General features: G+C 51.1%; 61 protein-coding genes and 1 tRNA gene (1 of these 62 only partly in view). 47 read left to right on the plus strand and 15 right to left on the minus strand.

Features of this window, described 5'->3' with window-relative positions; translation table 11 throughout:
* Window positions 1-19 precede the first annotated feature (19 nt).
* From rpsJ to NP596_RS02610, 29 genes are all read left to right on the plus strand, one after another.
* Window positions 20-331, plus strand: coding sequence for a 30S ribosomal protein S10 (gene rpsJ, locus NP596_RS02470; RefSeq protein WP_013820389.1), 312 nt, complete (start codon window positions 20-22; stop codon window positions 329-331).
* A gap of 28 nt (window positions 332-359) precedes the next feature.
* Window positions 360-1,010 (plus strand): 50S ribosomal protein L3, encoded by a 651-nt coding sequence (rplC, locus tag NP596_RS02475; RefSeq protein ID WP_256613628.1) that lies wholly within the window; start codon window positions 360-362, stop codon window positions 1,008-1,010.
* Window positions 1,011-1,013: 3 nt separating this feature from the next.
* Window positions 1,014-1,634, plus strand: coding sequence for a 50S ribosomal protein L4 (rplD, locus tag NP596_RS02480; RefSeq protein WP_256613631.1), 621 nt, complete (start codon window positions 1,014-1,016; stop codon window positions 1,632-1,634).
* A gap of 2 nt (window positions 1,635-1,636) precedes the next feature.
* Complete coding sequence (gene rplW, locus NP596_RS02485; protein ID WP_256613693.1) at window positions 1,637-1,930, plus strand: 50S ribosomal protein L23; 294 nt, start codon at window positions 1,637-1,639, stop codon at window positions 1,928-1,930.
* 29 nt (window positions 1,931-1,959) lie between these two features.
* Complete coding sequence (rplB, locus tag NP596_RS02490) at window positions 1,960-2,787, plus strand: 50S ribosomal protein L2 (protein WP_256613632.1); 828 nt, start codon at window positions 1,960-1,962, stop codon at window positions 2,785-2,787.
* Window positions 2,788-2,799: 12 nt separating this feature from the next.
* Entirely contained in the window at window positions 2,800-3,072 is a 273-nt protein-coding gene (rpsS, locus tag NP596_RS02495) for a 30S ribosomal protein S19 (protein ID WP_256613633.1), read from the plus strand.
* An 8-nt stretch (window positions 3,073-3,080) separates the two neighbouring features.
* Window positions 3,081-3,413 carry a 50S ribosomal protein L22 gene (gene rplV, locus NP596_RS02500; RefSeq protein ID WP_256613634.1) on the plus strand — a complete coding sequence of 111 codons (333 nt, stop codon included), beginning with the start codon at window positions 3,081-3,083 and terminating at the stop codon, window positions 3,411-3,413.
* Window positions 3,414-3,425: 12 nt separating this feature from the next.
* Window positions 3,426-4,097 carry a 30S ribosomal protein S3 gene (gene rpsC, locus NP596_RS02505; protein WP_256603939.1) on the plus strand — a complete coding sequence of 224 codons (672 nt, stop codon included), beginning with the start codon at window positions 3,426-3,428 and terminating at the stop codon, window positions 4,095-4,097.
* 16 nt (window positions 4,098-4,113) lie between these two features.
* Complete coding sequence (gene rplP, locus NP596_RS02510; protein ID WP_256613635.1) at window positions 4,114-4,527, plus strand: 50S ribosomal protein L16; 414 nt, start codon at window positions 4,114-4,116, stop codon at window positions 4,525-4,527.
* Window positions 4,527-4,718 carry a 50S ribosomal protein L29 gene (rpmC, locus tag NP596_RS02515; protein ID WP_256613636.1) on the plus strand — a complete coding sequence of 64 codons (192 nt, stop codon included), beginning with the start codon at window positions 4,527-4,529 and terminating at the stop codon, window positions 4,716-4,718. Before rplP ends, rpmC begins: the two co-directional genes overlap by 1 nt.
* Before the next feature lie 2 nt (window positions 4,719-4,720).
* Entirely contained in the window at window positions 4,721-4,984 is a 264-nt protein-coding gene (rpsQ, locus tag NP596_RS02520; RefSeq protein WP_256613638.1) for a 30S ribosomal protein S17, read from the plus strand.
* Between the two features lie 28 nt (window positions 4,985-5,012).
* Complete coding sequence (gene rplN, locus NP596_RS02525) at window positions 5,013-5,381, plus strand: 50S ribosomal protein L14 (protein WP_013820378.1); 369 nt, start codon at window positions 5,013-5,015, stop codon at window positions 5,379-5,381.
* 15 nt (window positions 5,382-5,396) lie between these two features.
* The gene (gene rplX, locus NP596_RS02530) at window positions 5,397-5,714 is read left to right on the plus strand and encodes a 50S ribosomal protein L24 (RefSeq protein WP_256613639.1); all 318 of its coding nucleotides are present in this window, start codon (window positions 5,397-5,399) and stop codon (window positions 5,712-5,714) included.
* A gap of 12 nt (window positions 5,715-5,726) precedes the next feature.
* The gene (gene rplE, locus NP596_RS02535) at window positions 5,727-6,266 is read left to right on the plus strand and encodes a 50S ribosomal protein L5 (RefSeq protein WP_256613640.1); all 540 of its coding nucleotides are present in this window, start codon (window positions 5,727-5,729) and stop codon (window positions 6,264-6,266) included.
* Between the two features lie 11 nt (window positions 6,267-6,277).
* Window positions 6,278-6,583 (plus strand): 30S ribosomal protein S14, encoded by a 306-nt coding sequence (gene rpsN, locus NP596_RS02540; RefSeq protein WP_256613641.1) that lies wholly within the window; start codon window positions 6,278-6,280, stop codon window positions 6,581-6,583.
* Window positions 6,584-6,613: 30 nt separating this feature from the next.
* The gene (gene rpsH, locus NP596_RS02545) at window positions 6,614-7,009 is read left to right on the plus strand and encodes a 30S ribosomal protein S8 (protein WP_256613642.1); all 396 of its coding nucleotides are present in this window, start codon (window positions 6,614-6,616) and stop codon (window positions 7,007-7,009) included.
* Window positions 7,010-7,024: 15 nt separating this feature from the next.
* Window positions 7,025-7,558, plus strand: a complete 534-nt coding sequence (gene rplF / locus NP596_RS02550; RefSeq protein ID WP_256613643.1) for a 50S ribosomal protein L6 — start codon at window positions 7,025-7,027, stop codon at window positions 7,556-7,558.
* 8 nt (window positions 7,559-7,566) lie between these two features.
* Entirely contained in the window at window positions 7,567-7,920 is a 354-nt protein-coding gene (rplR, locus tag NP596_RS02555; protein WP_256613644.1) for a 50S ribosomal protein L18, read from the plus strand.
* A 10-nt stretch (window positions 7,921-7,930) separates the two neighbouring features.
* Window positions 7,931-8,437, plus strand: a complete 507-nt coding sequence (rpsE, locus tag NP596_RS02560; protein WP_256613646.1) for a 30S ribosomal protein S5 — start codon at window positions 7,931-7,933, stop codon at window positions 8,435-8,437.
* 5 nt (window positions 8,438-8,442) lie between these two features.
* Complete coding sequence (gene rpmD, locus NP596_RS02565; RefSeq protein WP_013820370.1) at window positions 8,443-8,628, plus strand: 50S ribosomal protein L30; 186 nt, start codon at window positions 8,443-8,445, stop codon at window positions 8,626-8,628.
* Complete coding sequence (rplO, locus tag NP596_RS02570) at window positions 8,628-9,062, plus strand: 50S ribosomal protein L15 (RefSeq protein WP_256613648.1); 435 nt, start codon at window positions 8,628-8,630, stop codon at window positions 9,060-9,062. Before rpmD ends, rplO begins: the two co-directional genes overlap by 1 nt.
* Window positions 9,063-10,388 carry a preprotein translocase subunit SecY gene (gene secY / locus NP596_RS02575; RefSeq protein ID WP_256613649.1) on the plus strand — a complete coding sequence of 442 codons (1,326 nt, stop codon included), beginning with the start codon at window positions 9,063-9,065 and terminating at the stop codon, window positions 10,386-10,388. It begins immediately after the preceding gene.
* 20 nt (window positions 10,389-10,408) lie between these two features.
* Window positions 10,409-10,522 carry a 50S ribosomal protein L36 gene (gene rpmJ / locus NP596_RS02580; RefSeq protein WP_013820367.1) on the plus strand — a complete coding sequence of 38 codons (114 nt, stop codon included), beginning with the start codon at window positions 10,409-10,411 and terminating at the stop codon, window positions 10,520-10,522.
* Window positions 10,523-10,591: 69 nt separating this feature from the next.
* On the plus strand, window positions 10,592-10,948 hold the full coding sequence (gene rpsM / locus NP596_RS02585) for a 30S ribosomal protein S13 (RefSeq protein WP_256613650.1): 357 nt from the start codon (window positions 10,592-10,594) through the stop codon (window positions 10,946-10,948).
* A gap of 21 nt (window positions 10,949-10,969) precedes the next feature.
* Window positions 10,970-11,356 (plus strand): 30S ribosomal protein S11, encoded by a 387-nt coding sequence (gene rpsK / locus NP596_RS02590; protein ID WP_256603954.1) that lies wholly within the window; start codon window positions 10,970-10,972, stop codon window positions 11,354-11,356.
* A gap of 17 nt (window positions 11,357-11,373) precedes the next feature.
* Window positions 11,374-11,994: a 30S ribosomal protein S4 gene (rpsD, locus tag NP596_RS02595; RefSeq protein ID WP_256613651.1), complete on the plus strand. Its 621-nt coding sequence runs from the start codon at window positions 11,374-11,376 to the stop codon at window positions 11,992-11,994.
* A 16-nt stretch (window positions 11,995-12,010) separates the two neighbouring features.
* Window positions 12,011-13,018 carry a DNA-directed RNA polymerase subunit alpha gene (locus tag NP596_RS02600; RefSeq protein ID WP_256613653.1) on the plus strand — a complete coding sequence of 336 codons (1,008 nt, stop codon included), beginning with the start codon at window positions 12,011-12,013 and terminating at the stop codon, window positions 13,016-13,018.
* A 15-nt stretch (window positions 13,019-13,033) separates the two neighbouring features.
* Complete coding sequence (rplQ, locus tag NP596_RS02605; RefSeq protein WP_256613655.1) at window positions 13,034-13,393, plus strand: 50S ribosomal protein L17; 360 nt, start codon at window positions 13,034-13,036, stop codon at window positions 13,391-13,393.
* Between the two features lie 18 nt (window positions 13,394-13,411).
* A tRNA-Thr gene (locus tag NP596_RS02610) sits at window positions 13,412-13,487 on the plus strand.
* 14 nt (window positions 13,488-13,501) lie between these two features.
* Here NP596_RS02610 and NP596_RS02615 read toward each other — a convergent pair.
* The 7 genes from NP596_RS02615 to NP596_RS02645 all read right to left on the minus strand — a co-directional run bounded on the left by NP596_RS02615 (window position 13,502) and on the right by NP596_RS02645 (window position 21,847).
* Complete coding sequence (locus NP596_RS02615; RefSeq protein ID WP_256613656.1) at window positions 13,502-13,792, minus strand: tyrosine-type recombinase/integrase; 291 nt, start codon at window positions 13,790-13,792, stop codon at window positions 13,502-13,504.
* Window positions 13,789-15,321 carry an IS21 family transposase gene (gene istA / locus NP596_RS02620; RefSeq protein ID WP_256613694.1) on the minus strand — a complete coding sequence of 511 codons (1,533 nt, stop codon included), beginning with the start codon at window positions 15,319-15,321 and terminating at the stop codon, window positions 13,789-13,791. The genes NP596_RS02615 and istA overlap by 4 nt, the downstream gene beginning before the upstream one ends.
* Before the next feature lie 337 nt (window positions 15,322-15,658).
* On the minus strand, window positions 15,659-16,336 hold the full coding sequence (locus NP596_RS02625; protein ID WP_256613657.1) for a hypothetical protein: 678 nt from the start codon (window positions 16,334-16,336) through the stop codon (window positions 15,659-15,661).
* Between the two features lie 385 nt (window positions 16,337-16,721).
* A complete protein-coding gene (locus NP596_RS02630; protein ID WP_256613658.1) occupies window positions 16,722-18,209 on the minus strand; it encodes a phytoene desaturase family protein in 1,488 nt (495 codons plus the stop codon).
* Complete coding sequence (locus NP596_RS02635; protein WP_256613659.1) at window positions 18,209-19,801, minus strand: aldehyde dehydrogenase family protein; 1,593 nt, start codon at window positions 19,799-19,801, stop codon at window positions 18,209-18,211. Before NP596_RS02635 ends, NP596_RS02630 begins: the two co-directional genes overlap by 1 nt.
* A 1-nt stretch (window position 19,802) precedes the next feature.
* Complete coding sequence (locus tag NP596_RS02640; protein ID WP_256613660.1) at window positions 19,803-21,338, minus strand: phytoene desaturase family protein; 1,536 nt, start codon at window positions 21,336-21,338, stop codon at window positions 19,803-19,805.
* Between the two features lie 113 nt (window positions 21,339-21,451).
* The gene (locus tag NP596_RS02645) at window positions 21,452-21,847 is read right to left on the minus strand and encodes a thiol-disulfide oxidoreductase DCC family protein (protein ID WP_256613661.1); all 396 of its coding nucleotides are present in this window, start codon (window positions 21,845-21,847) and stop codon (window positions 21,452-21,454) included.
* A gap of 138 nt (window positions 21,848-21,985) precedes the next feature.
* Between NP596_RS02645 and NP596_RS02650 the strand changes: the two genes are divergently transcribed.
* Together NP596_RS02650 and draG are read left to right on the plus strand one after the other, a co-directional pair.
* Window positions 21,986-22,795 carry an NAD(+)--dinitrogen-reductase ADP-D-ribosyltransferase gene (locus NP596_RS02650; RefSeq protein WP_256613662.1) on the plus strand — a complete coding sequence of 270 codons (810 nt, stop codon included), beginning with the start codon at window positions 21,986-21,988 and terminating at the stop codon, window positions 22,793-22,795.
* A 13-nt stretch (window positions 22,796-22,808) separates the two neighbouring features.
* The gene (gene draG, locus NP596_RS02655; protein ID WP_256613663.1) at window positions 22,809-23,696 is read left to right on the plus strand and encodes an ADP-ribosyl-[dinitrogen reductase] hydrolase; all 888 of its coding nucleotides are present in this window, start codon (window positions 22,809-22,811) and stop codon (window positions 23,694-23,696) included.
* Here the strand turns inward: draG and NP596_RS02660 are convergent.
* Window positions 23,693-24,205 (minus strand): ribonuclease domain-containing protein, encoded by a 513-nt coding sequence (locus NP596_RS02660; protein WP_256613664.1) that lies wholly within the window; start codon window positions 24,203-24,205, stop codon window positions 23,693-23,695. The two genes, draG and NP596_RS02660, sit on opposite strands and share 4 nt — an antisense overlap.
* Window positions 24,206-24,327: 122 nt before the next feature.
* Between NP596_RS02660 and NP596_RS02665 the strand changes: the two genes are divergently transcribed.
* Entirely contained in the window at window positions 24,328-24,594 is a 267-nt protein-coding gene (locus NP596_RS02665; RefSeq protein ID WP_256613665.1) for a hypothetical protein, read from the plus strand.
* Here the strand turns inward: NP596_RS02665 and NP596_RS02670 are convergent.
* Window positions 24,591-28,481, minus strand: a complete 3,891-nt coding sequence (locus tag NP596_RS02670; RefSeq protein WP_256613667.1) for an EAL domain-containing protein — start codon at window positions 28,479-28,481, stop codon at window positions 24,591-24,593. The two genes, NP596_RS02665 and NP596_RS02670, sit on opposite strands and share 4 nt — an antisense overlap.
* 275 nt (window positions 28,482-28,756) lie before the next feature.
* On the opposite strand from NP596_RS02670, the gene smc reads away from it, so the two are divergent.
* From smc to NP596_RS02720, 10 genes are all read left to right on the plus strand, one after another.
* Window positions 28,757-32,257, plus strand: a complete 3,501-nt coding sequence (gene smc, locus NP596_RS02675) for a chromosome segregation protein SMC (RefSeq protein WP_256613668.1) — start codon at window positions 28,757-28,759, stop codon at window positions 32,255-32,257.
* Window positions 32,257-32,955 (plus strand): cell division protein ZipA C-terminal FtsZ-binding domain-containing protein, encoded by a 699-nt coding sequence (locus NP596_RS02680; RefSeq protein ID WP_256613669.1) that lies wholly within the window; start codon window positions 32,257-32,259, stop codon window positions 32,953-32,955. The genes smc and NP596_RS02680 overlap by 1 nt, the downstream gene beginning before the upstream one ends.
* A 65-nt stretch (window positions 32,956-33,020) precedes the next feature.
* Window positions 33,021-34,820 (plus strand): translation elongation factor 4, encoded by a 1,800-nt coding sequence (gene lepA / locus NP596_RS02685; protein ID WP_256613670.1) that lies wholly within the window; start codon window positions 33,021-33,023, stop codon window positions 34,818-34,820.
* Between the two features lie 14 nt (window positions 34,821-34,834).
* Window positions 34,835-35,611: a signal peptidase I gene (lepB, locus tag NP596_RS02690; protein ID WP_256613671.1), complete on the plus strand. Its 777-nt coding sequence runs from the start codon at window positions 34,835-34,837 to the stop codon at window positions 35,609-35,611.
* Window positions 35,612-35,641: 30 nt separating this feature from the next.
* Entirely contained in the window at window positions 35,642-36,019 is a 378-nt protein-coding gene (locus NP596_RS02695; RefSeq protein WP_256613672.1) for a DUF4845 domain-containing protein, read from the plus strand.
* On the plus strand, window positions 36,016-36,696 hold the full coding sequence (gene rnc / locus NP596_RS02700) for a ribonuclease III (RefSeq protein WP_256613673.1): 681 nt from the start codon (window positions 36,016-36,018) through the stop codon (window positions 36,694-36,696). Before NP596_RS02695 ends, rnc begins: the two co-directional genes overlap by 4 nt.
* Complete coding sequence (gene era, locus NP596_RS02705; protein WP_256613674.1) at window positions 36,696-37,583, plus strand: GTPase Era; 888 nt, start codon at window positions 36,696-36,698, stop codon at window positions 37,581-37,583. The genes rnc and era overlap by 1 nt, the downstream gene beginning before the upstream one ends.
* A gap of 3 nt (window positions 37,584-37,586) precedes the next feature.
* Window positions 37,587-38,288: a DNA repair protein RecO gene (gene recO / locus NP596_RS02710; protein ID WP_256613675.1), complete on the plus strand. Its 702-nt coding sequence runs from the start codon at window positions 37,587-37,589 to the stop codon at window positions 38,286-38,288.
* Between the two features lie 56 nt (window positions 38,289-38,344).
* A complete protein-coding gene (gene pdxJ / locus NP596_RS02715; protein ID WP_256613676.1) occupies window positions 38,345-39,088 on the plus strand; it encodes a pyridoxine 5'-phosphate synthase in 744 nt (247 codons plus the stop codon).
* Window positions 39,089-39,093: 5 nt separating this feature from the next.
* The gene (locus tag NP596_RS02720) at window positions 39,094-39,846 is read left to right on the plus strand and encodes a PP2C family protein-serine/threonine phosphatase (protein WP_256613677.1); all 753 of its coding nucleotides are present in this window, start codon (window positions 39,094-39,096) and stop codon (window positions 39,844-39,846) included.
* Window positions 39,847-39,960: 114 nt separating this feature from the next.
* On the opposite strand, the gene NP596_RS02725 is transcribed toward NP596_RS02720, so the two are convergent.
* The 5 genes from NP596_RS02725 to epmB all read right to left on the minus strand — a co-directional run bounded on the left by NP596_RS02725 (window position 39,961) and on the right by epmB (window position 47,717).
* The gene (locus NP596_RS02725) at window positions 39,961-40,929 is read right to left on the minus strand and encodes a sigma-54 interaction domain-containing protein (protein ID WP_256613678.1); all 969 of its coding nucleotides are present in this window, start codon (window positions 40,927-40,929) and stop codon (window positions 39,961-39,963) included.
* 19 nt (window positions 40,930-40,948) lie between these two features.
* On the minus strand, window positions 40,949-41,653 hold the full coding sequence (locus NP596_RS02730; protein ID WP_256613679.1) for a sulfite exporter TauE/SafE family protein: 705 nt from the start codon (window positions 41,651-41,653) through the stop codon (window positions 40,949-40,951).
* 81 nt (window positions 41,654-41,734) lie between these two features.
* On the minus strand, window positions 41,735-42,664 hold the full coding sequence (locus NP596_RS02735) for a diguanylate cyclase (protein ID WP_256613680.1): 930 nt from the start codon (window positions 42,662-42,664) through the stop codon (window positions 41,735-41,737).
* 2 nt (window positions 42,665-42,666) lie between these two features.
* A complete protein-coding gene (locus tag NP596_RS02740) occupies window positions 42,667-46,653 on the minus strand; it encodes a PAS domain-containing protein (RefSeq protein WP_256613681.1) in 3,987 nt (1,328 codons plus the stop codon).
* Window positions 46,654-46,730: 77 nt separating this feature from the next.
* Window positions 46,731-47,717, minus strand: coding sequence for an EF-P beta-lysylation protein EpmB (epmB, locus tag NP596_RS02745; RefSeq protein WP_256613682.1), 987 nt, complete (start codon window positions 47,715-47,717; stop codon window positions 46,731-46,733).
* 175 nt (window positions 47,718-47,892) lie between these two features.
* Between epmB and efp the strand changes: the two genes are divergently transcribed.
* The 5 genes from efp to NP596_RS02770 all read left to right on the plus strand — a co-directional run bounded on the left by efp (window position 47,893) and on the right by NP596_RS02770 (window position 55,498).
* Complete coding sequence (efp, locus tag NP596_RS02750; protein ID WP_256613683.1) at window positions 47,893-48,462, plus strand: elongation factor P; 570 nt, start codon at window positions 47,893-47,895, stop codon at window positions 48,460-48,462.
* A complete protein-coding gene (epmA, locus tag NP596_RS02755; protein ID WP_256613685.1) occupies window positions 48,462-49,436 on the plus strand; it encodes an EF-P lysine aminoacylase EpmA in 975 nt (324 codons plus the stop codon). The genes efp and epmA overlap by 1 nt, the downstream gene beginning before the upstream one ends.
* Window positions 49,437-49,692: 256 nt before the next feature.
* A complete protein-coding gene (locus tag NP596_RS02760) occupies window positions 49,693-50,634 on the plus strand; it encodes a ZIP family metal transporter (protein WP_504129565.1) in 942 nt (313 codons plus the stop codon).
* 80 nt (window positions 50,635-50,714) lie between these two features.
* Window positions 50,715-51,371, plus strand: a complete 657-nt coding sequence (locus NP596_RS02765) for a TMEM165/GDT1 family protein (RefSeq protein ID WP_256613686.1) — start codon at window positions 50,715-50,717, stop codon at window positions 51,369-51,371.
* A 26-nt stretch (window positions 51,372-51,397) separates the two neighbouring features.
* Complete coding sequence (locus NP596_RS02770; protein ID WP_256613687.1) at window positions 51,398-55,498, plus strand: EAL domain-containing protein; 4,101 nt, start codon at window positions 51,398-51,400, stop codon at window positions 55,496-55,498.
* A gap of 66 nt (window positions 55,499-55,564) precedes the next feature.
* On the opposite strand, the gene rnd is transcribed toward NP596_RS02770, so the two are convergent.
* Window positions 55,565-56,658 carry the 3' portion of a ribonuclease D gene (gene rnd / locus NP596_RS02775; protein WP_256613688.1) on the minus strand. The gene runs 64 nt beyond the window's last position, so the window shows 1,094 of its 1,158 coding nt (coding positions 65-1,158); its start codon lies off the right edge, out of view; its stop codon occupies window positions 55,565-55,567.

The following is a 56,658-nucleotide window of genomic DNA, read 5'->3' on the forward strand; positions in this document are numbered from 1 at the left end:
AATCATTGAGTAATAAAAAATGGCTAATCAAACTATCCGTATCCAATTGAAAGCATTCGATCATAAATTGATTGATCAATCGGCGGGTGAAATTGTTGAAACAGCGAAAAGAACTGGTGCCCAAGTTAAAGGCCCGATTCCGTTGCCAACAAGAAAAGAACGCTTCACCATACTGATATCCCCGCACGTAAATAAAGATGCGCGTGATCAGTATGAGTTGAGAACTTACAAGCGGCTGCTCGACATCGTCGAGCCAACCGATAAAACCGTGGATGCATTGATGAAATTAGATCTTGCAGCTGGGGTTGATGTTCAAATTAAGCTTAAATAAAGCTAGAAATATTTAGAGGAATTGGCAGATGTCAATAGGTCTTGTTGGTCGTAAATGTGGTATGACCCGAATTTTTTGTGAAGACGGTACTTCAGTACCCGTAACTGTTTTGCACGTCGAATCGAACCGTGTGATTCAAGTGAAAAGTGTTGAAAACGATGGCTATCGCGCGGTTCAAATAGCAGCGGGCGATGTTAAGTCTTCGAAAGTTAATAAAGCTATGGCTGGTCATTATGCGGCAGCAAATGTAACGGCGGGTCGTGGCTTGTGGGAATTCAGATTAAAAGACGATGAAGGCGTTGAGTTATCTGCCGGTTCAGAATTGACTGTGAGCGTCTTTGAAGCTGGTCAAACCATAGATGTTTCCGGCACCAGTATTGGTAAAGGTTTCGCCGGTACAGTGAAAAGGCATAACTTCAGAACACAGGATGCCACGCATGGTAACTCGAGATCGCATAGGGTTCCAGGTTCTAACGGTATGAACCAAACACCGGGTCGAGTTTTTAAAGGTAAGAAAATGTGCGGTCAAATGGGAGCGGTTAAAACAACCGTGCAAAATTTGACAATACATGCGGTCGATACCGAAAGAAGTTTGATCTTGGTAAAGGGCGCTGTTCCTGGTGCTAAAGGTGGCGATGTTGTTATTACGCCTGCAGTAAAAATGTTAAATAAGGGTTAAGTGATGAGTCTGCAAATACCTGCAATCAGTAATCAAGGTACATCGCAAGCATTGGATGTATCCGAGTTGGTTTTTGGCCAAGATTTTAATGAAACCCTAGTTCACCAGTTAGTTGTCAAATACATGGCGGCGGCGAGAGCAGGAACCAAAGCGCAAAAAAATCGCTCTGCGGTAAGTGGTGGTGGTGCGAAGCCTTTTAGACAAAAAGGAACTGGTCGGGCGCGTGCCGGTACGACGCGCAGTCCAATTTGGCGTACAGGTGGTGTGAATTTTGCTGCTCAACCTAGATCTTTTGATCAAAAGTTGAATAAAAAAATGTATAAGGCCGGCATTCGATCTATTTTCTCGGAACTGCTGAGACAAGACAGAATTGCTGTCTGTGATGACATTATGCCTTCATCGCCAAAAACGAAAGAATTTCTTGCAAAAATTAAAGACATTGATGCAAAACGAATTTTAGTAGTCGCCGATGAATTGAACGAAAATTTAATTTTGGCGGCCAGAAATCTACCTTACATTGCTGTTGTTACGCCTACTAGCGTGGATCCGGTCTCTTTGGTATCGGCGGATAAAGTAATTGCAACAACTGCTGCACTGAAGCAGATTGAGGAGCGTTTAGCATGAGTATTCAACAAATTAAGTTAGCCAGCATCATTTCTGCACCGATCGTGTCGGAAAAAAGCGCTATCGTTGCTGATAAAGGCAATCAATTTGTGTTTAAAGTTGCGAAAAATGCCACCAAATTACAAATTAAAAACGCTGTAGAGATGATGTTCGAAGTAAAGGTCGAGTCGGTTCGTGTTTTAAATGTAAAAGGTAAAATTAAACGCTTTGGACGTACATTGGGTAAAAGATCGGATTGGAAAAAGGCATATGTCAAATTGCAATCTGGACACAATATTGAATTAGCAACAGCTTAATAAAAGATCAATAGGAGCGGTAGAAAAGCATGGCTATTCTAAAATCTAAACCGACATCTCCGGGTTCTCGGTTTGTAGTGCGTGTACAAAATAATGATTTGCATAAGGGTAAGCCATTTGCGCAACTACTAGACAAAAAAAGCAAATCTGGTGGTCGTAACAATACAGGTCGGATTACAACCCGGCACGTTGGTGGTGGACATAAACAGTTCTACCGCATTATTGACTTTAAACGCAATAAAACTGAAATACCGGCAGTTGTAGAAAGAATCGAGTACGATCCTAACAGAACAGCCAACATAGCTTTGGTTTTGTTCAGAGACGGGGAACGCAGATATATTATTGCACCCAAAGGGATTGAACTAGGTCAAGAAATTCTGAGTGCCGAAACCGCGCCGGTTAAACCCGGTAATTGCATGCCGCTACGGAATATGCCGCTGGGTACCACTATCCACTGTGTCGAATTGAAGCCTGGTAAAGGCGCCCAAATCGCTAGAAGTGCAGGCACATCGGTGCAACTAGTGGCTAAAGATGGTTCGTATGTGACGATCCGCTTGCGTTCAGGCGAGATGCGTAAAGTGCCGTCCGATTGCAAAGGTGTGGTTGGCGAAGTGTCAAATTCCGAGCACAATCTGGTGTCGCTGGGTAAAGCTGGTGCAAAGAGATGGAGAGGTGTTCGCCCAACCGTGCGAGGCGTGGCAATGAACCCTGTCGATCACCCGCATGGTGGTGGTGAAGGTAGAACATCGGGTGGTAGACACCCTGTTTCTCCTTGGGGTACGCCTACTAAAGGTTACAAAACACGCAAAAATAAACGTACTGACAATATGATTGTTAGACGCCGTAAGCAAAAATAAGAGGTATAACTCGTGCCGCGTTCAATTAAAAAAGGTCCATTTATTGATCATCACTTGCTGAAAAAAGTTGAGGAAGCAGTGAGAACAAATAACCGGAAACCGATTAAAACTTGGTCAAGAAGATCCATGATTAGCCCGGATATGTTGGGTCTGACCATAGCTGTGCACAATGGCAAACAGCACATCCCTGTTTTGATTTCGGAAAACATGGTCGGTCATAAGTTAGGCGAGTTTTCGCCTACAAGAACTTATAAAGGCCATATTATTGATAAAAAATCGAGATAGGAGTTGGTGTGGAAGTTTCAGCTAAATTGAGTAATGCTCCACTATCGGCGCAAAAAGCCAGATTGGTGGGTGATCAAATACGTGGATTGCCAGTTGAAAAAGCGCTTAATCTTTTGAATTTTAGTTCAAAGAAAGCTGCGGCAATTATCAAGAAAATTCTTGAATCTGCTATCGCAAACGCAGAGCACAACGAAAGTGCGGACGTTGATGAGTTAAGAGTATCAACAGTATATGTGAATGAAGGTCGAACCATGAAAAGGATTAGCGCTAGAGCTAAGGGAAGGGCGAATCACATACTGAAGAGAACTTGTCACATAACAATTAAAGTAGCAGAAAGCTAATAGAGGTAGAAAATGGGTCAAAAGGTTCATCCCACCGGCATACGTCTGGGGATTGTTAAAGATTGGACTTCCAGATGGTATGCAAATAGCCAGAATTACCCAGTTCTTCTGTTACAAGATCTGAAGGTTCGCGAATACATTAAGAAAAAACTTGCACACGCTTCTGTCAGTAGAGTGCAAATCAATCGCCCTGCTAATAACGCCAATATAACAGTGCATACTGCGCGGCCGGGTATCGTTATCGGTAAAAAAGGCGAGGATATTGATGTCTTAAGGCAGGATATTTCCGCTATGATGGGCGTACCGGTTCAATTAAATGTTGAAGAAATCAGAAAGCCGGAATTAGATGCTTATTTGGTTGCTGAAAGTATAGCTCAGCAACTGGAGAAGCGGATTATGTACCGTAGAGCGATGAAAAGAGCTGTGACCAATACCATGCGTCTCGGTGCGGAAGGCATTAAGATTACAGTGGCCGGTCGTTTGAACGGTGCCGAAATTGCGCGTACTGAATGGTATAGGGAGGGTCGAGTGCCTCTGCATACCTTGCGCGCGGATATCGATTACGGCACTGCTGAAGCCAAAACAACATACGGTATTATTGGCATCAAGGTGTGGATATTTAAAGGCGAAGTGTTCGATATGGATGCGCACGCGGCTTCATTAAACTCTGATTCTAAAAAATAGTTGAAGGAATAGAACAATGCTTCAGCCAAAAAGAACAAAATTTCGTAAACAGCATACTGGCAGAAATAACGGTACAGCCCTTAGAGGATCGTCCGTTAGCTTTGGCGAGTATGGATTAAAGTCCATCAGTCGTGGTAGAATGACCGCCCGTCAAATTGAGGCGGCTCGTAGGGCAATCAGTCGTCACGTAAAACGGGGTGGCAAAATTTGGATTCGGATTTTCCCGGACAAACCAATTACCAAAAAACCGTTAGAAGTTCGTATGGGTAAGGGTAAAGGTAGTGTAGAATACTGGGTTGCTCAAATTAAACCAGGAACAATGTTGTTCGAAATAGAAGGCGTTTCTGAAGAACTTGCGCGCGAGGCATTTGATTTGGCTGCGGCGAAGCTTCCGGTTAAGACAACATTTTCTGCACGGACAATAATGTAATGAAAGCGACAGAATTAAGAAATAAATCAAAAGATGAGTTAATGGCCAATCTTTTGGAGCTGGCTCGTGAGCAATTTAATTTGCGTATGCAAAAGGGTGCCGGGCAGCAGGTCAAGTCAAGCCAAGTAAAGCAGGTAAGACGCGATATAGCACGTATCAATACTGTTTTAAGCGAAATGGCGAGAGTCTAAGTATGAATGAGAAAGCAGAAAAAATCCGCACGGTTACTGGACGTGTTGTTAGCAATAAAATGGATAAGACGGTTTCTGTGCTGGTCGAGCGATTGGTTAAGCATCCCGTTTACGGTAAATATGTAAAACGCTCGACCAAGTTTTTAGTGCACGATGAGAATAATCAATGCAATGAAGGTGATATTGTTTCAATTACTTCGTGTCGGCCTTTATCTAAGAACAAAACATTTAAATTAGTAGAAGTGCTTGAAGCTTCTAACAGGTAATTAATTCGAATTTAGTTGGGAATTTAAAATGATTCAGATGCAAACTAGCCTTGACGTCGCCGATAATAGCGGTGCAAAAAAGGTCATGTGTATCAAAGTATTAGGTGGCTCGCACAGACGCTACGCTGGTATAGGCGATATAATTAAAGTCAGCGTAAAGGACGCAATGCCGCGTACTAGGGTTAAAAAAGGCGATGTGTATAACGCGCTGGTAGTAAGAACCCGCAAAGGTGTGCGCAGGGCGGATGGTTCTGTTATTCGTTTCGATGGTAATGCCGCTGTAATTTTAAATAACCAGCTTCAACCTATTGGTACCCGTATATTTGGACCAGTAACAAGGGAACTAAGAGGAGATAAGTTTATGAAAATTATCTCACTGGCTCCGGAAGTACTTTAATTATTGGGTATCAAAATGCAGAAAATTAAACAAGGCGATGAAGTAATCGTTATTGTAGGGAAAGACAAAGGCAAGTTAGGGAAGATTATTAAAATTTTGGACGATAGAAAAGTGTTGGTAGAAGGTATCAATACAGTCAAAAAGCATCAGAAAGGGAATCCTAACTTAGGGGTTTCTGGTGGCATCGTTGAAAAAAATATGCCTGTCGATATTTCTAACGTGGCTTTATTCAATCCTAAGACCAAAAAAGCAGATCGCGTAGGGTTTAGAATTCTGGAAGACGGAAAAAAAGTCAGATTTTTTAAATCAACTAATGATGTTGTTGGTCTATAAGGTAATTGAGCTATGGCTAGACTAGAATCAAAATATAAAAGTGAAATTGTTCGTGCCATGCAGGAACAGTTTGGATATAAATCAATCATGCAAGTGCCTAAACTTACCAAAATTACGTTAAATATGGGCGTAGGAGAGGCAATTGCGGATAAGAAAATTCTCCAATCTGCTGTCGCGGATATGGAAAAAATTGCCGGACAGAAAGCAGTTATTACGTTAGCAAGAAAATCAATAGCGGGTTTTAAAATTCGCGATGATATGCCTATCGGCTGTAAAGTCACATTACGCGGTGCTAAAATGTATGAGTTTTTCGATAGATTAATTACTATCGCGATTCCGCGCATTCGAGATTTTCGCGGCATGAGTTCTAAAAGTTTTGATGGTCGTGGAAACTATTCTTTGGGAATAAAAGAACAAATAATTTTTCCAGAGATAGACTATGACAAAATAGACGCTCTACGTGGTATGGATATTTGCATCACTACAACGGCAAAATCTGACGAAGAAGGTTTGGCGTTGTTGAAGCATTTTAATTTTCCATTCAAAAACTAAGGGCAGCTGAAATGGCAAAAAAATCAATGATTGCGCGCGAAGTTAAACGTGCTGTTTTAATTAAAAAATACCAAGAAAAACGTACTGCTTTAAAAGAAATTGTTAGATCGCCTAATACTTCTTTTGAAGAAAAGGAAAATGCTCAACTCCAATTACAAAAATTGCCAAGAGACTCAAGCAAGTCTAGATTACGTAATCGCTGTAATCTAACGGGTCGTCCGCATGGGTATTACAGAAAATTCGGTCTAAGCCGTAATAAACTGAGGGAAGCCACTATGCGTGGTGATGTTCCTGGTGTGACCAAGGCCAGTTGGTAATTCTGTTCCTTACGTTTTTGGAGAATATTAATGAGTATGACAGATCCAATTGCAGATATGTTGACCAGAATTAGAAATGGCCAATCTGCGGGTAAAAAAAGTGTAAAAATGCCTTCCTCTAAGCTAAAGCTCGCAATTGCGAAGGTATTGAAAGATGAAGGCTATATAACTGATTATATTGCCGAGCAAAGTGGTAATCACATGGAAATGACGGTTGAATTAAAATATTTTAATGGCGTTCCTGTTATCGAAAGTGTGAAACGAGTAAGTCGTCCGGGTTTGCGTATCTATAAATCGAAAGACGAATTGCCAAAGGTATTGGGTGGTTTAGGGATTGCAATAGTTTCTACCTCTAATGGTGTCATGACAGATCGTGCCGCGCGTGCTATTGGGCATGGCGGCGAAGTGATTTGCACAGTTTGCTAAGGTTTAGGAGATAGTATGTCAAGAGTAGCGAATGCTCCTATTACGGTTCCGTCAGACGTTCATGTAAAAGTAGACGGAAATTTGATGGTGGTTAAAGGCAAATTAGGTGAATTAACTTTTGGTCTTCATGAGGCTGTAACACTGGATATAGGCCAAGGCGAAATCAAAATTGTCTGGGATGACAGTGCAAAAAATGCAAAAGCATTTGCTGGTACTGCGCGAGCATCGATTAACAATATGGTTAAAGGTGTATCCGAGGGTTTTGTGAAAAGGATGCTTTTGGTGGGTGTTGGTTATAGAGCTCAGGTTAAAGGCGACTTGTTAACTTTATCGCTTGGCTATTCCAATCCTGTCGAATATACAGTACCTGAAGGTGTAACTGTCGAGCTGCCTTCTCAGACCGAACTTCTTGTTAAAGGAAGCGATAAGCAAAAAGTCGGACAGGTGGCATCTGAAATTAGATCGTTTCGCCCGCCAGAACCATATAAGGGCAAAGGTGTTCGAATTGCTGATGAATATGTTGCTCGCAAAGAAGCCAAGAAAAAATAGGTAAACAGATGGATAAAAAGTCCGCTAGATTGAAAAGAGCGTTAAAATTACGTTGCAAAATTAAAAAGCAAGAAGTTAATCGCTTAACAATTCATAGAACTTCTCAGCATATTTATGCTCAGGTTTTGAGCGTAGATGGTAAATCTACCCTCGCCGCCGCATCAACCGTTCAAGTTGGCATTAAAGGTACGGTTAAAAATACGAGCAATGTAAATGCTGCGGTTGAAGTTGGAAAACAAATTGCCGAAAAAGCAATTGCGGCTGGTGTTACGCACGTAGCATTTGATCGCTCAGGTTTTAAATATCACGGTCGCGTAAAAGCATTGGCTGATGCTGCACGTGAAGCTGGATTGAAGTTTTAGGGGAATTAGAATGGCAACAGCACCAGCTCAAGGTAGTACAGACGGTTTGCAAGAGAAGCTTGTATCCGTTAGACGTGTAGCAAAAGTAGTTAAAGGCGGTCGAGTGTTTGGCTTTGCGGCTCTTACCGTTGTTGGCGACGGTGAAGGAAGGGTCGGCTATGGGGTATCCAAGGCTCGAGAAGTACCGGTGGCAATTCAAAAGTCACTTGAGCAAGCCAGAAAAAATATGCGGAAAGTGGCATTGAAGGAAGGTACTCTGCAATATTCCATTATGTCTAATACTGGTGCTGCTAAAGTTTATATGCAGCCTGCTTCGGAAGGTACCGGCATCATCGCTGGCGGTGCCATGAGGGCCGTATTTGAAGTTGTTGGTGTTCATAATGTTTTGGCAAAATGTATAGGTACCAGCAATCCAATTAACGTTGTTAGAGCGACTATCAACGGATTAACTTCAATGCATGACGCTAAACAAATCGCCGCTAAGCGCGGTTTGAGTGTCGAACAAATTACAGGATAATTTTCATGGTAGCCAAAAAATTAAGTGTAATGATGACAAAAAGTAAAAATGGTCGTTTAAAAAGTCATCAGCAATGTTTAAAAGGTTTGGGTCTGCATAAAATTCGACAAACTGTTGAGGTTATCGATACTCCCGAAAACCGCGGAATGATCAATAAAATTGCATACATGCTAAAAGTCGAGGAAATTTGATGTACCTTAATACTATTCAAGCATCCTATGGTGCAAGAAAAAAAGCAAAAAGAGTTGGGCGGGGTATTGGTTCAACTGACGGTAAAACCTGTGGGAGAGGTCATAAAGGCCAGAAAGCTCGTAGCGGAGGATTCCACAAAGTTGGCTTTGAAGGGGGGCAAATGCCTTTGCAAAGAAGGCTGCCGAAAGTCGGTTTTACCTCAAGGTTAAAGAAGTTTACTGCAGAAATTAGATTGCATGAGTTGGAAAGTTTGGATGCCAGCGTTATCGATTTGCAAGTATTGATTGATAATAATATAGTGCCGGTTTTTTCAAAGAAAGTGAAGTTGATAAATTCAGGCTCTATATCTAAAGCCGTGTCATTGAAAGGTATATCTGTTACTGCGGGCGCGCTTGAGGTTATTCAGGCTGCCGGCGGCAAAGTCGAGGCATAAGTGAGCACAAAAGGGTATGATGTTTCAGCTGGAAAATTCCAGTTTGGAGAGTTGAAGTCAAGGCTATTATTTGTACTGGGGGCATTTGTAGTATACAGAGTCGGCGCACACATACCCGTACCAGGTATTGATCCTAATGCTTTGGCTGCAATGTTTGCACAACAATCGGGCTCCATTTTAGACATGTTTAATATGTTTTCTGGTGGTGCCTTGATGAGGCTTAGTATCTTTGCTCTCGGTATTATGCCCTACATTTCTGCTTCAATTATTATGCAGCTCATGACAATCGTTGTGCCTGCAATGGAGCAAATGAAAAAAGAAGGTGAATCGGGGCGTAGAAAAATAACCCAATTTACACGGTATGCGACTGTTGTTTTGGCTATGTTTCAATCCATCGGTATATCGATTGCGTTACAAAATCAAACTGCAGGCGGGATGTCTGTAGTAATTAATCCTGGATTGGCTTTTATAATCGTCACGACACTTACATTGGTCACTGGCACTATTTTTTTGATGTGGCTTGGCGAGCAGGTGACCGAAAGAGGGATTGGTAACGGTATTTCATTAATCATTTTTGCTGGGATCGTTTCGGGGTTGCCGTCCGCCATTGGTGGAACTCTAGAATTGGCAAGAACTGGTGAGATGAATAGTGCATTCATAATATTACTGTTTGCAATCTCTATATTCGTGACTGGTATCGTTGTCTTTGTAGAGCGGGCTCAACGTAGAATTACAATCAATTATCCTAAGCGCCAGCAAGGTAATAAAGTGTATGCAGGGCAAACGTCTTTTCTGCCGCTAAAGCTTAATATGGCCGGGGTGATTCCACCTATTTTCGCGTCAAGTATAATTTTATTTCCGGCTACAATAGCCGGATGGTTTGGAAATATCGATGGGTTTTCGTGGTTACAAGACATTTCGACGGTTTTGTCGCCCGGTCAGCCTGTATATGTGATGTTTTACGCGCTCGCAATCATTTTTTTCTGTTTCTTTTATACTGCTTTAGTTTTTAATTCGAAAGAGACGGCGGAAAATTTAAAAAAATCGGGTGCCTATTTGCCCGGAATTAGACCTGGTATCCAGACTACAGCTTATATTGATAAGGTAATGACGCGTCTAACTCTTGTCGGTGCTATCTACATTACTTTGATTTGCTTGCTACCAGAGTTTTTGATCGTATACTGGAATGTTCCTTTTTCATTTGGTGGTACTTCGCTGCTGATTATTGTTGTGGTTGTGATGGATTTCATATCTCAAATGCAAACTCATTTGATGTCGCAGCAATATGAAAGTTTAATGAAAAAAGCAAATCTTAAAAGAAATTAATTAATATTAAGGAGTTTGCCGTGAAAGTACGTGCATCAATTAAACCAATTTGTAAAAACTGCAAGATTATTAAAAGAAGTGGTGTGGTTCGGGTTATCTGTAAAGATGGTCGACACAAACAACGGCAAGGTTAATTTTGTTTTTAAAAAGAATGATGTTATAATTCTCGATTAACTTAAGAATCAAACTTTAGGAGTATCTGGATGGCTCGTATAGCCGGTATTAACGTAGCTGATCATAAGCACGCAGAAATTGCATTGACTGCTATATACGGAATTGGAAGGCAGACGGCACGGCTTATCTGCGCTAAGGTTGGCATACAAACTACCGTAAAAATCAAAGAATTAACCGAAGAACAAGTGGAAAATATCCGTAAGGTTATCTCCGCAATGACAGTAGAAGGTGATTTGCGACGCGAAGTTTCAATGAACATCAAACGGTTAATGGATTTGGGGTGCTATCGAGGTATTAGACATAGAAGAGGGCTTCCATTGAGGGGGCAGCGCACTAGAACAAATGCAAGGACCCGTAAAGGCCCTAGAAAACCAGTTACAAAATAAAGTTTCTAAAAAGGCAAGTTAATGGCAACCCAAAACCGTGTTAAAAAACGCATTAAAAAAGAAGTGGCCGATGGCATCGCTCATGTCCATGCATCTTTTAATAATACTATAGTGACAATCACTGATAGAAAGGGAAATGCTCTTTCTTGGGCTACTTCAGGAGGATCAGGCTTCAGAGGGTCGAGAAAAAGCACTCCTTTTGCCGCGCAGGTTGCGGCTGAGAAGGCGGGATTGGTCGCTCAAGAATATGGCATGAAAAATCTCGATGTAATGATCAAGGGGCCTGGGCCTGGAAGAGAGTCGGCTGTTCGCTCGTTGAATAGTATGGGTTTTAAAATTTCTAATATTGTGGATGTAACGCCAATTCCACATAATGGTTGTCGTCCGCCTAAAAAGCGTCGCGTATAAAGGTTTTGGAGTAAAAAATGGCAAGATATCTTGGACCCGTCTGCAAATTAAGTCGTAGGGAAGGAACAGACTTATTCCTAAAAAGCAGAGGAAAGTCGCTAGAAAACAAGTGTAAGTTAGATCAGCGTCCAGGTCAGCATGGCGCAAAACGCACTCGAAATTCTGACTACGCATTACAGTTACGGGCAAAACAAAGATTACGTCGAATTTATGGCGTGTTGGAAAAACAGTTTAGAAATTACTATAAGGCTGCTGATCTCCAAAAAGGTGCGACAGGCCAAAATCTGTTGGATTTGCTCGAATCCCGTTTAGATAACGTTGTTTATAGAATGGGATTCGCGTCGACTAGGGCTGAAGCTCGACAATTGGTTTCCCATAAAGCGATCATCGTTAATGACCAATTGATTAATATTCCTTCTTACCAAGTTGTGGCTGGCGATAAAATTAGCCTTCGGCAGAAGGCAAAGAGTCAGCAGCGCATTAAGGAAGCACTGATTGTTGCGGAACAATACGGCTTTCCTCAGTGGGTTGAGGTTAACTCAAAAGAGATGAGTGGTACTTTCAAATCTCTACCGGATCGTGTTGATTTGGGCTCTGAGATTAATGAGCAGTTGGTTGTTGAGCTCTATTCTAAGTAATTAGCTGGATTAAGGTATGCAGAGTTCTATTGCGGGTTTGTTAAAGCCAAAATTAGTTGAAGTAGTTAGCCATTCAGCAAACCATTCAAGAATTGTTATCGAGCCCCTTGAGCGTGGTTATGGTCATTCATTGGGCAACGCTCTACGTAGAGTTATGCTGTCCTCAATACCAGGTTGCGCTGTTACGGAAGTTTCGATAGCAGGTGTGCTGCATGAGTACACGACAATTGAAGGTGTTCAAGAAGATGTAATCGACATCCTATTGAATCTAAAAAAGCTTGCTGTTATTTTGCACGGTAAAGATGAAGTTACTTTAACTTTGTCTAAATCCGGAATAGGTAGTGTCACCGCTGCAGATATAGAAACTACAAGTAGCGTTGAAATTATTAATCCGGATCTTGTAATAGCAAATCTTACGCAAGATAAACAACTTGATATAAAGATTAAAATAGAACGTGGACGTGGGTATATACCTGCTGCTGTTCGGAAAGAACAGATGGATGACACGCCTGTAGGTGTTTTAATGGTGGATGCGGCTTTTAGTCCCATCGTTAAAGTTGCATATCACGTTGAAACTACTCGTGTCGAACAGAGAACCAATCTCGATAAGCTTGTTATAGAGCTTGAAACAAATGGGACTGTAGATCCAGAAGCCGTTATTAAGTTAGCTGCTTCAATTCTGCATGATCAATTGTCGGTATTTGTGGATTTTGAAAAAGTCAAAGAGCAAATGCCTGAGGAAAGTGTTGTCGAGGAAGAGGCTTTCGACCCTATCTTATTAAGGCCTGTTGATGATCTTGAGCTAACAGTGCGCTCAGCTAATTGCCTTAAAGCGGAGAATATTTTCTATATTGGTGATTTGATTCAGCGGACCGAAGTGGAATTATTAAGAACCCCTAATTTAGGGAAAAAATCTCTTACTGAAATAAAAGATATACTTGCCATAAAAGGCTTATCTTTGGGTATGAGGCTTGAAAATTGGCCGCCAGAAAATCTGGTAGATCAATCCCAAATCGGTATATAAAATAGGCAAATAAACATGAGACATCGTAAATCCGGTAGACAATTAAATAAAAATAGCAGCCACAGAAATGCGTTATTTAGCAATATGGCTTGCTCATTGTTTAAGCATGAGCTGATTAAAACCACATTGCCAAAAGCAAAAGAATTACGTATGCTGGCCGAACCTTTAATTACCTTATCCAAAGAGGATTCGGTTGCTAAAAGACGTCATGCATTTTCAAAGCTGCGAGACAGAGAAGCAGTTACTAAGCTTTTTAATGATCTTGGTCCTAGATATAAAGAAAGGCCCGGTGGTTATTTAAGAATCATCAAATGCGGCTTTAGATCAGGTGATGATGCTCCGATGGCCTATGTAGAATTAGTTGACAGGGCTTAATTAAGAAGTTAAGAAAATGCTGGTGTAGCTCAGTTGGTAGAGCAGCTGATTTGTAATCAGCCGGTCGCGGGTTCGAGTCCCATCACCAGCTCCATATAAATCAAGGGTTTAGTCAGAAATGACTAAACCCTTTTTTGTGCCCGTAGCTAAATCGTAGCTGTCAGATTCTTCCCCAACGGCCCGAAGCGCCGACAAGCGATCAACATACCCCGCTAAATGCTCACTGGATAAATGAGCATAACGGCGCACCATCTCGACCGACTCCCAACCACCCAACTCTTGCAACACATGCAACGATATACCTGCTTGCACATACCAACTGGCCCAGGTATGCTGTTGGTGCCGGGCGAAAATTGACCAGCCGTACCGGTTGAAATTTGACCAGGGGGGGCGGGTCACCGGCTGTGAATAAGTGTAAAGGAAACGGATGATGAGAGGTAGTCGGCTATGGGCGCATTCTTGATCTGTAAGGCGTCAGGCGTGATAACCGTCTGTGGTTCGACAGGCGGTTGACTGCCACCGGCAAGCGTAGACACGAGATGTTTGACCTGCTCGATGCTGACCACCCCGGCTGCCAGCAAAGACTCCACCGCTGTCAGCACCGCTGTCAGCACCGCGTCCAGGCCTTGCCGGGGCACGCAGGCCAACAGGTCGGCCATCGCTAGATCACCACCGGTCTGTTTGTTTAACGCGCGTTTCATAGACAGCAGCGCGCTCGGCATTTCAGTAAAGGGGGCACCATTGCGTAGCGCGCCGGGTTTGCGCGCCAATAACGGCAGATAGTGTTGCCAGTCATAGCTAACCTGATCGCGATCCAACAGCCGCCCATGGCTGGCAACCCAGACATCGTCGCCATACAAGTCGAGCCGGTCCGGATACAGGCGCACGCTGATCCGCCGGTTGGCCCAGCGGCAAGGCACCGAATAACGGTTGTGCTTCACCGTCACCAAGCAGGTGCTGGACACGCGGGCCACAAACTCAATGTAACCGTCGAATATGCCGGGCATAGGCATCAACTCCGATTGCTCCAGTTCCAAAGCCTCTTGCACCGTCATGCCTTGCCTTTCAGGCCAGGGTAATTCAAGCCAGAGTGCTAGGCAACGGGCTTCCAGCCAATCATTGAGCTCGGCAAAGCTGGCAAAGCATTGTTGACTGGCATCCAGCCAGAGCCGGCGTCGGCTGTCCTGTACGTTTTTTTCGACGATGCCTTTCTCCCAGCCGGACGCCACGTTGCAGAAGTCCGGATCGAACAGATAATACGCCGTCATCGCTGCAAACCGGGTGTTGACGATACGTTCCTTGCCTTTCTGTACCTTGTCGACCGCCGTCTTCATGTTGTCGTATATCCCGCGCAGCGGCACACCACCGAATGCCTGAAACGCACGACGATGGGCGTCGAACAGCATCTCATGACTTTGGCTGGGATAGGCGGCCAGCAAAAACGCTCGGCTGGCACACAGCTTGGTATGCGCTACAGACAAGCGTCGATAAACGCCGCCGACCACCAGCGACTCTTCGCTCCAGTCGAATTGAAAGGCTTCGCCCCAACGGAATTTCAACGGCACAAAGGCGTGTTTGCCGGCATGGCTACTCGCCTCTTGGCGCCAGGCACGGATGTAATCGGTGAGTTGCGTATAGCCGCCTTCATAGCCGGCTTTCTGCAACTCTTCCAACAGCTTCAAGGCTGTCCGCCGTTCCCGTTTGGGACGATAGCCATCGGCGATCAGCGCGCGTTTGAGCTGATCTTCAAACGAGGATAGCTTGGTCGGCTGGGGGCAGCGTTTATATTTCGGATTGGTCTCGCTGGGCATTCGCAACCACCTTTTGACGGTGTTGCGAGACAGGCTGGTTCGCCTGGCGATCTCGTTGATGGATAACTTGTCGCGGAAATACATCCGCCGAATTTTTGAAAATAAGATCACGGTCATCACCTTCTAAGCTCCTGTCTAATTTTTGGACAGGACAGGTTAATAACCCTGGTCAATTTTCATCCGGAATTTACCGGTTTACATAGTCATTTTCAACCGGCGTCAACAGTCACGGTTGAGTGCCGAAATTTGATGTGCTGTGGGTATGTTACGAATATGTGCAATCTGCTTCCACCTATATTTTCGACATCTTAGGCTTCAGCGTAACCGAACAACGCGAAAATGGCATATAAGCAATTTGTTGAAAAAAAGGGCCGTGTCCGGCCCTTTCTAGTCGATATTAATATCTAAGCTTTCGTTGTAACTTCGAAAAAGTATTAGTTCATACTCCTTTGTGTTAACAAGCGATTTCAGCAGTTAGCCGATTTTTACGCAGTAGGGTGAATAGCCCAAAAGCTGAGCCAATCAACCATCCCGCGCCCGGTACAGGCACTGTTGTAATGGCGCTGGCGGAAAGTGGTGAGGTTGTGGCAATTAAGGCGCCGCTACCGAACCCAAGTGCGCTGGCAAGGCCGGTTGCCGAGAGGTAAACGCTTTCCGCGCTACCAAATAAAGTGCCGAAGCCACTGATTTGGTTGGTGGAAAAGCCAAGCGTATCGGAATCAAAGGCGAAATTGTCTAGTTTTGCGGTCAATAGATCTCCGCTTATAAATACTCCTGGGAGATTCGCATAGGGAAAAGGTATTTCACCTGAAATTGATAAAGCTCCTGTATTGGCTATGTACGAACCATCGCCCGAAAATAGTGCGGTCAACACAAAGTAGGCTGGATGGGATGCGCTGGATGTAACGCTTGTAGAGCCTAGATTAAAAGTTAAAGGCGCTCCAGAATTGGTTGCGGCAAATAAATAATTATTGCCTCCGAGGTCAAACAAATTTATTTGCGCATCATTATAAAAGTTAGGATTGCCGGATTCCGGGATGCCCGGTAAGCTCATTACTGCAGAATGACTCAGTGGCGAATATGCAATCAGCATAACCAATGCACAAGCCACAATGTTTTTGAATCTAATCATAAATACCACCTTAATTTGATCTAAATAAAAGTTCCCCCGCGTCTACGAGTATATGGTAAATGACTAGCATTGCCAGCTGAAAACCGGCCTTTAATGCGATCTTAATATGCGGCCAAACTATGGTGACTTTGTTGTTAAGATAAGATTAAAAAAGAATTTATTCATTAAAAAGAGCATAAAAAGTGTTAGTGTTTTTCGCTATGAAGTTTTAGCGTAGAGCCAGGCAAGTTAAACTCTCCTGTCAATAGCGGATAGCCAATTATTCTGTGAGGTAGCTTCGCAAAGTTTCACATTACTTTGCGAGAGGAGCATGGAATCATAATGTACTAACGGAATGCCGGACAGCCTAAAGGAGGTGGTGAAGGCGAAATCCTGTTGCAAAAGACTAGTGTTTTAAGTCCGTCAAAATCTTGTCTCTCACCAATTGTCCGGATAGCGTCACCATCGGCATGCCGCCGCCAGGGTTCACGCTGCCGCCAACAAAATACACATTCCGGAATTCGCTGCTGCGTTGCGGTGCTTTGAAGCCCAGGTTTTGCCAGCGGTCCGCTACCACGCCGTAGATCGAGCCCAAGTTGGAATAATACTTGGCCTGAATGTCCAGCGGAGTCCAGTACTCCTCGGTGACGATATGCTTGCGTAAGTCCGTCAAGCCCATGCGCTCCAGTTTGGCCAGCACCCGCTCGCGCAAGGCCCAATAATCGTCGGCGGTCAACGGTTTCTCCGGATCGATATGCGGTATGTGCGGCAGGATTTTGATGATCTCGCAACCCGCCGGCGCCTGGCTGGGATCGGTTTTGCACGGCGCGACCAGATAAATGGTCGGATCGTCGGACAGGCGGTGGCTTTTGAATACCGCATCGAAATGTTCGCGGGGATGATCGGAGTAAAAGAAGTTGTGATGCGCCAGTTGCGGATAAATCGTATCCACGCCCAAATGCAGCACCAGTCCCGAACAGCTGGGCTCGAAACGTTGCATTTTTTTCAGTTCGCCGGCCGGACTGCTTAACAGCTTTTGCATGGCCGGAATCACTTCCATGTTGGATACCACGATGTCGGCCGCCAAGCGTTCGCCATTTTGCAATAACACGCCGGTGGCGCGGTTATCTTGAGTCTGTATTTCGGTGACTTCGGTATTTAAACGAATGTTAACGCCCAACTCCAGGGCCAGTTTTTCCATGGCTTGAGCCATGCCGTACATCCCGCCTTTGACGTACCACAGGCCGTATTCGTATTGAATGTAAGGCATTAGGTTCATCAGGGCCGGCGCATCGTAAGGCGACGAACCGACGTATTTGATGAAATAATTCAGGATGTCGACCAATTTGGGGTTGGAAATAAATCGTCGCACGCCTTGGTCCATATTACGGAATACATCGAAATTCAGGCTGCGTATTGGGCCGTAAAATTTCAGCAATTCCCAAAATGTATCCAGGCCTTTGGCGAAATAACCGGCTTCGGTTTCGCTGCCGAGCTTTCTGGAATAGGCCATGAAACGTTCGAATTCCGCGTAGGTGTCGGGACCGAGTTTGTCCAGTTCCCGGCGCTGGTTATCCGCGTCTTCACATAAATCGATGGTGGTGCCGTCTTCAAAGAAGTTGCGCCAGTGCGGTTCGACTTTTTCGATGCCTACGTAATCGGCCATGTTTTTGCCGACGCGGCTGAACAGCGCTTCGAAGATATGCGGCATGGTCAGAATCGATGGTCCTAAATCGAAGGTAAAGCCGTCTTTGGTCATGATGTTGAGCTTACCGCCGACCTTGTCGTTTTTTTCCAGCAATTCGACGTTAAAACCTTCGGAGGCCAGCGAAATGGCCGCCGACAGGCCGCCCAGGCCAGCGCCGATAACGACGACGTTTTTATTCTTATTCATCAGTAATCCCGTTTCCATGACAACAGTAATTTCAGGTTTTGCCAGCGTTGGGTTAAATCGAACGCCGAGTATTCTTTAAAGGCTTCCAGCGCCGGCCAGTTGCGCTTGATGCGTTGCAGCAGCGAGCCGGAGCCGTAGACAAAATCGATATAGCCCTTGAATTGCCGATAACGCTGGTCGGAATACGGAAACCAGTTCGGCTCCTTGGGCAAGTGGCTGCGGCTGGTGAGGCCGGACACCGGATAACTAAACTGCCGCAGGCCCTCTGCGCCGTGGTAACGGCCGAAACCGCTTTTTTTCACGCCGCCGAAGGGCAGGCCGGGGTGGCCGATGTTTTTCAGTACATCGTTAATCACCCAGTTGCCGACTTGCAACTGGCTGGCGATGCGCTCGGCCTTGGCAATATCGTTGCTCCAAACGCTGGCGTTCAGGCCCAAGTCGCTGTCGTTGGCCAGTCGTAAGGCCTGACCTTCGTCCTCGAATGTCATCACTGGCAACAACGGCCCGAAGGTTTCTTCGCGCATGACGCGCATGCCATGATTAACCTGCCACAGTAAAACGGGTTTGACATAGTTGCCTTGCCGTTCCAGCGGGCCGGAGGCGCGCGCGCCTTGGGCGATAGCGTCATCGTAATGCGCTTTTACGATGGCAAATTGCCTGTCGCTGACCATGGCGCCCAGGTCGCCGTGTTCGCCGTGACCGACCTGCAATTTAGCGACGCCCTGTTGCAGTAGCGCCAGGAACTCGTCGAAACAATTCTGCTGCACGTACAAGCGTTCCACCGAAACGCAAGCCTGGCCGCTGTTGCAAAAGCCGCCGTATAAAGCCGCATCGGCCGCGCGTTGCAGGTTGGCGTCCGCAAATACCAACATGGGGTCCTTGCCGCCCAATTCCAGTAAAACCGGGATCGGATGTTGCGCGGCGCGTTGCATCACTGCACGGCCGGTTGTCAGGCCGCCGGTGAAAAATACCAGGTCGGGGCCGGCATCGATTAGCTCCGTTCCCGCGGCGCCATCGCCCACGACACATTGCACCAAATTTTCCGGCAAATCCAGCCGCCGGCAAAGCTCGAAAATTAATTGGCCTATCGGCAAGCTTAATTCGGAAGTTTTAAAGATTACTGCATTACCGGCGTATAGCGCGGTCAACAGCGGTGCCATGGTCAGCTGAAAAGGATAATTCCACGGCGAAATGATGGCGACGACACCGTAGGGCCGCCGTTCGATGCCGGCGGTGGCGCCGGGGAAGGCAAACGGCGACGTCATCACGCCTTGGCGACGCAAAATAGAGCCGGCGTGCTTTTGATAAAACTTGAGCAAATCCAGAATCGGATACAGCTCGCCCAGCAAGGCTTCGGTACGAACCTTGCCGGTGCTCCGGACGATGATATCGCAAATTGAATCCAGCTCGGTTAGCAGCAACGGCACGAATTTACCGAGAATGGCGGCTCGGGATTTCACCGACAGTTTTGCCCAGCTAGCCCCGGCTACGCGGGCCGCGCGCATTTGTCGGCGGATGGACTCGGTGGAACTGACGGCAAATTCGCCCAATGGCTCACCGTCGATCGGCGAAACGGATCGAATACTATGCATATCAGGCCTTGGCTTTTTTCAGCCAGCTGCTATGCGAGATATCCTTGAACGGCACCCGGTGTTTTTTTGAGATTAAATTCGAAGAAATCCGCGCCGATTCGTAAATGGTTGGCAAACCGCTGCCGGGGTGGGTGCCGCCGCCCACCAGATAGCAATTGTCCAATTCCTCGAAACGGTTATGCGGCCGCCAGTACAGCATCTGGCTGAATTTATGCGACAGACTGAAAGTGGCGCCCTTGTAAACGTGCTCATCGCTTTCCCAGGTTTGCGGAGTGATGATTTTCTCGCATTCGATATGCGCGCGAATGTCATTCAAGCCTAGACGGGCACCCAAAGTATCCAGCACTTGTTCGCGCACTTCCCGGCAATGCGCTTGCCAATCCAGCTTGCTGTCGTTGTTCGGCATCGGCACCAATACATACAATGCCGACTTGCCGACCGGGGCCAAATCGGGGTCGCTGGCGCAGGCATTTTGCACGTAAAACGAAAAGTCGTCTGTCAGGGTTTTACGGCTGAAGATATTACGGATGTTGGTAGTGTAATCCTTGGCGAAGACGATGGTGTGATGCGGCAGGTCGTAAAGTTTATCCAGCCCTAGATAGAGCATGAAGGTGGAACAGGAATACTCGCGTTTTTCCAAGGCCTCATGGCCGTATTTACGCAAAGTACCCGGCGCAACCAGCTTGGTCATGGCGTGGGCAAAGTCCGCGTTAACGACGACTTCGTCGCATCGTACTTCCTCGCCGCCGGCCAGTTTGACGCCCTTGGCCGCGCCGTTTTCAATCAGCAAGGATTCGACCGGACTGTCGGTGTGAATCTCGCCGCCGTTTTCCTTGATGACGGCCGCCATGGCTTGGGCGATGCGGTTCAAGCCGCCGGCCACGTGATAAATGCCGTAGTCATGTTCCAGATAAGGCAGCATGGTAAACAAAGCCGGGCAATCCCAGGGCGACATGCCCAAGTATTTGGATTGAAAACAAAACGCCAGCCGCATTTTTTCCTGGTTGAAGTATTGGCCGAGATTATTGAAGACGCTTTTTGGGAACGCCAGCCAGGGCAGGGCTTTGATCAAATCCCACGACAAAAACGACGCCAGTGACGAGTAATCCCGGGTAATACAGGGGTATAAGGCATTGAAGCGGTTACGTTCATTTTCGATAAAGCGCTCGTAGCCGTCCGCGCCTTCGTCAAACACACGATTGAGTTCCGCGCGCATGTTTTCCCGGTCGGAAAATACCGACAATTCGCGGTCGGCGTACACCAATTTGTACATGGGGTTCAGCGGCATGAAGTGCAAATAGTCTTCGCTGCGCCGCTCGCATAAGGCAAACATTTCATCCAGCACGCCTTTCATCAACAAAAATGTCGGGCCGGTATCGAAGGTAAAGCCGTTCATGCGGATGGCGCGATTGCGGCCGCCGACTTCCGGGTTTTTGTCGAATATCGAGACTTTAAAGCCGCGCTGGCTGAGCAGCATGCCGGCGCAAAGCCCGCCCGGGCCGGCGCCTACGATAATAATATGTTTGGATTGGGGCATGAGTGTTATCGATCCGTTGACGTGTCTAAACGTTGAAATAAATGTGTAATGTAACAGTTAATGTATAAAAAACCGAAAATCGAAGCCGGTTCAAGTGGGGAGATATCTTAGCCTCAACGTTGGCAAACTTGGGTTTTACAGGGATTGCCGCCAAACAGACGGCCTAAACGAATCCGGTGGCGGGCGAATAAGCCGTACAGCCAATCGAAGAATTGTCTCAGTATCGGCCATCCGGTGGGCGCCAGTAGCCATCCCAAACCGACGGCTCGATAGCAGGCCCGAAATACAGGCATGCCCTTGATGAGCCGGCCGTCGGGATAAATTCCATGAATTTCCGCCATCAATTCAGTTAGGGTTTTGCCGAAAACGGCCGCATCGAAGCCTTCAGCATGAATGTCCTGAAATTCCAATTTGTGCCGGGTGTTTTTCCAGCGCAGCCAAGCCACTTCTTTTCGGCAGATGGGACATTTGCCATCGTAAAATAATGTAAATTCGGGCTGATTGAACATGAATGTCGTTTCCTGATCGGTTTGATGCCTTACAGTTTGCCGGGATAACGCAAAAATGCCAGTTTAGTGGCCTGGGCTGGCTAAATCATGAATTTAGTGTGAAGATTCCGCTTTTTTGTTTGGGTATTTGAACAGACGATGTCCGCCATTTCCCGCTACGCTCACAGTACCAACCTGATCGGTATCGCAACCTCGTGCATGGCAAGTCCGTTATTCAATGAAAATCCGCAAGCCCTGCATATAGCCGGCACCCGGGAAGCCGCGGCCGGCCTATTCGAAAAACTGGCCCAACAGCGTACTTTGGCCGCCTGCGGACAGGTGTTCCAGGATTACATGTGCGTGGTATTCGGCTTCGAGGCCGAACAGCGTCTGGGCCTGGATAAACAAGGCCGGCGGCGTTTTCGCAGCAGCTATTTGCGTTTGATTCAGGACTGGGGACTGGACTCGAACAACGCCCAAGGGGCGGTATTTAAAGGCTGGGTGGAAAGTCGCTTCGGTTTGTTTCCCAATTTTCACAAGCAGCCGTTGAACGGTTTCATGGACAAAAACTGGCTGGTCTATATCGAGGAAAAGATGAACAACCGCTATCACAACAACTGTATTTTTATGCAGCTGGATTTGCTGTACGAATATTGCCAGTGGGTGGTAGAGCGTTTTCGGATACCGGCCGCCCGGCATAAAACCCTGTATCGCGGGGTCGATAACCTGGATGATTACAGTGTGGCGGCGGATGTCGACAAAACGCAAAAAATAGTGTGCTTTAACAGTCTGGTGTCCTTTACCGACCAGCGCAATATCGCCAGCGAATTTGGAGCCTATATTCTGGAGGTGCAAGTGCCGGTGGTGAAGCTGGTTTTTTTTAACGAATTGCTGCCCCACCACGCCCTGCACGGCGAAGCCGAATATTTGGTGATAGGCGGCGATTATCGGGTCAAAGTACAGCGTTAAGCGAGGCTATGCGATGGATAAGCAATTGTTGAATCGGGCGCTGGGCGCTTATCTGGGATTCGCTTGCGGCGATGCGCTGGGTGCGACAGTGGAGTTTTTGTCGCCCAGACAAATTCAAAAACGCCATGGTGTGCACACCGAAATGATAGGCGGCGGTTGGTTGGGGTTGGAAGCCGGACAGGTTACCGACGATACCCAAATGTCCCTGGCGATTGGGGACGCTATTCTCGAACAACAGGGCTGGAATTTAACCGCCGTTGCCGATAAATTCGTCGCCTGGCTGGAAAGCAATCCGCCGGATGTCGGCAATACCTGCCGGCGCGGTATTTTGCGTTATCGCGATAGCGGCATTCTGCAAGGCCGGCCGCAAGCCGACGAGGCCGGCAACGGCGCCTGCATGCGCAATCTGCCGGTGGTGTTGGCAACGCTGTATAGTCCGACTAGCTTTGAAACCTGGACCTTGCAGCAGGCCCGCCTGACGCATCATCATCCATTATCCGATGCGGCGACGTTGGCTTTAGGCCGGATGGCGGGCGGATTGATCAAAGGGGAGACGGTGGCGGAGTGTAAACCGGAAATTGATAAGCTAATCGGTCAATTCGGCGAATTTGCCTATGCTCCCTACCCGGGCAAGGCCGGCGGATACATCGTCGATACGCTGCAGACGGTGCTGCATTATTTTTTTACTACCGGTGATTTCGAGTCATGCCTGATCGCCACGGTTAACCAGGGCGGAGATGCCGATACTACCGGCGCCTTGGCGGGGATGCTGGCGGGCGCGGCATACGGATGGGAGCAAATACCTCGGCGTTGGCTGGCGCAGCTGGAACCGGCTGTTGCGGAACAGTTGCGGCGGCAGGCGCGGGGGCTGGTCGAATACGCCGAGGATATGGGTGTTTAGCCTTTGGCTTTTATGGCCGCCGAAATTTGATTTCTTAAGTCCAGCGACATGCCGGTGATGATGTAAAAACCGTTACGCCATTCCGCATCTTCCGCCAGCGTGGCTTGTTCGCGCGCCGTGGTACGTTGGTCCTTGCTGCCGCCTTGCACGGCCACCCTTTCGTAATGGCAGGCGGTAAAGAACAGTTGCGCCGTGGTTCTTCTGGCCACAATGCGACGCTTGCCGCGGTTGGTGACGCCGGGCGTGGGCACGGTGTATTCGTAATATTGTCCGGAAGGCAGGTCGCCGAAGTTATTGCCGAAATTGCTGCCGTCTTTCACCGGATACGGAAACGGTCCGTTCGAGATGATCAAGGCGATGGTTTGCCGGGCTTCCGGCGGCAGGCAGTCGTAATCGATGGAAAACAAGGCGTTGCCCATGCCGCCGCCTCGCCCCAGCATGCCTTGCCGGCGCAAGCCATGTTGTTCTTCCAGAATATCTCGAAAAGTAGTCGTGACGGGGCCTGGCATGATAGATTCTCCAATGGGTAAGCATAAAACGGGTTGGGTCTAAATGTAGTTTACGCGTTGGGCGTCGGCAAGTATGCCGCGCAAAAATGCATGCCGCCGCTACCGCAAACAAGAGGGGAAACATGATCACCACGGGAAAAATAGCGATTTTTAAAAAATATGCCGGCGATATCGATGGTTGGGCGCGCACGGCGGCGGCCGAAGAGAAAGCCGCGATATCGGACGCCGACTGGTATGAAATCGACGGCCTGATCCAGGATTATGCCTTGGTCAAAAAGGGTTTGGCATCCGCAAGATATGCGGAAAAACTGGAGCTACGCATGCAAAACGCCGCCCCGGGCTCGGAGGATGCCGCCGAACTCAAGGCGCTGATCGTGCAATGGGCCTAAGTTTGCAGCGTGAGCCGGGTTTGCGGCCGCAATTGCGCTTCAAACTCATCGATCGGTAAAGGCTTGCCGAAAAAGTAGCCTTGGTAAGCCATGCAGCCGTTTTGTTGCAAAAACTGAAACTGTTGTTCGGTTTCAACGCCCTCGGCGATCACATTAAGTTGGAAATTCAAGGCGATGTCGATGATGTTTTTGACCATCATCGCATCGTTGGCGTCGGTCGCAATATCCCGCACAAAGCTTTGGTCGATTTTTATTTGATCGATGGGCAGCCGTTTCAGGTAAGACAGCGACGAATATCCGGTGCCGAAATCGTCCAGGGATAAACGAATACCGAGCGTTTGCAAGGCCAGCATTTTGTTCACCACGTCGTCGATATCTTGCAGAATCACGCTTTCGGTCAACTCCAGTTTCAGGCGCTCCGGCTCGATGGCGTGCGCCCGGACGATGTTGGCTATGGACTCGACAAAGTCGGGCATCATGAATTGGTGGGCGCTGACATTGATCGCCAGCATCAGATTGCGGGTGGCGCCGTGGTGACGCCACATCGCCAATTGCCGGCAGGCGGTTTCGGCCACCCAGAGGCCTATATCCAGTATCAAGCCGGTTTCCTCGGCTATCGGAATGAATTGGGCCGGCGAAATCGTGCCCCGCTCGGGGTATAGCCAGCGCAACAAGGCTTCCGCGCCGAAAGGCCGGCCCCGGTTGTCGTATTGGATTTGATAATACAGTTGCAATTGCCGATGGGATAAGGCCTTGCGTAAATCCGACTCCATGGCCGCGCGCCATTCCACGGAATGCTGTAAAGCCGGATCGAAAAAATGGACCCGGTTGCGGCCGCTGTTTTTGGCGTGGTACATGGCAATGTCGGCTTGTTTGATCACGTCGTCGGCAGCGAGCCCGTGGCCCTGAAACAAGCTTACGCCTATGCTCGGCGAGCTGATGTGCACATGCATCTGAAATTGAAACGGCATGGCCAGCGAGGCGCGGATTTTTTCGGCAACCAGACTTATGCGCTGGGAGGCTTCCTCGGTCGTGTCGCCGAGGTCCTCGAACAGCACCACGAATTCATCGCCGCCGAACCGCGCCACGGTATCCACTTCGCGAATACCGGTTTTGATGCGTTCGGCCACTTCGATCAGCATTAAGTCCCCGATGTTATGGCCCAAGGTGTCGTTGAGGGATTTGAATTTGTCCATATCCAGGAACAGCAGCGCGCCGTATTGCCTGCTGCGCTCCGATGCCATCAGCGCCAGATCCAAACGGTCGAGCAGCAGGCGGCGGTTGGGTAATTTGGTCAAAGGGTCGTAGAAAGCCAGATTACGGATTTCTTCTTCCGCCTGTTTGCGCTCGGTGATGTCGGTAAAAATGGCCACGTATTCGGTGGGTTGGTTGCGGTTGTCCTTCAGCGCGGTAATGGTCAACCATTTCGGGTAGATTTGCCCGTTCTTGCGCTTGTCCCAAATCTCGCCTTCCCAGGTTCCGACGCTAAGCAGCTGGTTCCACATGGCTTGATAGAAGGTTTTATCGTGCCGCCCCGAGCTCAAAATCCGCGGATTTCCGCCGATCACTTCATTCGCCGTAAAGCCTGTGATTTGCTCGAAGGCCTGATTCACCCGCAGGATATTGGCCATCGCATCGGTAATCATGATGGCTTCGTGGGTTTCGAAGGTGGCGGCGGCGATGCGCAACTCATCCTCGGCTTTTTTGCGGTCGGTGATGTCGGACCAGTAGCCGACCAGTTCCAAGGGCTTGCCTTCACTATCGCGAATCAGTACCAGTTCGTCATGCATCCAACGGTATCCGCCGTCTTTATGCAGGAAGCGGTACTCCTGTTTGTGGGAGCCGGCGTGCAACACCCGCGGCAGGTCCGCCAACACCCTGGCGCGATCTTCCGGGTGAATCCGGTTCAACCAGAATCCGGTTTCGCCGATAAAATCCCCGGGCCGATAACCCAGTTGCGCGCCGACATTCTCGCTTATGAAGGTTGTGTCGTAACTACCCGACGCGCGGCGGGCATAAATGATGGCGGGGGTGGATTTAAGCAGAAATTCAAGCCGGGACTGTACTGCTTTCAAGGTCTCTTCCGCCTGCTTGCGCTCGCTGATATCGTGCGCCAGTGCGCAATTGAACTCTTTGCCGTCGTACTCGAAGTAGTTGGCGACTATTTCCACCGGAAAAATCGTGCCGTCGCTACGCTTATGGGCGGATTCGAAGCGCAGGCTTTTGTTGAGTTTCAAGTCCCGCCAATGCTCCGGCCACCGCTCAATGGGGTAATAGGGGTCGAGGTCCGCAATGCTCAGCCGGCACAATTCCTCGTGGCTGTATCCCAGCTTCTGGCAGGCGGTTTTGTTGGCGTCCAGGATGCGGGCATCCCGGTCCAGCCAAAACAATTCCTCTCCCGCATGGTCCAGGCTGAATTGCCGAAAGCTCAGGGATTGTTCCATGCGCTTGCGTTCGGTGATGTCGAGATGCGTGCCTATCATGCGTAACGGCTTGCCGTCGGCGTCGCGGCCGACCACCACGCCGCGCGTCAATATCCAACGCCAACTTCCGTCCCTGTGCCGCAGCCTATGTTCCTTAGCGTAGGACTGGGATTTACCGTCCAGATAGGCGCGCACCGCAGCCAGGATGTCGGCCTTGTCCTCGGGGTGTATGCGGTTTTCCCACTCTTCAAAGCCGTCGCGGATTTCGTCTTCGCCGAAGCCGAGCATTTCCTTCCAGAGTTTGGAAAAAAACACCCGGTTGTCGGCCAGATCCCAATCCCAAACCCCGTCGCCCAAACCTTCCAGGGCGAAGTGCCAGCGATATTCGCTCTCCTTGAGCAATTGTTCCCGGTGGCGGATTTTCCGCGTCAAATCGTCAGCCATGCGGGTGGCGGTAACTTGGCTAAGCATCTTGGCGCGCATCAGATTAAAAAGCAGGCCGCTGAACGTAATGCTGCCCAACAGGATGGCCCAGGCCGGCGCATGGCTGATATGAAAAGGGCCGTCGAACTGATCGAATACTAGCAGCCATTGTCGGCCGTTAAAATCGATCAGGCGGCGCTGTTGCAAGCGGATAGGGTCCGAGGCGGTTATTTGCCGGCTGGCGAACAGCAGGTTGTCCGGCGAGTCCCGGTTGCCGTCATGGATTCGTAAGCCGATAACCCGGTCGTCGCGCGGTTGCCAGTCGCCCAGGATGCCGGAAATCAGGTCATTCATCCGGTAGGGGCTATATACCCAGCCTATCAAGGCTTTTCGGCGTTGTTCCACATTGGCGCGCGGCATATCCCGACCGTAAACGGGTACATACATCAAGGTGCCCGACTGGATTTCCGTGTCCGTCTCCTGAATCAGTTTGACCTTGCCCGACAACGCGGCTTGGCCGGTATCCCGGGCTTGCTCCATCGCGCTTCGCCTTACCGGCTCCGAGAGCATGTCGTAGCCGAAGGCGCGTAAATTGCGGCCGCGGAACGGTTCAAGGTAAATGATGGCGCTATAGCCGGAGCGTTCGCCGGCGGGGTGGACTCGGTAATCCGGAAAGCCTTCGCCACGAATGCGGCCGATATGGCCGGCCAATCGGTCCGGAGCAATCGCCTCGGCAAAGCCAATGCCTTGTACGCCCGGAATATTATCCCGGGTGCGCAAGGCTTCGGTGAATACTTGCCAGTCGTGGCGGGTTACCGAGGTCGAGGCATCGAACAAGGCGGCCCCGCCGCGCAGCGTCATGGCATAGGTCTCCAGCCGCTCCTGAATCTTTAAGACCACATGGTCGCAGGTGAAGGCAAACTGGTGCAGCGCATCGGCATCGATAGCCTGTTTTGCCCACCAACTGCCGCAAGCAGCGGTCAGCAACCCAAGGCCCAGCATTGTCCAAGCGAGCAGCATTTGCTTGGTAATTTTGTTCATAGATGCTGGGCCATGGCGCAACCTCGTGTAAGATTTGGCTTACAAATATACCAAGTTTGCTAGCGTTCGCCATACTAAAAGTGCGTGAATCCGAAGTCGATTTCAATTTGGCCGGTCAAATTGCGCCGGGGTGGGGGTTTTTGCAATGCCGGAACCGTCTCCGCCGGCTGATGTGTGCCGATTTGAGCGCGCAAATCAAAATCCATTCCAAAAAAGTGTGCTTATCGACGATAATAGTCGGCTTTGTAAACGGTCTTGAGCGTATATAGCCAGTTATGAAACTGGAAAAAATCAAACTTTCGGGTTTCAAATCCTTTGTCGATCCTACCAGCATACCGATTAGCGGCAATTTGACCGCTATCGTCGGGCCGAACGGCTGCGGCAAATCCAATATCATCGACGCGGTGCGTTGGGTGATGGGGGAAAGTTCCGCCAAACATTTACGCGGCGGCAATATGGCCGACGTGATTTTCAACGGATCCTCAGGGCGCAAGCCGGTCAGCATGGCCTCGGTGGAATTGGTGTTCGACAACAGCGAGGGCAAGGCTGGCGGCGAATACGCCCAATACGCCACCATTTCGATTAAACGCCAGGTCAGCCGCGACGGCCAATCGCAGTTCATGCTGAACGGTTCCAAATGCCGGCGCAAGGATATTACCGACCTGTTTCTGGGCACCGGCTTGGGTTCGCGCAGTTATGCCATCATCGAACAGGGCACCATATCCCGCATGGTGGAAGCCAAGCCGGAAGACTTGCGGGTACATATCGAGGAAGCGGCCGGCATTTCCAAATACAAGGAGCGCCGTTCGGAAACCGAAACCCGTATGCGCCACACCCGCGAGAATCTGGAGCGGCTGGACGATTTGCGCGACGAGGTGGAAAAGCAAATCAAAAATCTGGCCAAGCAGGCGGAAAAGGCCGAGAAATATACCGAACTCAAAAAACAGGAGCGCCAGTACAAGCAAGAATTGCTGGCCATGCGCTGGCAAAACTTTCAACAACATGCCCAGCAATTGGAAGACAAGTTGCAGGGTATTGCCGCCGAGCACAATCGTTTGTTCGTGCTGTTGCGCGATACCGAAAAAGCCATGGAGCTGAAACGCGGCGAGCAGAAAGCCCAACAGCAACAGCTCGATAGCACGCAGGCCGGCTATTATGCCGTGGTGGGCGAAGTCAGCCGGCTGGAGCAGGCGATCAAACATAGCGAAAAAAGCCACGAAGAAACCCTGCTGGAAATCAAGCGGCTGAAACAGCAGGCGGAACAGGCGCACACCGAGTGCGAGCTGGACAGGCAGCAGCTGGAGGAGATTCGCCAAACCTTGATGGAAGCCGAGGAGACTTTGATTGTTGCCAAGGAGCGCGAAGAAGACTTGCTGGGTATACAGCAGGATGCGCAGTTGCAAAAGCAACAGTGGCAACAACAATGGGAAGCTTTTTTGGCCGAAAACGCCGGTTACCGGGAACAGGCCGAGGTGCAGCGTACCAAGTTGATTCAATTGGAAAATCAAAACCGTCAACTGCAAACCCGGCTGGATAAATTGCAAGGCGAGCGTGGCGGTTTGGCCGAGGCCCAGTTGCAATTCGAGTTGGAAACCCTGGAAAGCAGCATCGAGCTGATCGAAGCCGAACGCGCCCGGTTGCAACAGCAGTTAGAGGATGTATTGCAACGGATTACCGGCTTGCGTCCGGAAATCAAGCAATTGCATGATCAGTTGCACGACCGTCGCGCGCAATTGCAAAAAGTGAACGGTAAAATCAGTTCCTTGGAATTGTTGCAGCAACATGCCATGGGCAAAGACAAAAAAGATCTGGCGGCTTGGCTGGAGCAAGTCGGCCTGGAACAACAGCCGCGTCTGGCCGAATTTCTGGAAGCGGAAGAAGGTTGGGAGACCGCGCTGGAAACAGTGTTGGGTAGCTATCTGGAAGCGATTTGCGTCGACAGTGCCGACAGTATCCTTTCCGAGCTGCAGGAACTCAACAAGCAATCGTTAATTGTATTCGAAACGCATCCTGCGGATGTAGGCGTCTCGGCGGCTGCCGCCGGCTTGGCCGGCAAACTGCGCAGCCGTTGGGATTTGTCCAGCCTGTTAAGCGGGATTTATTGCGCCGATACGCTACAGCAGGCGCGGCAAATGACCTTGCTGGCGCACGAATCGGTGGTATTGGCAGATGGCACTTGGTTAGGTAAGGATTGGATCAAAATAAGTCGCGGCAGTGACAGCAAGGCCGGCGTGCTGCATCGGGAAAAAGAACTGCGCGAATTGAAACATTTGCAATCCGAATTGCAAACGGCAATTGGCGAAGACGAGCAACAATTGGCGGACAGCGAACAGGCTTTAAAAACCGCCGAAGCCAATCGCGAGCAACACCAGAGCCAAGAAAAATTATTGAGCGCCGAATATTCCGCCAAGAGCGCCGAATACAGCGCCCAGTCCGCCCGTTTCGAGCAGCAAAAACGCCGTCTGGAACAGCTGGATCATGAAATCGAGGAAATCAGCCAGCATCTGGCCGAAAATGCCGAAAGCATGTCCGAAGCCGAACTGATCAAACAGGATGCCGAATTGGCTTTAGGCGAACTGGGTGACAAGAAAATGCAATTGGAGCAATTAAGCCGGCAAATTCAGTCGCAACAGCAGGACACCGATGCGTCGGTGGATGAAGCGCGCCGACACTTGCAGCGTCTGCATGCGCAGATCGAATCGTTAAAGGCTTCGGAAGGCTTGACCGCCAAGCAAATCGAGCGCCTGCAAATTCAACATCAACAATCCGCCGACCGGATAGCCGAGCTGGAACATAAATTGGAATTCAGCTTGTTGCCGCTGGACGACGAGAAAATGTTGCTGGAGCAGTTGCTGGAGAAGAAACAGGCTTTTGAAGCCGGACTGGCGGCCGAACGGCAGGCGCAGCAGGCCAGCGAGCAAAGCGTCAGCCAGCTGGCGGAGCTTTATTCCAACACCCAGCGCGAGCTGGAAAAACAGAAAGAAGCGTTGGATAAGGTGCGTTTCGAGCAGCAGGACAGCCGGGTACGCCAGCAAACCGTCGCCGAGCAATTGAGCGAGGCGGATGCCGATCCCCGGCAAATCTTGGCCAACCTGCGGGCCGATGCCAAGGAATCGCTGTGGAAAAGCCGGGTGGACGACCTGGCGGAACAGATTGAACGGTTGGGCTCCATCAATCTGACCGCGATCGAGGAATACAAAACCCAATCCGAACGCATGAAGTTTTTGACGGAGCAGCATGACGATTTGATGGAGGCGTTAAATTCGTTGGACCAAGCCATCGGCAAAATCGACCGGGAAAGCCGCCAGCGTTTTCGGGAAACCTTCGACAAAATCAATAGCGGCTTGCAGGAAAAGTTTCCAAGGCTGTTCGGCGGCGGCCAGGCTTATCTGGAGCTGACCGATCAGGATGTGCTGGAAGCCGGCGTCAACATCATTGCCCGGCCGCCCGGCAAGCGCAACAGTTCGATTCATTTGCTGTCCGGCGGCGAGAAAGCCTTGACGGCGGTGGCCTTGGTGTTTTCGATTTTCGAACTGAACCCGGCGCCGTTTTGTCTGCTGGACGAAGTGGATGCGCCGTTGGACGACGCCAACGTGGTGCGGTTTTCCAAGATGGTGGAGGACATGTCCGCCAGCGTACAGTTTTTATACATTTCACATAACAAAGTCACAATGGAAATTGCAAAACATTTGGCAGGTGTTACCATGAGAGAGCCTGGGGTGTCCAGAATGGTGGCGGTCGATATCGAAGAAGCAGTGAGCATGGCGGAAAGCTAATGGATAAAGAATTATTAAGAGTCGTGATTATTTTGATCGGCATGCTGGTAATGATCGGCATGCTGTTGTGGCATTTCTTTAAATCGCTGCGCGAACGCCGCGAAGCCGGCGATTATTTTGACGATTCCGAGTACAGCGATCGGCTGATCGACGACTTTGAAGTCGAAGAAGACGACGATGAAATGGACATTTTTCCGTCGCATGATGTGGTCGACGGCGACGGCTTGCTCGACGACGAATCCATCAAACCCGTCCCTAAAGAATCGGCCAAACCGGATGCCGTAAAAGGCCAGTCCAAAACCGCGTACCCGGCGCTGATCGAATTCAGTCTGGTTGCGCGCGCCGACGAAGGCTTCAACGGCGAAGACCTGTTCGATGCCTTCGAACATGTCGGCTTGGTGTACGGTAGCGTAAAAGTTTTCGAGCGCATCGATAAAAACCGCTTGGTGGATTTTGCCGTTGCCAGCATGATCGAGCCCGGCACTTTTCCCGATACCCATCTGGATGAGTTTTATTGCCCGGGTATCGTATTTTACATGCAGCCGCGCGAGGTGGATAAGCCGTTGGCGGTATTCGACGACTTTATCGAAACCATCGATACGCTGGCAATGGAACTGGACGGCGTGGTCTGGGACAATCAAAGGCAGCCGCTAACCGCCGAAACCATCGCGCAATTCCGGCAAATGCTGGCCCGATAATCAATCAACCTATGCCTGGCGAGGGCGCATTGCCCTCTTTTCAGTTTAACTTTAGTAGTCAGTAAGTGGATCAAAAACATATCAGAAATTTCTCTATCATCGCCCATATCGATCATGGCAAATCGACATTGGCGGATCGGTTCATTCAAATTTGCGGGGGCTTAAGCGACAGGGAAATGGAGGCCCAGGTTTTGGATTCCATGGATTTGGAGCGCGAACGGGGCATCACGATTAAAGCGCAAAGCGTCACGCTGGATTACAAAGCCAGCGACGGCGAGGTTTATCAACTCAATTTCATCGATACGCCGGGCCACGTGGATTTTTCCTACGAGGTGTCGCGGTCCCTGGCGGCCTGCGAAGGGGCGTTGCTGGTCGTGGATGCCGCGCAAGGCGTGGAAGCGCAAAGCGTGGCCAACTGCTATACCGCCATCGAACAAGGATTGGAAGTGGTGCCGGTGTTGAACAAGATCGATTTGCCCTCCGCCGAACCCGAGCGGGTGATGGAGGAAATCGAAAATGTCATCGGCATTCCGGCCGACGAAGCGCTAAAAATCAGCGCCAAGACCGGCGTCGGCGTCGAATTGGTGCTGGATCAATTGATCCGGAAAATACCGCCGCCGCAGGGCGACCAGAATCAACCCTTGCAAGCGCTGATCATCGATTCCTGGTTCGATAATTATCTGGGCGTGGTGTCCCTGGTGCGCATCGTCAACGGCAGCTTGCGCAAAAAACAAAAGATTACCGTGATGTCGACCGGGAAGTCTTTTTCGGTGGAAAAGTTGGGCGTGTATACGCCCAAGCAATTCGAGAAGCAGCAGTTGAACACCGGAGAAGTGGGCTTTATGGTGGCCGGTATCAAGGATATTTTCGGCGCCCCGGTCGGCGATACCATTACCGCAACCGATAATCCGGCCGCCTCGGCGTTGCCGGGTTTCGAAAAAGTCCAGCCGCGGGTATTCGCCGGTTTGTATCCGGTCAGTTCCGACGATTTCGGCGACATGCGCGAAGCCCTGGATAAATTGCGTTTAAACGATTCCGCCTTGAATTACGAGGCGGAAACCTCGCAGGCCCTCGGCTTCGGTTTCCGCTGCGGCTTTCTGGGCATGCTGCACATGGAAATCGTCCAGGAACGGCTGGAGCGCGAATATAATATCGACCTGATCACCACCGCGCCGACGGTGGTTTACGAGGTGGAAACCCACGGCGGCGAAGTGGTTATGGTGGACAACCCCGCCAAACTGCCCGATGTCGGCACTATTGTGGAAATCCGCGAACCCATCATTTTGGCGAATATCCTGGTGCCGCAAGCATATCTGGGCAATGTGATCAATCTGTGTATCGAAAAACGCGGCGTGCAGAAAAACATGCAATATGCCGGTGCTCAGGTGTCGCTGAATTACGAGTTGCCGATGAGCGAGGTGGTGTTGGATTTCTTCGACCGCCTGAAATCTGTCAGCCGCGGTTATGCCTCGTTCGATTACGAATTCCTGCGCTTCGAGCCGGCACCATTGGTGAAGCTGGATGTATTGATCAACGGCGATAAAGTCGACGCCTTGTCTATCATCGTCCATCGCGATCTCAGCCAGAATCGCGGCCGCGATCTGGTCGAAAAAATGAAGGACCTGATACCGCGGCAGATGTATGAAGTAGCGATTCAGGCGGCGATAGGCTCAAAAGTCATTGCCCGCTCGACGGTAAAAGCCATGCGTAAAAATGTCACGGCCAAGTGTTATGGTGGCGATATTACCCGGAAGAAAAAATTGTTGGAAAAACAAAAAGCGGGCAAAAAGCGCATGAAACAGGTGGGCAGTATCGAGATTCCGCAGGAAGCGTTTCTGGCGGTGTTGCAGGTTAATAAAGAATAACGGCAGTAAAACTTATGGATTACGATTTTTCTTTTTTTCTGGTGATAGCCACGTTTGTGACGGGCGTTGTCTGGGGCGGTTACTGGTTGTATTTAAAATATGCCCATCAACCTTACCCGGTGGACAAGGAACCGTTGTTGGTGGAATACGCCCGCTCGTTCTTTCCGGTGGTGTTGATCGTCTTATTGTTGCGGTCTTTTCTGGTGGAACCGTTCCGGATTCCATCCGGCTCGATGATGCCGACATTATTAATCGGCGATTTTATTTTGGTGAATAAATTCACCTACGGCGTGCGCCTGCCGGTGTTGAACGATAAAGTCATCGAGATGGGCGAGCCCGAACGCGGCGACATCGTGGTATTTCGTTTTCCCAAGCAGCCCAGCGTGGATTACATCAAGCGGGTGATCGGCCTGCCGGGCGACAGGATCGCTTACTTCGGAAAAAAACTGTATGTGAACGGCCAGCCGATTGCCAATACCTCGCTGGGCCGTTATCAAGGCGTGGGCCAAGGCATGACCATGACCGGCGCCGAACGTCTGGAAGAGGATTTGACCGGCGTCAAGCATTCGATTTTGATCAGCCCCGGCGTGCCTACCGTGGAAGATGTGTTTGTGGTGCCGCCTGGCCAGTATTTCGTGATGGGCGACAACCGGGATAACAGTAACGATAGCCGGTATTGGGGCACCGTGCCGGAAGCCAATTTAGTGGGCAAGGCCTTTTTCATCTGGATGAATTGGGACTGGCAAAACAAGGGCATTGCTTTTGACCGAATCGGCACTATTCTGGAATAAACCAAATTTAAATCGAAGCGGGAGACCGGTATGCAGACATCGCCTTACAAACAACAAGGGTTAACCTTTATTTCATTGGTTTTATTGTTGGGTTTGATCGCATTTTTTACCATGCTGGTGCTGAAAATCGGTCCCATCTATTTTAACCACAGCAAAGTGGTTAATGCGTTGGATGCGGTGGAGAACACTACCGATATTACCAGTAAATCCAGAGCGGAGATTCTGAGCAGTTTGATGAAACGCTTCGATATGAATTATGTCGAGTACGTAACGACGGATGACATCCACATACAGGCGCAGCCCGGCTATGTCAAAGTGGACATCGATTACGAGCGCGTCGAACCCATGATGGGCAATTTAAGTGTATTGGTTGAGTTTCATGAAGGATTTGAAGCTGGTGGGAAGTGATTAAAAAACCTGAAGAACTGGCCAGAAAGCTGGGGCTGACTTTTAGTCAGCCCCAATTGTTTAAAACCGCATTAACCCACCGTAGCGCCGGAGCCCATAATAACGAACGACTCGAATATCTCGGCGACTCGGTGCTGGGGTTTGTGGTGGCCGAAAGGTTGTTTTCGCAATTCCCCGGCGTGGGCGAAGGCGTGTTGAGCCGGTTGCGGGCCAGTCTGGTCAATCAGACGTCCCTGGCCGAATTGGCCAGGCAGCACAATTTGGGCGATTACTTGATTCTGGGTTCCGGAGAATTGAAAAGCGGCGGTTTTCGGCGCGATTCGATTCTGTCGGATGCCTTGGAAGCTATCATGGGCGCGATACTGCTGGACAGCGGCGTGGATGTTTGCCGGCAGTGGATCTTGAACTTATTTGCCGAAAAATTCGCCGGGATCAAGCTGGATAGTTGGAACAAAGATCCCAAAACCCGCTTGCAGGAATTGATGCAGGCCCGTAAAAAAGAACTGCCCGTTTACGAGTTGGTCGGCATGTCCGGTGCCGATCATGCGCAAACTTTCGAGGTTAAATGCAGTGTGCCGATTACCTCCGAATTCACGCATGGCGTTGGAATTTCCCGTAAGAAGGCCGAGCAGGCCGCCGCGGAAAGCATGTTAATTCTTTTAGAAGATCAGGACTAATGAACTGCGGATATGTCGCGTTAATCGGTAGGCCGAATGTCGGCAAGTCGACCTTGATGAACCATTTGCTGGGCCAGAAGCTCAGCATTACCTCCAGAAAACCTCAAACCACCCGGCACCGGATTCTGGGTATCAAAACCAGCGAAGCGGGTCAGGCTATCTTCATGGATACGCCGGGCATGCACAGCGACGAGAAAAGGGTCTTGAACCGCTATCTGAATAAAACCGCCGATAGCACCTTGCTGGGCGTGGACGTGGTGGTGTGGGTGTTGGACGGATTGTACTGGCACGAATACGACGAGCGGATTTTCAAAAAGCTGGAGGCCGCGGGCTTGCCGGTGATTCTGGTAGTCAACAAGATCGATAAGATCAAGGACAAGCAAACGGCAATGGCCTTTTTCGCCGAAGCCAAACAGAAGTATCCCTTTGAACAAATCGTGCCGGTTTCGGCGTTGAAAAGTACCAATCTGGATGTGTTGGAACAGCAGATCATGGCATTGTTGCCGGAAGCGGAGCCGATTTATCCCGAAGATCAAATCACCGACCGGCCGGAACGGTTTTTTGTCGCTGAAATCGTGCGGGAGAAGCTCACGCGCCGATTGGGCGACGAATTGCCCTACGCCATGACGGTGGAAATCGAGCTGTACGAAGAGCATCCCGATCTCTGTAAAATCTATGCCAATATCTGGGTAGAGCGCAGCAGCCAAAAAAGCATTGTGATCGGCAAGCAAGGCGAGATGCTGAAAAAAATCGGTACCGAGGCCCGGCTGGATATCGAAAAACTGATCGGTCAAAAAGTCTATCTGCAATTGTGGGTAAAAGTGAAAAAAGGCTGGTCGGATAACGAGCGCGCCCTGCACGGTTTGGGTTTTACCGATACCGAATAAACCATGAGAGAATCCGCTGTCTACCTGCAGCCGGCATTCATCTTACAGCACCGGCCTTATCGCGAAACCAGCCAGTTATTGGAGGTTTATACCCGCGATTTCGGCATCGTTTCCGTCTTGGCCAAAGGCGTCCGCCAGGAAAAATCGAAACTGGCGGGCGTGTTGTTGCCTTTTACCTTAATACAGATCTCCTATCTGGATAAAAACGAGCTAAAGCTCCTGACTAGGGCGGAATTTGTCCGCCATTACGCGCCGCAGCGGCTAGCCCTGTATTGCGGTTTTTATCTCAATGAACTGTTGCAGCGGTTTTTGTTTCGGCATGACCCGCACCCCGAATTATTTGCCGGCTATCAAACTTGTCTGGACGAATTGTGCAAAGGCTTGAACATTGAACAGACTTTACGCTATTTTGAGCTGGAAATACTGGAGGCATGCGGATATGGCGTGGAACTGGCCGTCGATCGAAACCAGCGGCCGGTCGATAGCCGTAGACGTTACAGCTTTCAGCCAAATGCCGGATTGGTCGAAGATGTCGGGGGCTGTATCAGCGGAGCCAGTCTACAAGCGCTAAGTATCAAAGCGCCGCTACCGGGAGCCGCATTAGCGGAGGCCAAACAGTTTTTGCGAACGATGTTGGACGCGCATTTGCAAGGCAAGCCATTGCAAAGCCGCGAGGTGCTGGCAAAGATGATTAAATATTTGTAGGCGAACGACGAAAGACCGGATTACATTTTATATAGCCATGTAGACATTAAACAGGTATGGAAAAACAAATTATTTTATTGGGTGTGAATATCGACCATGTGGCCACATTGCGCCAAGCCCGGGGTACCCGTTATCCGGAGCCTATCCAGGCCGCGCTGGTGGCCGAACAAGCCGGGGCCGATAGCATTACCGCGCATTTGCGGGAAGACCGGCGCCACATCCAGGACAGGGACATTTACCTATTGAAGGATATGCTGCACAGCAAATTGAATCTGGAGATGGCGGTTACCGACGCCATGATCGAGATTGCCCTGCGGGTCAAACCGCAAGCGTGTTGTCTGGTGCCGGAGCGCCGCGAGGAATTGACCACCGAAGGCGGCCTGGATGTGCTGGCCGCGCCGCGAAAAATGCGGGATGCTTGCCAATCTCTGGCGGCGGCGGGCGTGGAAGTATCGTTATTTATCGACCCCGAACTTGCACAGATCGATGCGGCTGTGGAAGCCGGGGCGCCGGTCATCGAGTTACATACCGGACGCTATGCGGATGCGCAAACGCCGGCCGAACAAATGCTGGAGTTGGAACGTATTCGGCACGCGGCGGAGCATGCTTTTCAGGCGGGTTTGCAGGTCAACGCCGGGCACGGCTTAACTGCGCTCAACGTGGCGCCGATATGCCGGATAGCGCCGATTAGGGAATTAAATATAGGGCATTCCATTATTGCTCAAGCGGTATTTTCGGGGCTGGCGCAAGCGGTGCGGGACCTGAAGCAGGTGATGCGGGAAGCGCGTTTGCACAGTTAAAAGATATGCAGACAGAACTGGAATTTTATCAATTGTCCGCGGTCGGCGACCGGGAAATCAACCAGGATTGCATGGCCCACCGGGTCTGCGCCGATTATGCGGTATTCGTGGTGGCGGACGGGCTGGGCGGGCATCAGGCGGGCGAGAAAGCGTCGCAGTTTTTTTGCCGCGGCCTGATCGAACAGGCTCAGGCATTTCAGAGTCGCATCATACGGCAGCCCGAACAAGGCGTGCGGGAATGGATAGCGGCGGCGGTCAACCGCATGCGGGAGTTGTTCGGCAATGATCCCTTTGCGGCCGATGCGCATACGACTGGCGCGATTTTGTATCTGGACGATACGCAGGTCGTTACCGCGCACTGCGGAGACTCGCGCATTTATCGCCTCAATCCCGCGCAAGTTCTTTGGCGGACTAAAGATCACTCCTTGACGCAGCAGCTATTTGACGAGGGTAAAATCAGCGAGTGGGAAATGGGTATACATCCGGAACAAAACAAGCTGACCCGCAGTATTAATGTGTTGAGCGCGCCCATGGTGGACATTCAGGTTTTCCCCGCCATGCAATCGGGGGAAACCTTTATTCTTTGCAGCGACGGTTTTTGGGAATGCATAAAAGAACAGGAATTTTTACAGTTGTCCCAGCCGGCCAGCGGTAAGAGCGAACTAAAGAAGATGGCGCAAATGACCATCTTGCGGGCACAGGGCAAGAGCGATAACTGTACCGTGCAGTGGGTGAGAAAACGCGTCATTACCCAGTGAGTGTCGGCCGATGCGCTGGGTTTCGGCTGGCGACCAACCAACGTTAAATAGTTACGAAAACGATAGGTTTTTTAGAAAAGTTGCGGAGCCTGTCTCCGCAAGCTCGGGACAGGTTTAATGAGTTGCCAAACCGTGTTTTTGGATGCGGTACAGCAAGGTATCTCTGGAAATGCCCAACAGGCGGGCTGATTTGCTGCGGTTGCCGTTGGTGCGGGCCAGGGCTTGATGGATCATGTTGGCTTCCAAGGCATCCAGTTGCAGGCCGGTTTCGGGTAATCTGAAGTCGGTCACCGTGGCTGTGCCGCCGGCGTTTTCCTTGCCGTGGGTGAATTCATGCGGCAGGTTTTCAGGTTCGATCACTCGGCCGGCCAGCAAGATACTCAGACGTTCGCACAAATTGCGTAATTCGCGGACATTGCCCGGCCATTTGTGGGTGCGAAGGGCTTTAAGGGCTTGTTTGCTGAAAGTGGGCGATTGTAGCGAATGGGCTTCGGAAAAGTGCGCGAAAAAATGTTTGGCCAAAATTTCGATATCTTCGCTGCGTTCGTGCAAGGCCGGCAATTCGAGCGGAACGACATTCAAGCGAAAATATAAGTCGCGGCGGAATTCGCCCGCTTCGATTTGTTTTGCCAAATCGGAGTTGGTGGCCGCAATCACGCGGACGTTGACGTGATAAGGCTTGGTGCCGCCGACCGGCAGGCATTCGCCGGATTCTAAAAAACGTAGCAGCTTGGACTGAATGGTTAGCGGTAGAGAGTTGATCTCGTCCAAAAACAGAGTGCCGCCATCCGCGGCTTGAAACAAGCCTTGTTTGTCGGAAGTGGCGCCGGTAAATGCGCCTTTTTTATGGCCGAAAATTTCGGATTCCACCAAGCCTTCGGGCAAGGCGGCGCAGTTGAGGGTGACGAAGGGTTTGTTGGCCCTGGGGCTGTCTTTTTGAATGGCGCTGGCCAGGACTTCCTTTCCCGTACCGGTTTCTCCTTTGATTAAAACCGTCACATCGGTCGCGGCCACCATGCGGGCGCTGCGTATCAATGCTTCCAGAGCAGGGGATTGACCAATAATAGAACTGAAATTATCCACTGTAAAAACCTCTCAAACGTCAGATGTGTTCAACACGCATCGGGTTAAGCCATGGGAAAACGGCCAGTAAGGCAAAAATAATAAATAAGATGCCCACTACTTGCTTGAAGCGCCTGGCTTTGGAAAGCCTGGCCAATAATGAGGTCATTATACCGACTCCAACCACGGCAGGTAAAGTGCCTAATCCAAAAGCCAGCATGGTCATGGAGCTGTGCACGACGTTGCCGGTGGTAGCCGCCAAGGCCAGGGCGGTATAAATCAGGCCGCAGGGCAGCCAGCCCCAGACCATGCCGAACAATATGGCTTGGGTGCGGGTTTTGACCGGGATCAACCGGCGTCCGAAGGGTTCTATCAATTTCCAAAAGCGCGAGCCTATTTTTTCGATATAGGCAAAACGGGGAAACCAGCCGCCGATATAAAGGCCCGCGCTGGCCATGATGGCGCCCGATGCCAGTTGCAAAATGCGGTGGGCCTGACCTTCCGTGAAGGGCAGGCTGAGAAAGCCGACTACCGCGCCGGCGATGGCATAACTGGCAATCCGGCCCAGGTTATAACTGAGGACGATGCTGAACAGTATGCGTTTGTTGTTTCTGAGTTCCTGGCTTAGGCTGTAGGTCAAGGTGCCTATGATGGAGCCGCACATGCCTATGCAATGCAAGCTGCTGAATAAGCCGATAAAAAACGCGGCCAGATAAGAGGCATTGAAATCTAAATAAAGGTGCATAACCGGGAAAATTTAAAAAAGGCTGTGGCCACGGCTCCGAATTATAAACGGATATTGGCTTTTAGGAATGGCGGCGCTACGTCAAAGGGGCCGGTGGGGGGACAGGTTTTCGCAACAAACCCGGTTCCGCCCCTGTTTTTTGGCCCGATACAGGGCGTCGTCGGCCGCTTGCATCAAACCGCTAAAGTGGTCGGCGGCGTTGGCAATGATGGTGCTGACGCCAACGGAAACGGTAACGTACGGCAGTTCGCTATTGTTGGCGTGATGGATCTTAAGATTTTCCACGGCAAGCCGATACTGTTCCGCGCGCATGACGGCGCCCATGTTGTCGGTATTAGGCAACAGAATCGCAAACTCCTCGCCGCCCAGCCGGGCAACCAAATCTTCGGGGCGTTGGGTATGGCTGACAAAGGCATTTGCCACCCGCCGTAAACATTCATCCCCCACGGGATGGCCGTATTGATCGTTAAACATCTTGAAATTATCGATATCCACGATCATCAGCGAAAGCGGGCTGGCGATGCGTTTGGCCTGATTGAATTGTCTTTCCAGGGCCGAGTCGAACGCGCGCCGATTCGGGATTTCGGTTAAGCCGTCCAGAGAGGCTAGCTTTTCCAACAGATCGGTCTTGGCTTTGAGTTGTATCTGGGTTTTTACCCGCGCCAGCACAATGGCCGGCGAAAAGGGCTTGGTGATGTAATCGCAACCGCCGATTTTAAATCCCTGCACTTCATCGGCTTCCGAGCGTTTGGCCGTTAAAAAAATGACCGGAATATTGCGCGTGCCATCATCGGATTTAAGCTGGTGGCAAATGTCGTAACCGTTAATGTCGTCCAGCATGATATCCAGCAAAATCAAATCAGGTTGTTGGCCGCGGGCGATATGCAATGCCAGTTGGCCGCTGGGAGCGACTTTTACCGAGTAATGCGGTTCGAGGATGTTTTTAATCAAATCGAGATTTTCCGGGCTGTCGTCGACTGCGAGAATGGTGTGATCGGTTTTATTGTCCATACCTATCTTTCCGGGAAATCTATAAGGGGTTTTACCGCCGCGGCGGCTTCTACAAATTGATATTGGGCTATTTGTTTGCGGATTGAAATTAACGCATCTATAAGCGAGGGTTCCTTAATGCCGGACAGGATGAAATCCAATTGCCGATCAGTGTCCGAATCGAAGTTCTGCAACTTATCCAGTAAAATACGCAATTGATGCCGGGTTTCGGTCGCTGAAAATCCCCGGTTATGTTTAAAATCCGGCTCCAGAGCAGGAATTGTGCTTTGTATGCTATTGATAATGCGGTTAAGCTCCTGAGTCGCCAAGCCGATGAGTTTGCTTGCGGCGGGTGTATTCTGAACGTTAGCGCCTTGCTCCGCAAGCGATTCCTCCAGCCGTTGTAAATGCCCTTGCAATGAGGCAGCGCCCAGAGAGCCCGCAAGGCCTTTAAGGGTGTGGACCAATTGCCGCGCCGCGGGCGGGTTTTTTGCCGTTAAGGCTTGCGATATTTCGCTCATGCTATCGGCATGGTTTTCCGCGAATTTTTGTAGGATTTTGCGGTAAACCGTTTTGTCTCCGGCGGTATGCCGCAAACCCAACCGGCTGTCGATGCCGTACAGGTAAGGGATGTCCTCCGTACTGTCGGACGCATTCGGGGCGTGGGTCTCTTCAATGTTTTTGGGTGTTATCCACTTGGTTAAAACAGCGTATAAGGTGCCCGGCAGAATCGGTTTGCCGATAAAGTCGTCCATGCCTGCTTCCAGGCATTTTTCGCGGTCGACATTCATGACATTCGCGGTCATGGCGATGACCGGCAGATTGGCGCAGTCCGGCTGTTTACGCAGGCTACGGGTGGTTTCATAGCCGTCCATCACCGGCATCTGCACATCCATCAACACGCAATCGTATTGGGTTTGTTTGAGTTTCAGCAGGGCAATTTCGCCGTTTTCGGCGGTATCCACCTGCAAATGGGCCTGGGTCAACAGTTCGATGGCGACAATGCGATTGACTTCGTTATCTTCGACCAACAGGATGCGGGCGCCGCGAATGCGGTGTAACTTGCGGGTGTCGATATCGGGGCGCCGGCGGGATTGGCGTAAGAGTTTAAGGTCCGTTAAGTCCAAGGTGACCGTAAAGCTGAAGCAGGAGCCGGCCCGCTCCCGGCTTTTAACGCTGATGCCGCCGCCCATTTGTTCCACCAATTGTTTGCTGATCGCCAAACCCAAACCGGTGCCGCCGTAGGTGCGGGTCACGCTGCTGTCGCCCTGGCTGAAGGCTTTAAATAATCGGGTTTGCTGTTGTTCGCTCATGCCGATGCCGGTGTCGCTGATGCTGAATTCCAGCGTAATATGCTCGTTTGTGCGTTCGAGTTCCGTGAAGGACACTTCAATTTGGCCGTGTTCGGTAAACTTGATGGCGTTACCGATCAGATTGATCAAGACTTGCCGCAGGCGCTGCGGATCGCCCACCACGGCATGGTAGTGTTGATCGATGGGGGGCCTGATTAATCCGAGCTGTTTGCGGCGGCATAACTCGGCCATGGTCGAAAAAACCTGGTCCAGCATTTCTTCCAGAATGAACGGGACTGCCTCGAGGCGGAGTTTGCCGGACTCCATTTTCGAAAAATCCAGAATATCGTCGATCAAATTCGTCAAGCCGTTGGCCGCGGTTTCGACGCGCTCCAGATAATCGCGCTGCTTGGAGGTGATATTGCTGTTCAAACACAATTCCACCAGTCCGACGATCGCGTTCATCGGCGTGCGTATTTCGTGGCTCATATTGGCGAGAAACTCGGATTTTACCTGAGTGGCTTTTTCCGCCTCCCGTTTGGCTTCCAGCAGGCGTTGTTCGGTGTTCAGACGTTCGGTGATGTCCTGCATGGTGCCTTGAATACCGTTGGCGTGATGGCGGCCGTCCCGAATCACTTTGCCGCGCTGATGCACATGGCGGATTTCGCCGTTATTTAAGACGATGCGGTGCTTGAAATCGACGATGTCGTTATTGTGGGTGTTTTGCAGAGCGGTCTTGAAAATATTTCTGTCGTCCGGATGCACCAACTGGGTCAGGAAGCTGGCAAAAGACGGGATGAAGCTGCTTCTGTGAGTGCCGGTAATGCGATACATTTCATCGGACCAGCTGAAATGGTTGTCGGACCAATGCCATTGCCAATCGCCTATATGCGAAATACTTTGCGCATCGACCAAACGCTGCTTTTGAATTTCCAACGCGTGGATGGCTTGGCTGCGTTCCAATTCGGAGGTGATTTGGGCGGCAAACAATTTCAGTATGTCTTCGGCAAATTGCAGATCCGGAATCGGATGGCGATACAGAGCCGCCACGAATCCGCGAATCCGGTGGCGGTCGTTTTGCAGCGGGATGCCGATAAAGCCTTGAATCCGATGGTCGGCCAGCCATTTGTCGTCGGGGAAATAGCGGTAAACCTCTTGTTTATGGCTACGGGCCGCGCCTGTTGATAGATGGGTGCAAACGCTGGAGTGCATGACGTAGGGAATGGGAGGGTCGGATTTGTTCAATGCGCAAAAGGATAGGATTTTGCAGTTGCCGTCCGCCGATGTTTCTCCGATCAGGGTGTAATCGGCCGCCAAGGTTTCCGCCGCCAACAGGGAGAAATTATCCAATATGGCATCGGTGGAGTTTTCCAGGGAGCCGGAGATAATGCTGCGAATGGCGCTGTTTTGCTGGCGTTGGCGGGTGATGTCCGTCACCAGGCCCTGATAGCCCGTCACCTGGTTCCGATCGTCGCGGCTAACGACTTTATGGTCTTGTACCCATTTGACGGTGCCCGCGGGGGTGACAATGCGGTAAGGCTGATGGGCTATGTCGGAACAGTTCGGATCGTTGCCGCAGGCGTCGATTTCCGCGCGGAACGCCGCCGCATCGTCGGGATGAACCAAATCCAGATAGCGCAGCTTGCCGGCCAGCGGATGCGTGTCGATGGAATCCAATAACTGCATGACATTGTCGGTGGCGAATTCGATGGGTAATCCTTCGCCGCAATGCCACTTCAACGCCACGGAAGGGCTTTGGCTGATGACTTGATAAGCGTCCCGCAGATTTTGTTCGAATTGTTTGCGGGCGGTGATGTTTTGATGCGTGCCGCATAAACGGGTAGGCTGGCTCGTGACCGGGTCCTGTTCCACCACCGAACCGGAGCCTTGTATCCATACCCAGTGGCCGTCCTTGTGCCGCATGCGGAATTCCACGACATAGGGTGTGCCGGATGCGATATGGGCCGATATGACATCCCCGACCCGGTTGAGGTCGTCGGGATGAATCCTATGCTTCCAGTCGTGGATATAGTTATCCAGTTCGTCCTGCCGTAAGCCCAGCATGTCCAGCCAGCGCTGATTGACCTCGTGTTTGCCGGTTATGTAGTCCCAGTCCCAATAGCCTAATTCGGCGCCGTCGATGACCAAGGCCAGTTGCCGCTCGATTTTTTTGCGGGCCGTGATATCGAAATGCAATTGCAGTAATTGGTCCGGCGCATTAGCCGGCAGGCCGCTTAGGGAAATTTGCTGCCAGCTTTGCCGTGGGAAGGCAAAGTCGGTCGCCGCCAATTCCCTACCGTCGGCTATATGCCGGCAAAGCAGGCAGTCTTGACCGGCGGTTTGCGGAGGATGAAATAAATCATGTACCGGTTGACCGATAAGGCTGGCGGGTGGCCTGTCGAGCAGCAGGGCAGCGGCGGGGTTGATGCCGCGAATGATACCTTGCCGGTCAACCACCATGGCCGGTTGCGGCAAGCGGGTAAAGCATATGCCGGTTTGGATGTGCGGCGCAACAGGCTGGCGGGTCAATTGGAGGCTGCCCCAGACGAGGCAAGCAAGCCCTGCTCCCGAGAGTGGCAGATGCAGCCAAATGGAATAAGCCATGCCGTTAACATGCTGGTAGGCGCCGACAGCCATTTCCGCCGCAAACAAGATGGCCGCGGCGATTAACGTTAAACTTGGGCGAGGAGCGCGGCGCGGCGCGGATTCAGGCGTCATTATGTTCCTAAATTGAAATAGCCGGTCAATGTTACCTTCCCGTCGGCGACAGAACAATCTACCGTGATGGGTATTTGTTAAGCCAAACGAATTTTATGCGCGGCCCCTGCTTGTTCCTTGACCAGTTTGGGTACCAGGTAACCGGGTAACTGTTCTTGCAGGCATTGCATCAATGCCAGCGCCCGCTGTGCGGGCACTTCAAAATGGCCTACCCCGGCGGCCCGGTCCAGGCAATGCAGGTAATAGGGCAAGACGCCAATGCTGAACAGCCTTTCATTTAAACGCAGCAAGCTTTGGCAGTCGTCGTTGACGCCTTTGAGCAATACGCTTTGATTCAGCAAGGTGACATTGCGCTGTTTCAGGCCGTTACAGGCGCGGGCCACGTCCGCGCTCAATTCGTTGGCATGATTGGCGTGCAGCACCAACACGACGGCCTGCGGCAGGTTAGAGAGGGTGTCCAGCAACTCTGGCGTGACGCGGGCCGGCAAGACTACCGGTATGCGGCTGTGAAGGCGGATGCGCCGAACGTGGGGAATGCCGGCAACAGCGTCCAACAAGGCCTTGAGCTTATCGTCATTCAGCAGCAACGGGTCGCCGCCGCTGAGTATGACTTCCTCGATTTCCGGACGGGCGCTTATATAGGCCAAGGCCTGCTGCAGTTTCGGTTTGGAAAGCTGCTGTTCCGCATAGGGGAAATGCCGGCGGAAACAGTAGCGGCAGTTGATGGCGCAGGCGCCTGTGCAAATCAATAACACCCGGCCCCGGTATTTGTGGATGACCCCGGCCGCGGCCGCGGCGTTTAAGTCGCCCACCGGATCATGGCTGTAACCGGGGTAGTGCGCCAACTCGTCTTGCAGGGGAAGCACCTGTCTTAATAAGGGGTCGGCGGGGTCGCCGGTTGCCATGCAATCGGCAAACCCTCGCGGTACCCGCAACGGAAATTCTTTGCAATGGGGCAGTAAGGGCAAGCTAGCGGGGTCGAGTTGCAGGTGCCGGCATAACTCCGCGACACTGGAAAAGGCCTCGGCAAGTTGGCGTTGCCAGAGAGGGGGCTGGGTATTCAATACGGCTCCGGTTTTTGAAAAATTAACAAGACGGGTTTCACCGCGCCGAGGGTTTGGCGACCATTCCCGCATGGCGCGGCAAAACAAAAATCCCTTACCGGGCGGCTATATTTGTTCTGGAGATTCGCCTTATCCATTATAATCGCCCGACTTATTTTTGTTTCACGAGGAAAAAATGGCGACTTATAGCACCAACGAGTTTAAAGGCGGTTTAAAAATCATGCTGGACAACGATCCTTGTTCCATCATCGAGAACGAGTTCGTCAAGCCCGGCAAGGGCCAAGCTTTTAACCGGGTCAAAATCCGTAACCTGAAAACCGGCCGCGTGATAGAACGCACCTTTAAATCCGGCGATACGGTGGAAAGCGCCGATGTCGTCGACGTGGAAATGCAATATTTGTATAACGACGGCGAATTCTGGCACTTTATGGTGCCGGATACCTACGAACAATACCAAGCCGATAAAAATGCCGTTGCCGATGCGGTTAAGTGGCTGAAAGAACAGGATATTTGCACCATGACGCTGTGGAACGACTCCCCGCTGTCCGTAACGCCGCCCAATTTCGTCGAACTGACCATCACCGAAACCGATCCGGGCCTGAAAGGGGATACCTCGGGCGGCGGCGGCAAACCGGCGACATTGGAGTCGGGCGCGGTGGTGCGCGTGCCGCTGTTTGTGCAAATCGGCGAGATGATCCGGGTCGATACCCGTACCGGCGAGTACGTATCCCGCGTTAAAGAATAGTGAAGCCTAGCTGGCGGCCGGTGGCGGATATTCGGCAATTGCGGCAACGCGCGCAATTGCTGGCCGCCATTCGCCGGTTTTTTGCCGAGCGCGAGGTACTGGAAGTGGAAACCCCGCTGCTGTGCCGCGCCACCGGCACCGATCCCAATCTGGATTTTTTTTCCAGTCGATTCCATAGTCCGCCAAATCCGCAAACCCTGTTTCTGCAAACCTCTCCCGAGTTTGCCATGAAGCGCTTGTTGGCCGCGGGCAGCGGCAGCATTTACCAAATTTGCAAAGCCTTTCGCAACGGCGAGGCCGGGCGCTTTCACAATCCGGAATTTACCATTTTGGAATGGTATCGGGTCGGTTTCACGCTGCAACAGTTGATGGACGAAGTCGCCGAATTGCTGCTCGGCCTGTTGGCGCCGAAGCTGCCGCACTTGTCGGTGAGGCGGATCGGCTATCAACAGCTATTCAAACGGCACACAGGCTTGGACGCCCTGTGTTTCAATCGGCAGGCCTACCGGGAATATGCCGTTGATTACCCCGAAGCCGATGGCATGTGCGGCGAGGATCACGCCTTGTGGCTGGATTTCTTGTTCAGCCATTGCGTACAAAACCGTATGCCGGAAGATACGATTTGTTTGGTGCACGGTTATCCGGCCATACAGTCGTCCCTGGCTCGCCTAAACTCTGATGATACGCGAGTGGCGGAGCGATTCGAGGTGTTTATTAACGGCATGGAACTGGGCAACGGTTTTTTCGAACTGTCCGACGCGGACGAGCAGGAGGCTCGTTTTGACCGGGAAATAGCTCGCCGCCGCCGGCAGGCGCTGCCGGACGTGGCGAAGGACCGGCTGTTTCTGGCCGCGCTACGATCGGGCCTGCCGGAGTGTAGCGGCGTGGCGATAGGTTTGGACCGGTTATTGATGATAGCCACGGGCTGCGAAGAGATTGCCGAGGTACTGGCTTTTCCGGTCGGCAATGCTTGACGGACGCGGCGCGCCTCGGGATGTTTCCCCAACTCAGCCTGCATTCGATTGCCTGTAGCCTTTTGCTTTTGGAGACTGTCGTAAAAGCCAAAATGTAGGTTGGGTTAGCGTAGCGTAACCCAACAAAATCAAAACGTTGGACTTTATTGCATTCAGCCCGACCTACCTTTTACGACAACCTCTTTTGGGGGGCGAACAAATCGCCTGCCTTTCATGCGGTCTTCAGTATAATCGCCGTTTACCATAACAATAATAAATGGGGAGTCTCATGTACGGTATCGACAGCTTTTTTGAAAACCAGTATCTACGCCTGCAAGCTCATCCGCGGTATCTACAACTTATGGCGCTGCCGGCCCCGCAACGTTGGGGGGCGATTGCCGGGCTGTTCCTGTTGAGCCAGATAGTGGTGTTCGGCGGTCTGTACATCATTTTCGATAAAGTGGTGGTCGTGGGGTTTCTGGCCAGCATTCTGGCCGGTTTGGCGACCGGTGTGGGAGCTTTGCCGGCCTTGTTTTTTAAGGATATTTCCACGCGTTTGTTTAACAGTATGTTGGGTGCGGCGGCAGGCGTGATGCTGGCGGCTACCGCGTTTTCCCTGTTGGTGCCCGGCATTGATTACGGCGAACAGATTTGGCCGGGCAAGGGGCTGCTGGTTGTGTCGGCGGGCATGGTCATAGGCGCTTTGTTTTTACATTTCGCCGACCAAAAATTGCCGCACCTGCACTTCGATACCGTGGCGGACGAGAGTTTGGATTCGCTGCAAAAGATCTCCCTGTTCATTATCGCCATCACGATTCATAATTTCCCGGAAGGCATGTCGGTCGGGGTGAGCTTCGGCACCGGTGATATGAAAAACGGCGTGGTGTTGGCGGTGGCGATAGCCTTGCAAAATCTGCCGGAGGGTCTGGCGGTCGCATTGCCCTTGGTCGGCTTGGGTTATAACAAATGGAAAGCTGTAGGCTTAGCCACTTTGACCGGCTTGGTAGAGCCGGTGGGCGGGCTGCTGGGCATTACCATGGTCACCGTGTTTTCTTCGGTGTTGCCCGTAGCCATGGGCTTTGCCGCCGGCGCCATGTTGTTTGTCATCAGCGAAGAAATTATCCCGGAGACTCACTCCAAGGGCCGTTCGCGTATCGCGACTTTTTCATTGATGCTGGGTTTTATCGTCATGATGATGCTGGACAAAATCTTGGGATGAAGTCCACATAATCAGCGAAAGGTAAAAGACAAAATGCCGACGACGACTACCTTAAGCCTGCCAGCTTATTTCTTTTGCCTATGGACGCCTCAACTCAAATCATTACGTATGTTCAAAATATCGATTTTCCGCAACTGGCCGCGACTTCGGCCACCAGTTTTGCCTTAATCGCGGCGGCGGAGATAGGCGATAAAAGCCAGCTGGTGTGCATGACCCTGGCATCCCGGCACCGCGCCGCACCGGTGATCTGGGGCGCGATAGCGGCCTTTGCCCTGTTAAATACTTTGGCGGTGGTTTTTGGCGCCGCCATGGCAAGCTGGCTGCCGGATTATCTGGTGGCCGCGGCGGTGGCGCTATTATTTGCCGGTTTCGGTGCTCATGCCTTACTGAATCATGGGGACGATGGAGATGAGGACGAAGTGGTGGAAAAAAGCGGGCACGGTATTTTTTTTACCACCTTTCTGCTCATTACCTTGGCGGAATTTGGCGATAAAACCCAGCTGGCGGTTGTGGCCTTGAGCAGTACCGCCGTTCCCGCCGCCGTTTGGCTGGGGGCCACTTTGGCGCTTACCTTTACCTCGGGGCTGGGCGTGTGGGCCGGCCGTACCGTGCTGCAGCGCATGCCGTTGAATTTCCTGCATAAAGTCAGCGGGATAATTTTTATCCTGTTGGCGGCGGTGGCAGCCTATCAAGCCTATACGGCTGTCCGGCCGACCGACTGGCTGCCGGTGTTTTAACAGCCTAACGAGCCGGAGCGATCGGTATGGTTCTTCCGCATTATACAAGGCAGGATGTTTTCAGCATGCTGCTGATAGCGGCGGGGTATGCGTTGCTGGGGAAGCTGGTACTGAATTATTTTTCCGCCGCCGGCAACGTTACCCTGGTGTGGTTTCCCGGCGGCATGGCCCTGGCGATTTTACTGTTAAAAGGACTGAAATTTTGGCCGGGTGTATTTGTGGGCGCCTTTGCCGCCGGTTTGCTGGTCAAAAACGCCTACGGGCTGTGTCTATTTATTGCCTTGGGCAATACCTTGGAGTCGGTAACGGCCGCCTGGTTACTTAAGCGGATTCCCTCATTTTTCCTACAATTAAGACGGCCGCTCGATTTGGCGTGGCTGACCGGTGCCGGTCTGGGCTGTTCCCTGATCAGCGGCGTCATGGGCCCCGGCGCGTTATGGCTGGACGGCGTGTTCTCAGGCCAAGCCGTGCCAAGCGTCATGTTCCATTGGTGGATGGCGGACGTATTCGGCATTATTTCGACCACGCCGTTTATATTGATTTGGCGTTATTGGCCGGCCGATTGGTTTATTAAAGACCGCCTGCCGGAAACCTTGGGGTTTCTTGTCCTCAGTTTGTCGATAACACTGGCGGTGTTTCTGGATGTTTTTAAGGAGCAGATAGGCGAACTGCCGCATGGTTACTGGATGTTTGCCGTCATGTTTTGGGGGGGCATGCGTTTCGGCCGCCATGGCGTGCAATTGGTAGCGGCTTTCACGGCAGTTACTGCGTTGATGGGGGCTGCGCGGGGGGTGGGGTATTTTGCCGACGATTTCGAAAAATCCGGGATGTGGAATTACTGGCTGTTTCAAACGCTGTTTTCCTGGATTGGTACCGTGTTGGCGTTAACCTTGCACAATGAGCGCCAAGCCCATGCCAAATTATTCGCCAGCGAACACCGGTTGCAAGCCATTATCGACGCCTCGCCGGTCGCTTACGCCTTAAATGACGACCGGCACAACATCACGTTGCTTAATCCGGCGTTTATCGCAACCTTTGGTTACACCCTGGCGGATATCCCCTCGTTAGCGGACTGGTGGCCTAAGGCCTATCCCGATCCCGGCTACCGGCAATGGGTGAAAACCACATGGCGGCAACGGCTGCGGCAGGCCAAGGAAACCGGCCAACCCTTTCAGCCGTTTGAGGTGGATATTCGGTGCAAAAATGACGACGTCAAGCATGTTCTGGTCGGCGCCGGGCCGTTGGAAGGCGTATATTCCGGCGAGCATTTAATCACGTTATTGGACATGACCGAGCAGGCCAGAGCTAGCCGGGCGCTGTCGAATTCTAATATTTTATTGCAATCCATTTTGGAAACCTTGCCGTTGCGGGTGTTCTGGAAAGATACCAAGTCGCGGTATCTGGGCGCCAACCGCCTGTTTGCCCAGGATGCGGGGATGGCTTCCGTGGCCGACCTATTAGGTAAAAACGACCATGAATTGCAATGGTGGGAACAGGCCGCTGTTTACCAACAGGACGATCGGCAAATCATGCAGTCCGGCGCCGGCCGATTGAATGCCGAAGAGCTGAAAACCATGCCCGACGGGGAAAAGATCTGGTTGAATACCTTCAAACTGCCGTTGCGTAATAGCGACAACCAAATTATCGGCATTGTCGGTGCGTATGAAGACATTAGCATGCGCAAGCGGATCGAAGACCAGCTGTTATGGCGCTCCACATTTTTGGAAACCTTGTTGGAATGCTCGCCCGACGGGATTCTGGCGGTGGATAAAGAAGGGCGCAAATTGTTGCAAAACCAGCGGGTGGCGGACTTATGGAGCATTCCGGCGGAGGTGGCAAACCACCCCGACGATGCCGTGCAAGTGGAGTTCGTTAAAAATAAACTCGGCAATCCGGCCGAATTTTTGGAAAAAGTGACTTATCTGTATGCCCATCCGGACATCGTCTGCCGCGATGTCATCGAACTGCGGGACGGCATCATCCTGGAACGGTATTCCGCTCCGGTCAAGGACAGGCTGGGCAATTACTACGGCCGCATCTGGCAATTCACCGATATCACCCCCTTCCGGCGGGCCCAGAAAGATTTGCAATTCAAGGAGTATTACCAGCGCGCCCTATTGGACAATTTTCCATTTTTGGTTTGGATTAAAGACCGGCAAAGCCGCTATTTGGCGGTAAACCGGGTATTCGCCGAAGCTTGCGGCATTGGTATCGGCGATGTGGCCGGTAAGACGGATTTCGATATTTTTCCGGCCCGCTTGGCGAGGATTTTTCTGGCGGAAGATGAACGGGTCATGCGGGATGGCCGGCCGAGAAGTATTGAAACGGACCTGAAGATATTGGCCGAGGCCGCTTGGCTGGAGGTTTTTCAAGCGCCTTTACTGGATAAGCAGGGGCAAGTATTGGGTACGGTCGGGTTTGCCCGCGATATCAGTCAAAATAAAGCCGCGGAGGAGGCTTTAAAGCTGGCCGACCTGGTGTTTGAACATAGCGGCGGGGCCATACTGGTTGCCGATGCCGATAACAAAATTGTGCATGTAAATTCGGCATTTACCAAACTCACCGGTTTTAGCCGCGAGGATGTACTGGGTAAGAACCCGAAAATTTTGGCGTCGGGCGAGCACGATGCTGACTTTTACCGCGCGATGTGGCAAAGCCTTAACCAGACGGGCAGCTGGCGGGGAACCGTAAAAAACCGCCGCAAGGATGGCGAAGGTTACAGCGAAGGCATCGCCATCCATACCCTTTTCGACAGTCGAGGCCGGCCGATTCGGCGCGTGGCGTTTTTTTTCGATATTGCCCAACACCAGGATGCGGAAGAACAAGTTTGGCGCCAAGCCAATTTCGACCCGTTAACCGGGTTGCCTAATCGGCATTTGGCGCGCAGGCGATTGGGAGAGGAGATTAAACAGGCTCATCGCACTCGGCAGCGCCTGGCTTTGCTGATCATCGACCTGGATCGGTTCAAGGAAATCAACGATACCTTGGGACATGAACTGGGGGATGAGCTGTTGCAGCAAGCCGCCAAGCGGCTGGTTGCCTCCGTGCGCGACTCCGATACCGTGGGCCGGTTGGGCGGGGATGAGTTTGTCGTGATTTTGAATGGCCTGGAAAGCGCCGGCGGCCCCGAGCCGGTGGCCCAAAAACTGCTGGAGCAATTAAGCCGGCCGTTTACCTTGCAGAATGAACCCGTGTACGTTTCGGCCAGTTTGGGCATTACCTTGTACCCGGACGATGGGCAGGAGCTGAGCCAGTTGCTGAGAAATGCCGACCAGGCCATGTATGCGGCCAAGGCCAAGGGCAGAAATTGCTACAGTTTTTTTACCCCGTCCATGCAGGCCGAGTTGAGCGCGCGGGCGGCAATGGTAAACGATTTGCGCGGCGCCCTTGCCAGACAGGAATTCGCGCTGGTTTACCAGCCTATCGTGGAGCTCGCCACCCGGCGCGTGTATAAAGCCGAGGCCCTGCTGCGTTGGCGTCACCCTTTGCGCGGCTTGATCAGCCCGGCCGATTTTGTGCCTTTGGCCGAACAAACCGGCCTGATTAATGAAATCGGCGATTGGGTGTTCCATGTCGCCGTGGCGCAGGCGAACCATTGGCGGCAAATACTGCATCCGGATTTTCAAGTCGGCATCAACAAGTCGCCGATGCAGTTTTTGGACCTTCGCCATGACCCGGCCGATTGGATTCGTTATTTGCAAGACCACGATGCGCTGGGTCAGTCCGTGGTGGTGGAGATTACCGAGGGGTTATTACTGGAAGCCAATAACAGAACGGCCGAACATTTATTGGTGTTCCGCGACGCCGGCATTCAAGTTGCCATAGACGATTTCGGCACCGGCTATTCTTCTCTGTCGTATTTAAAGAAATTCGATATCGATTATTTGAAAATCGACCAATCCTTCGTGCGCAATCTGAGTCCGGAATCCAGCGATTTCGTGTTATGCGAGGCCATCATTGTGATGGCGCATAAATTGGGTTTAAAAGTCATTGCGGAAGGGGTGGAAACCCAAGCGCAATGCGATTTATTGACGTCGATAGGCTGCGATTTCGCGCAGGGCTACCTGTTTTCCAAGCCCCTGACCGCGGAGAAGTTTGAAGAGCAATTTAAAAGTGAGAACGGCTAAACGGACGCCGGTTGCCCGGAAGGTAGAGACGCGCTCCGCGTTTCTACCTTAGTCCATCCAGGACAGCTATTGCGCGCCGACCGGAATAATCTCCACCGAATCGGACGTCAGGCTCAAGCTATAGTGTCCCCGCAATAAACCCTGCAGTTCCCGTCCCGCCATGTTGTAGCGCCAGCCGTGCAGCAGCGGGCAGTCAGGGTCGCCGAAAACCAGTTGTTCCAGTTCCTTGCGCGTGGCCAGTATCACCGGATTAAGCGAGTTCTGCTCGGCGCGGATACGCACGACTGCGCTCAACACATCCATAACGGCTTCATGCTGTTGGGTCTTTTTACCGGTCCTGTCTTTTTCGGTTAAAGGTTTGGGCGGACGTTGACGGGCGGCGTCGATTAGCTCGCAGAGGGTTTTACCGTAACGGTTGACGCTGCGCTCGTTGATGTTTCTGATTTTGCCCAGATCGCTCAAATCGACGGGTTGCAGTTTGGCCAGTTCCAGCAGCATATCGTCCGGGAATAACCAATTACGCGGTTTGTTTTCGGTTTGGGCGGTCTGCTCCCGCCATTCGCACAAGCTTTGTAAAATAGACAGCTGCCGGCCGGTGAGTTTGTTTTTGCCGCGGATTTTCAGCCAGGCGTTTTCCGGCGACAGTTGATACAGTTCCGGATCGTTCAATAAGGCAAAATCGCTTTTCAGCCAGTCCAAGCGTCCCAGTTTTTCCAGCTGTTCGCACATCGTCGTGTAGATTTTGCACAAATAAATCACATCGTCGGCCGCGTATTGAATCTGATCCTCGCTGAGCGGACGTTGCGTCCAGTCGGTGCGGGTGTGGGCCTTGTTCAGATTGATGTTCAAAAAACTGGAAACCAGCATGGCGTAGCCGGGGTTTTCCTGAAAACCCAATAAGGGCGCCGCGATTTGGGTATCGAAAATAGGGCCGGGAATGCGGCCGGTAATCTGAAAGAAAATTTCCAGATCCTGGCGGCAGGAATGCAGCACCTTGACGATGGCAGGGTCATAGATGGCCGCGAATAACGGCGACAGATCGGCAATAGCCAGCGGGTCGACGCAAGCCACCCAGCCGGGCGCGGCAATTTGCAGCAAGCAAAATTTAGGGTAATAGGTTTTTTCGCGCAGAAATTCGGTATCCAGGGCAATCCAGGGTT

The organism is Methylomonas rivi (genome assembly GCF_024505165.1).
Taxonomy (GTDB): Bacteria; Pseudomonadota; Gammaproteobacteria; order Methylococcales; family Methylomonadaceae; genus Methylomonas; species Methylomonas rivi.

Bases quoted from the DNA above. Each gene is read 5' to 3' on its own strand.
- NP596_RS02670 (WP_256613667.1), bottom strand. From the start codon at position 28,481: ATGAACAAAATTACCAAGCAAATGCTGCTCGCTTGGACAATGCTGGGC.
- rplX (WP_256613639.1), top strand. From the start codon at position 5,397: ATGCAGAAAATTAAACAAGGCGATGAAGTAATCGTTATTGTAGGGAAA.
- NP596_RS02600 (WP_256613653.1), top strand. From the start codon at position 12,011: ATGCAGAGTTCTATTGCGGGTTTGTTAAAGCCAAAATTAGTTGAAGTA.
- rplC (WP_256613628.1), top strand. From the start codon at position 360: ATGTCAATAGGTCTTGTTGGTCGTAAATGTGGTATGACCCGAATTTTT.
- smc (WP_256613668.1), top strand. From the start codon at position 28,757: ATGAAACTGGAAAAAATCAAACTTTCGGGTTTCAAATCCTTTGTCGAT.
- rpsJ (WP_013820389.1), top strand. From the start codon at position 20: ATGGCTAATCAAACTATCCGTATCCAATTGAAAGCATTCGATCATAAA.
- pdxJ (WP_256613676.1), top strand. From the start codon at position 38,345: ATGGAAAAACAAATTATTTTATTGGGTGTGAATATCGACCATGTGGCC.
- NP596_RS02680 (WP_256613669.1), top strand. From the start codon at position 32,257: ATGGATAAAGAATTATTAAGAGTCGTGATTATTTTGATCGGCATGCTG.
- efp (WP_256613683.1), top strand. From the start codon at position 47,893: ATGGCGACTTATAGCACCAACGAGTTTAAAGGCGGTTTAAAAATCATG.
- era (WP_256613674.1), top strand. From the start codon at position 36,696: ATGAACTGCGGATATGTCGCGTTAATCGGTAGGCCGAATGTCGGCAAG.
- NP596_RS02665 (WP_256613665.1), top strand. From the start codon at position 24,328: ATGATCACCACGGGAAAAATAGCGATTTTTAAAAAATATGCCGGCGAT.
- rplO (WP_256613648.1), top strand. From the start codon at position 8,628: ATGTACCTTAATACTATTCAAGCATCCTATGGTGCAAGAAAAAAAGCA.
- rplD (WP_256613631.1), top strand. From the start codon at position 1,014: ATGAGTCTGCAAATACCTGCAATCAGTAATCAAGGTACATCGCAAGCA.
- NP596_RS02740 (WP_256613681.1), bottom strand. From the start codon at position 46,653: ATGACGCCTGAATCCGCGCCGCGCCGCGCTCCTCGCCCAAGTTTAACG.
- rplE (WP_256613640.1), top strand. From the start codon at position 5,727: ATGGCTAGACTAGAATCAAAATATAAAAGTGAAATTGTTCGTGCCATG.
- rpsH (WP_256613642.1), top strand. From the start codon at position 6,614: ATGAGTATGACAGATCCAATTGCAGATATGTTGACCAGAATTAGAAAT.
- NP596_RS02730 (WP_256613679.1), bottom strand. From the start codon at position 41,653: ATGCACCTTTATTTAGATTTCAATGCCTCTTATCTGGCCGCGTTTTTT.
- NP596_RS02645 (WP_256613661.1), bottom strand. From the start codon at position 21,847: ATGTTCAATCAGCCCGAATTTACATTATTTTACGATGGCAAATGTCCC.
- rpsK (WP_256603954.1), top strand. From the start codon at position 10,970: ATGGCAACCCAAAACCGTGTTAAAAAACGCATTAAAAAAGAAGTGGCC.
- rpsC (WP_256603939.1), top strand. From the start codon at position 3,426: ATGGGTCAAAAGGTTCATCCCACCGGCATACGTCTGGGGATTGTTAAA.
- rpmC (WP_256613636.1), top strand. From the start codon at position 4,527: ATGAAAGCGACAGAATTAAGAAATAAATCAAAAGATGAGTTAATGGCC.
- rpsM (WP_256613650.1), top strand. From the start codon at position 10,592: ATGGCTCGTATAGCCGGTATTAACGTAGCTGATCATAAGCACGCAGAA.
- NP596_RS02765 (WP_256613686.1), top strand. From the start codon at position 50,715: ATGGACGCCTCAACTCAAATCATTACGTATGTTCAAAATATCGATTTT.
- rplF (WP_256613643.1), top strand. From the start codon at position 7,025: ATGTCAAGAGTAGCGAATGCTCCTATTACGGTTCCGTCAGACGTTCAT.
- NP596_RS02770 (WP_256613687.1), top strand. From the start codon at position 51,398: ATGGTTCTTCCGCATTATACAAGGCAGGATGTTTTCAGCATGCTGCTG.
- recO (WP_256613675.1), top strand. From the start codon at position 37,587: ATGAGAGAATCCGCTGTCTACCTGCAGCCGGCATTCATCTTACAGCAC.
- lepB (WP_256613671.1), top strand. From the start codon at position 34,835: ATGGATTACGATTTTTCTTTTTTTCTGGTGATAGCCACGTTTGTGACG.
- NP596_RS02695 (WP_256613672.1), top strand. From the start codon at position 35,642: ATGCAGACATCGCCTTACAAACAACAAGGGTTAACCTTTATTTCATTG.
- rplQ (WP_256613655.1), top strand. From the start codon at position 13,034: ATGAGACATCGTAAATCCGGTAGACAATTAAATAAAAATAGCAGCCAC.
- NP596_RS02720 (WP_256613677.1), top strand. From the start codon at position 39,094: ATGCAGACAGAACTGGAATTTTATCAATTGTCCGCGGTCGGCGACCGG.
- rplN (WP_013820378.1), top strand. From the start codon at position 5,013: ATGATTCAGATGCAAACTAGCCTTGACGTCGCCGATAATAGCGGTGCA.
- istA (WP_256613694.1), bottom strand. From the start codon at position 15,321: ATGACCGTGATCTTATTTTCAAAAATTCGGCGGATGTATTTCCGCGAC.
- NP596_RS02660 (WP_256613664.1), bottom strand. From the start codon at position 24,205: ATGCCAGGCCCCGTCACGACTACTTTTCGAGATATTCTGGAAGAACAA.
- NP596_RS02640 (WP_256613660.1), bottom strand. From the start codon at position 21,338: ATGCCCCAATCCAAACATATTATTATCGTAGGCGCCGGCCCGGGCGGG.
- NP596_RS02630 (WP_256613658.1), bottom strand. From the start codon at position 18,209: ATGAATAAGAATAAAAACGTCGTCGTTATCGGCGCTGGCCTGGGCGGC.
- NP596_RS02635 (WP_256613659.1), bottom strand. From the start codon at position 19,801: ATGCATAGTATTCGATCCGTTTCGCCGATCGACGGTGAGCCATTGGGC.
- draG (WP_256613663.1), top strand. From the start codon at position 22,809: ATGGATAAGCAATTGTTGAATCGGGCGCTGGGCGCTTATCTGGGATTC.
- rplR (WP_256613644.1), top strand. From the start codon at position 7,567: ATGGATAAAAAGTCCGCTAGATTGAAAAGAGCGTTAAAATTACGTTGC.
- NP596_RS02650 (WP_256613662.1), top strand. From the start codon at position 21,986: ATGTCCGCCATTTCCCGCTACGCTCACAGTACCAACCTGATCGGTATC.
- rplB (WP_256613632.1), top strand. From the start codon at position 1,960: ATGGCTATTCTAAAATCTAAACCGACATCTCCGGGTTCTCGGTTTGTA.
- rplP (WP_256613635.1), top strand. From the start codon at position 4,114: ATGCTTCAGCCAAAAAGAACAAAATTTCGTAAACAGCATACTGGCAGA.
- rpmD (WP_013820370.1), top strand. From the start codon at position 8,443: ATGGTAGCCAAAAAATTAAGTGTAATGATGACAAAAAGTAAAAATGGT.
- rpsN (WP_256613641.1), top strand. From the start codon at position 6,278: ATGGCAAAAAAATCAATGATTGCGCGCGAAGTTAAACGTGCTGTTTTA.
- NP596_RS02735 (WP_256613680.1), bottom strand. From the start codon at position 42,664: ATGGACAATAAAACCGATCACACCATTCTCGCAGTCGACGACAGCCCG.
- rpsD (WP_256613651.1), top strand. From the start codon at position 11,374: ATGGCAAGATATCTTGGACCCGTCTGCAAATTAAGTCGTAGGGAAGGA.
- rpsQ (WP_256613638.1), top strand. From the start codon at position 4,721: ATGAATGAGAAAGCAGAAAAAATCCGCACGGTTACTGGACGTGTTGTT.
- NP596_RS02760 (WP_504129565.1), top strand. From the start codon at position 49,693: ATGGGGAGTCTCATGTACGGTATCGACAGCTTTTTTGAAAACCAGTAT.
- rpsE (WP_256613646.1), top strand. From the start codon at position 7,931: ATGGCAACAGCACCAGCTCAAGGTAGTACAGACGGTTTGCAAGAGAAG.
- NP596_RS02625 (WP_256613657.1), bottom strand. From the start codon at position 16,336: ATGATTAGATTCAAAAACATTGTGGCTTGTGCATTGGTTATGCTGATT.